We start from the raw sequence: 57,671 nt of genomic DNA, 5'->3' as shown, positions 1-57,671 counted from the left end.
CCTCCAACTCTAAAGCCACCAGAGAATATTTCTAACTGTTGATTGGTTACTACTTTATCATTACTAGACGATCTATTAATTACGTCTCGAACTTTTTGATTAAAATCTACTCCATTATCAGCAAATAAATCATACGCCGAAAAGCTGTTTGAACCTACATTGGCAGAAACTCCAGATAGAACTGGGAAACCAAAATAGTATTTATAAGATACATCGGCTCCAGGATTTACAAGAGACGATTGCGGAATAGAAGTGAAATTATACAACAGTTCTTTATTTTGACAAAAACAAGAAAGCTGAAAAACGATGCAGAAAATCAGATATATTTTTCTCATTCGATCACTAAATAAGCTGTTGCACTTGATCTCAATTTTAAATTTCCTAAACTTTCATTATTTAATGGCGGCCCAGCGGCGATTATAACTACAAAACCAATTTTGGTCGTTTGTTTTAAAAGATTTAATCGCTCGTTTTCAAACACTTCTGTCGGATATTTTATAACATTCGTCGTTCCTTGATAAGCCGGAACGGTATAAGATATGGTTTGCAATATTTGATTATCATCGTTCATCAACAGCAGATTCACAATAAAAGTTCTATCAATATTATTCTCAATTTCGAAATTAAATTCTGCTTTCTTCAAACGGTTGGTAAAAAAACTGTCTTTAAAAACGTCAAAGCTTCTTGTATCAAAAGCAATGTGAGTTCCCCCATCATCTATAAGCTGATTAGCAGGAATATCAAAATAAGCAAGGTTTGCTACAAAGACGGGCTCTAACTTTAAATCTTTTACCTGATCGAAATCTAAATCACTTGAACAGGAAAAAAATAAAAAAGCCAAAAGTATTATGCTTGAAATTTTGCGCGAAGAATTCGATTTCATAACAAAAATTATATGAATAATAAATGTAACGCTTAATGTTTACATTCATTATCTAAGGTAAGAAAAATAACTATTTTTTAATGAAACTTTCCGAACAATTTTGAAGCTTCATTATAAGCGCTTTCAAAACTTAGAGCGTTTAAGCCTGTAGTTTTTTTATTAGCAGTGAAGTAAGAAATTAGTTTTTCTGTCGGCATATTTCCGGTTAATTTATCGGTTGCCATAGGACAGCCTCCAAAACCTTGTATTGCACCATCAAAACGAGTACAGCCTGCTTTTGCGGCAGCATCGATTTTCTCGAACCAGCTGTCAGGTGTGGTGTGCAGGTGAGCGCCAAATTCTACTTGAGGATATTTAGGAATTAAATGCGAAAACAAATACGTAATAACGTCTGGGGTAGAACTTCCAACAGTATCTGAAAGTGATAAAATTTTCACTCCCATTCCAACAAGTTTTTCCGTCCATTCTCCCACAATTTCAACATTCCAAGGGTCTCCGTAAGGATTTCCAAAACCCATTGAAAGATAGGTGACTACTTCTTTATTTTTCTTAGAAGCAACTTCTAAAATTTCTTCAAGCGTAACTAAAGATTCTGTAATCGTTTTATGTGTATTACGCATCTGGAAATTCTCGGAAATAGAAAACGGAAATCCTAAATATTGAATCTGCTCATATTCTGATGCTTTAACTGCTCCTTGAGTATTGGCAATTATAGAAAGTAGTTTACTTGAAGTTTGAGACAAATCAAGCTGTGCTAAAACCTCAGCAGTATCCTGCATTTGCGGAATAGCTTTTGGAGAAACAAAACTTCCAAAATCAATAGTATCAAAGCCTACTCTAAGCAAAGCTTGTATGTAGGAAACTTTATTTTTGGTCGGAATAAAATCCCTAATGCCTTGCATGGCATCTCTAGGGCATTCAATAATTTTTATTTCTTTATTCAAAGCTTACTCATTTGTAAAAGGCTAAGTTAGTTTCTTTTTTAAATAAATAAAAGATAATTTTAGATAATGCAGTTATTACCTAATATCGTAATAGAAAGAATTATTACCTAAAAATGTAATAATTTTAAATATTACCAAAAAGCGTAATAATTAATTTTATTACTTATATTTGTAATACAAAGTTTATTATTTTTTAATTATATTTGATTATGACTAGCGTAATTACAGGCGATATAATTGGCTCAAGACAGCAGAAATCAGATCATTGGGTAGATGATTTAAAAAACATCTTAGCTCCATTTGGATCAACACCCAATAAATGGGAGGTTTACCGCGGAGATGAATTTCAAATTGAGATTCCAAATCCAGAAGATGCTTTATTAGCTGCCATTTTGGTAAAAGCGCATTTACGAGCTATAAAATCAGATGCGAGAATGAGTATTGGCTTTGGAGATAAAACTCATAATGCCAAAAGAATATCCGAAAGTAATGGTTCTGCCTTTATACATTCCGGAGAACTTTTTGAGACTTTAAAAAAACAGAAAGTTACATTAGCGCTTCGAACGGGAGATAATAGTTTTGACGAAAAACTAAATTTAATGCTGCAGTTAGCCTTAACTTTTATGGACAGCTGGCTGGTACAATCGGCAGAATTTGTGGCTGCTGCTATAGAAAATCCTACTTTGTCTCAAGAAGAATTAGGACAAAAACTAGGCATAAACCAAGCTGCGGTAAGCCGAAGACAAAAACGCGCTCAGTTTGATTTGGTTATGAATTTAGATCGTTATTTTAGAAAAGAAATAAAACAACTTACAGCCTCATGATTTTATTTATAAAACTGCTTTTAGCTCATTTACTCGGAGATTTTATCTGGCAGCCTAATTCTTGGGTAGCCGATAAAGAAATTAAAAAACATAAAAGTATTTACTTGTATGTTCATATTTTACTTCATGGAGTTTTAGCTGCGATTGTAGCTGGACAAGTCAGTTTTATACCTTACGCAGTTTTAATTGCCGTTACCCACGGTATAATTGATTTAATTAAACTCAATTTTCAAAAAGCAAAAACAAAGCGAACTTGGTTTGTTGCAGACCAAATTGCACACATTATTATATTAATTGCCGTTGTAATGCTTTACGAAAATAATGACATTATCGACTTTTGGGTTATGAATGAATTCTGGATTTTAATCACCGGAATTTTACTGGTAACCAAGCCCGCTTCTATTTTCATAAAAACCATTATTTCAATTTGGAGTCCAGAAAGTCAAAACAGCCATCAAGACAATTCTCTAGCCAGTGCAGGAAATTACATTGGTATATTAGAACGTTTATTTATACTTTGTTTTATCCTAACTGCTCATTTTGAAGCAATAGGGTTTTTATTGGCTGCAAAATCTATCTTTCGATTTGGAGATTTAAAAGAAGCCAAAGACCGCAAGCTCACCGAATACGTGATGATTGGTACTTTAATTAGTTTCGGAATCGCGATAATAGTCGGATTAATTCTTCAGGGGCTTCTTTTACAACTGCCCTAAAACTTTTTTATTGATTGCTTTAATCAGCGCTGGACCTTCATAAATAAAACCTGTATACAATTGCACTAAACTTGCTCCTGCATTTAGTTTTTCGATCGCATCATCTGCAGAATGAATGCCGCCCACTCCAATAATTGGGAATGCTTTATTGCTTTTTTCAGAAAGAAAACGAATTACTTCTGTAGAGCGTTTTGTCAATGGTTTTCCAGACAAACCTCCCATTTCTGACTGATTTTCAGATTGTAAACCGTCTCTTGAAATTGTAGTATTGGTTGCAATTACTCCTGCAATCTGCGTAGTTTTTACAATATCTATGATATCTAATAACTGCTCATCTGTAAGATCTGGAGCAATTTTTAATAAAATTGGTTTTACTTTCTGCGTACTTGTTTTTTGCTTTTCAATGTTTCTGTTTTGCAAAGTCTGCAGCAAAGCAGTTAAAGGTTCTTTGTCTTGTAAAGCTCTTAAATTTGGTGTATTTGGCGAACTTACATTGACTACAAAATAATCTACATGATCGAACAAAGCATCAAAACAAATGATATAATCGTTTACTGCATTTTCGTTTGGAGTCACTTTATTTTTTCCAATATTTCCTCCAATCAAAACTCCAGAATTTTTCTTCAAACGTTCTACAGCTTCCAAAACGCCGCCATTATTAAAACCCATTCGGTTAATAATTGCTTGATCTTCTTTTAAACGAAACAAACGTTTTTTTGGATTTCCTTCCTGACCAACCGGTGTTACGGTTCCAATTTCAATAAAACCAAAACCAAAATCAGAAAGCTCTTTGTACAACTTTGCATCTTTGTCAAATCCTGCTGCAAGTCCAACGGGATTTTTGAATTTAATTCCGAAAACTTCTCTTTCTAATCGAGAATCTTTTACTTCATAAATTGATCTTATAATTGACGAAACTCCTGGGATTTTTGAAATGAATTTAACAAATGAAAAAGTAAAGTAATGCACTTCTTCAGGATCAAACCAGAAAAGTATCGGACGAATTATCAATTTATACATGAGTGTGTTGTTGTTATTTTGGGTGCAAATTTAAATATTATAGTTTAAAAAGGTGCTTTTTTACAAAAACAAATAATTTCAATTTTGTTTCATTCTTCAAAACATAATTAAAAACATATAGTCAAAAATTCAATTTTTAAGGTTGCAAGTTATAATATGAAACAACTTCCGGCACTTAAACTACCTGCTCCGGATTTTTTATTAATTAATTTTGAAGCAATTAAGAATCTTTTATACAAATCAATCCAACTATATGTATAAAGAAAACCCAACAAATCGAAACCCTATCATTCTGTTATTAATTCTCATACTATTAATTGGTTTTAAAGGCTTTTCACAGCATGAAAAAGACACTACAAAACTGATGAACATTCGTTATGGTGACAAAGGAATTGAATTACAAACACGAGATAATAAATTTCTATTTCAATTACAAAGCAGATTTCAGTTTCGTTTTTCTACTCCTTACGATGCAGATCCAGTTACTTACGATGATTATGCTCAAGATGCACAAACGGTTTTTAAAATAAATCGTGCCAGATTAAAAGTCGGCGGCCACGCTTTTGAACCGTGGTTAAAATATTATTGGGAATACGAACTAAGCCAGTCCAATTTACTTGACTTTAGAATTATGATTGAAAAATGGGAGTGGCTGAGTTTTAAAGTCGGGCAATGGAAAACAGAATTTACCCGCGAACGTTTCATTAGCAGCGGCGAACAGCAAATGGCCGAGCGGTCTTTAATTAATCGTCCGTTTACAGTAGACAGACAATTGGGACTCGAAGTTTACGGACATTTGAAAGGCAGCGGCATAGCTGACTTTAATTACTGGGCGGCTGCGCTGACAGGAACTGGACGAGGAAGTTCGGTAAATGATGACAGCCATTTAATGTATTTTGGAAGAGCGCAATGGAATTTCTTGGGTCGATTTTTGGATTTTGAAGGCTGTGATTTAGAATTTCACGAAAAACTTACACCAATTATTGCTTTTTCAGCCATAACAAATAGAAGTCCATACACTCGTTTTTCTCAAGCTGGCGGAGGTTCCTTAGAAGGATACGAAAATGGTTTGCCAGGTCAGTATAGAGTTAATCAATGGAATGTAGAAACGGCTTTTATGTACCGTGGTTTTTCTTGGCAGAGCGAATGGCATACCAAAGAAATTATTGATAAATTAAACAATAATGAAACAACAACGCTAAAAGGATATTATGTTCAGGCTGGATATTTCTTTCATAATGTTTTCGATTGGTGGCCAAAACATTTGGAAATGGCAGGAAGACATACTGCTTACAGACCAGATAATTCAATAAGACAAAATAGACAAGATGAGTCGACATTGGCTTTTAATTGGTTTTTTAAAGGCCATAAAAATAAACTAACTTCTGAAGTAAGTTATTTTAGTTTTCAGGACAAAACTTTACCACTTGAACAAGGCTGGCGATTTCGCATACAATGGGATATTTCATTGTAAGAATATTCATTTCCAAAAATTAAAAATACTTGCTCAAATCTTACATACAAATTCTTTTTTTTAATAACTTTATCTAACTTAAAATACTGAAAATGAAAAATATAAATAAAAAAATACATAAAGTTGTACTAACATGTCTAGCTGCATCGTTTTTTTTGATTTCTATTGACAGCATAGCACAGCGCCGAGTTGGAGGAAATGGCGGAGGAGTTCACAGACCGAGTGGAGGAACTCAAACAAGGCCTGCGGCAACAAGACCCGCAAACCAATCCCGACCAGCTGTAAACAGACCTTCTACAAACAAACCAGCAGTAACTAGACCTGGATCTAATGGCTCTGGAACTAAAGTAACCAGACCTACAAATAGTTCGAACACTAGTATTAACAACAGAAACAATACAACAAACCGTAATTCTAATAACACCATAAATTCAGGCAATAGAAATACAAACATAAGCGGCAATACAAGAAATGTTGACCGAAGCAGAGATATTACCATAAACAATAATAGAAATACTGTCGTGAGAAGAAATACTGTTGTGTATGCACGTCCTCCGTATGTATATGGCGGTTATAGATATCATGCTTACAATCCATATTATTTTCATCCTTACAGACCTTATTACTATGGACCAACATGGCATCCTTGGGGATTTTTTGTAGCAACTTTAGCGGTTACAGCAATAGTAGTAAGCGTCGAAAGTTCACAATATCATTATGATCAGGGAGTTTGGTATGCACCTTCTAACGGAGGTTATACGGCTGTTCCAGCTCCAGTTGGAGGAACCGTTAATAATATTCCAAGTGGCGCACAAACTGTTAATACAGGAACAGTAAATAATTATTACTATGGAGGAACTTATTATGAAAAAGACGGCAATACTTATAAGGTTGTGCCTCCAACAGCAGGAACAATAGTTGATAATTTACCAGAAGGCGGCGAAGAAGTTACGATTGGAGATGTAAAATATGTAAAATTTGGAGAAACTTATTATCAACCCGTTCAAGTTGACGGCAAAGAAAAATATGAAGTAGTTCTTGTTGAAAAAGACAAATAATTTATTAATCCTATATAATTACTATAGTATTAATAATTATTTTTATAATTTTATCCCATCAATTTGACAACCAATTCAGATCAAAATCAATTACCATGAAAAATAAAACCTTTTGGATTTTTGCTGTCCTGACAATTTCTATTATTTCTCTTGCTTACGGTTATAGCAAATTAATGGTGCCTAAAAAAGAAATAGCTGAAACTGCAGAATGTCATGAAATTCCAAACACTTCAGCACCCTCAGTATTTAAGCCAACTATCGAAAATAAAGATAAACCTGCAGGAAAAGCTTCAGAAGGTATGGTTTGGATTCCAGGCGGAGAATTCTCAATGGGAAGCAATGTCGAAGATGAAAGTTTATGTAGTATCAAAGGTGTAACGAAAGATGCAGCTCCTATTCACCGCGTATATATTGATGGATATTATATGGATAAAACCGAAGTTACCAATGAAGAGTTCGAAAAATTTGTAAAAGCAACTGGTTATGTTACGGTTGCAGAGCAAAAACCAACCAAAGAAGAATTTCCTGGTGCGAATGAAAACGATCTTGTAACGGGTTCGGTTGTCTTTACACCTACTCCATCTGCTGTTAATTTAAACAATTTCCTGCAATGGTGGCGTTATGAGCCAGGTGCCGACTGGAGACATCCTGATGGTCCTCAAAGTACAATTAAAGGCAAAGAAAAATATCCTGTGGTACATGTAGTATACGAAGATGCAGCAGCTTATGCAAAATGGGCTGGAAAAAGACTTCCGACAGAAGCAGAATGGGAATTTGCTGCTAGAGGTGGTAAAACAGGAAATCTATATGCTTGGGGAAATGATTTAAAACCGAAAGGGAAATTTCAAGCCAATATTTATCAGGGACATTTCCCAATTAAAGACGGCGATACTGGCGAAGACGGATTTAAAGGAATTGCTCCTACAGCTCAATATGCACCAAATGCTTATGGCTTATATGATATGGCAGGAAATGTATGGGAATGGGTAAATGACTGGTATAGTGTTGACTATTACAAATCATTGGCCGATAGTGGCAAAACAGTAAAAAATCCGCAAGGGCCTGATGCTTATAATGATCCAAATGATCCGACAGAAGTTAAACGAGTACATAGAGGCGGTTCTTTTTTATGTACCGACCAATATTGCACGCGATACATGGTTGGAACGAGAGGAAAAGGCGAAATAAGATCTGCGGCAAATCATGTGGGTTTTAGATGCGTCAAAAGCAAATAATCGTAAAAAAACAAATGAAAGGGATTCTGCACAGAATCCCTTTTTTTATTAATTCAGATATGGAAAGCTAAATTATGCAGGAGAAAAATTTTCTATATTTGCTAAAAAATCAAAGAAATGCAACATATCATAGATCGTTTTATTAGTTATATAACAATTGATACAGAATCAGATCCAAATTCGCAAACAACGCCAAGTACTGAAAAGCAGTGGAATTTGGCCAATAAATTAGTTGAAGAACTAAAAACAATCGGACTTGAAGATGTAACTATTGATGATAAAGCGTATATCATGGCAACGCTGCCAAGCAACGTAGATCACGAAGTTCCAACAATAGGTTTTGTTTCTCACTTTGATACTTCGCCAGATTTTAGCGGTGCCAATGTGAAACCTCAAATCGTAGAAAATTACGATGGAAAAGATATTGTTTTGAATGCAGAAAAAAATATTGTTTTATCTCCAAATTATTTCAAAGACTTACTGCAATATAAAGGACAAACCATTATTACAACTGACGGAACAACACTTCTTGGTGCCGATGACAAAGCGGGAATTACAGAAATTGTTTCGGCAATGGAATATCTAATTCAGCATCCAGAAATTAAACATGGAAAAATTAGAATTGGTTTTACTCCAGATGAAGAAATTGGACGTGGTGCGCATCATTTTGATGTAGAAAAATTTGGAGCGCAATGGGCTTATACGATGGACGGAAGTCAGATTGGCGAGTTAGAATATGAAAATTTCAACGCAGCTGGAGCTAAAATTACTTTTAAAGGAAAAAGTGTTCATCCTGGTTATGCAAAAGGAAAAATGATCAATTCTATGCTTTTGGCAAATGAATTTATTAATGAACTTCCAAAAGGAGAAACCCCAGAAGAAACAAAAGGTTACGAAGGATTTTTTCACGTTCATCACATAAAAGGAAACATCGAAGAAACAGTTTTAGAATTGATTATACGTGATCATAATAAAAAGAAATTCGAAAAGCGAAAAGAGCTTATCGAAAAAATTGCCAAAAAATTCAATAAAAAATTTGCTAAGAAATTTGGTGAAGATATCGTAATTGCAGTCGTAAAAGATCAATATTACAATATGAAAGAAAAGGTTCTGCCAGTAAAACATATTGTTGATATCGCTGAAAAAGCGATGCGAGAATTAAACATCAAACCGATCATCAAACCAATCCGCGGCGGAACTGACGGTTCTCAATTATCTTTTATGGGATTACCTTGCCCAAATATTTTTGCGGGCGGACATAATTTCCACGGAAAATACGAATATGTTCCTGCCGAAAGCATTCAAAAAGCGACAGACGTAATCGTAAAAATTGCTGAGCTTACTGCAATTCCAGGAATTTTTGATGTAACTGAAAAACCTAAAAGAAAAAGATAAAGTGGAACCGAATTCTGATAAAAAGCACGTTTGGGACAAAGTCAATCAGTGGGAAGAAGAACTTCTTTTTCTTAAATCAATTATTGACAAAACTGAACTGGTTGAGACCATAAAATGGGGAGGACCTATTTATGTTTACAACAAAAAAAATGTTATCGGAATTGGAGGTTTTAAAAACTATTTTGCAATCTGGTTTTTAAACGGTGTTTTTCTGAAAGATGAGAAAAAGAGGTTGATCAATGCTCAGGAAGACAAAACAAAATCAATGCGTCAATGGCGTTTTACTTCGAAGGATGAAATAAACGAAAAAGAAGTCTTAGAATACATTCACGAAGCGATTGAAAACGAAAAGCAAGGAAAAGTTATTAAACCTTCTAAAAAAGAAGCAATTGTTTCTGAACTTTTAGATCAAGAAATGACAAAAAATCCAGCTTTAAAAGAAGCATTTGCCAAGTTTTCGCCCTATAAACAATATGAGTTTTTAGAATATATTGAAACGGCAAAACAGGAAAAAACAAAACTTTCGAGAATTGAAAAAGTGATTCCGATGATTTTGAATAATGTTGGATTGAATGATAAATACAGGTAAGTTAAATTTCAATATTTAAAATCCAAATTCCAAGTAATCAGAGACCTTTGTCAAAGTTTAAAACTTTGATAAAGGTTTTTTTATGCGCAAAAATGTCATTGCGAGGAACGAAGCAATCTTACTAACAAAAGATAATTTTTGAAATAGTAAATGAGATTGCTTCGTTCCTCGCAATGACAATGCAGCTCGTTAATTTGAAAACAAAAAAAATCCCAAACTCCTTTTAGAATTTGGGATTTAAAATATTGTAATTTAAAATTATGCTTTCTTATTCAAAGCAGCACTCAATTCAAGAGAAATAGCTGAACGCTCTAATTTTAATTTTCCAGACATTGTTTCGATTACAACTGTAGTTTCTGCTAATTCTGCAATTTTACCGTGGAAACCGCTTTTTGTAACTATTCTGTCACCTACTTTTAGGCTGCTTTCAAATTCTTTTTCGTTTTTAGCTCTCTTTTGTTGTGGTCTAATCATGAAGAAATAGATTACCACAAACATCAATAGAAATGGCGCAAATTGAGTTAATTGTCCCATAATTTAAATTTGTTTTTGATTTATTATTAATATCTTTTTTTAATATCTGTGACTTCGCTCAGAGAGACAAAGCCATTGGAATTTGGATTTTTCTTTTTGAAATTTCGTTGTTTTTACATCAACCCTCTTCCCACTTTTACCATCTTTTTATTGGCAGTCAGTTCCTTAACAAGGTTATCTAAAATTCCGTTGATAAAAATACTACTTTTTGGTGTAGAATACTCTTTTGCAATTTCTAAATATTCGTTAAGAGTTACTTTTACTGGAATTGAAGGGAATTTTAAAAATTCGCAAATTGCCATTTTTAAAATAATAGTATCAATTTCAGCAATACGATCACTGTCCCAGTTTGGCGTTTTATCTTCATATTCTTTTGCAAAAGCAGTTTCATTCAAAACAGTTCTTCTAAATAAATCTTTTGCAAAATCTTTATCTTCAACATCTTTGTACAATTTCGGAACTCTAAAATCGTCTGGATCTTCTGTTTTAATTGCCTTCAATTGTTTTACAATATGTGTATTTACAACCGGAATATCATCAACCCAAGTCAATTTATCATCTTCTAAATACTCGTATAATTTTTCGTTTGGAACAATAACATTTTCGAACAAATCAATAATAAATTGTTTGTCTTCTTCGAATGTATTTACATTATTGCTCATGTAGTTTTTGTACAAATCGCTGGCTTTTACATCATTTAAAAGTAAAATGATATAATCATCGTTTAATGACCAGTTATTGATTTTACGATTTTCTAGAGCGATACCAAGAGAATTGCTTTCGGCAAGAAGTTGAAAAATTTTGTTCTTTACAAACTTTTCATTCGGATTACGTTCTGCGGCAGTTGCCAGGTGTTTTTTACTTGAAAGATGCAAATAGACAGCTTCTTTTTTGCAGATTTCTATCAATGAAGAAAGCATTATAAGATATAAGTCCTGAATATTATCAATACTATAAAAAAGAAATTTTTCTTCTTTTTCCATATTATCAGAACCGCTTTGGTGCATTGCATAAATGGATTGCATTACTTTAACGCGTATGTGTCTTCTATTTACCACCTTGTAAGAACATTTAAAAATTAGTCTGCAAAATTAGGAATTTCAATCCTTATATTAAAATTAAATCGTAAAAAAGTATTTAGTTTTAGTCGCAGTATTCAGTCGCGGTCGCAGTATTCAGTCTCAGTCTCAGTCTCAGTATTCAGCTAACTAATGAAGTCCTCAAAAAAACTGTAAACTGCGACTGCGACTGAAAACTAAAAAAAAATCCCAGCTTCCAGAAAAACTGAAAACTGAGACTGAGACTGTAAACTATAAAAAATTACTTCGCAGCGTTCTCGATTCTTCTTTGATCGATACGGTTTTGAGCAATTGTAAGAGCCGCTTTATGAGTTGTCATATTATTTTGAGCTGCAAAATCTATAATTTCTAAAGTAGTATTATAGATATTTTCAGTTTTACTCATAATTTCAGCTTTACCGTAGTTTGCTAATTCAGCATAAACATTGATAATTCCACCCGCGTTGATTAAGAAATCTGGAGCGTATAAAATACCTCTTTCCTGCAATCTTGCACCGTGAACATTCTCATCAGCTAATTGATTGTTGGCTGCACCAGCAATAACTTTAGCTTTAATTTTGTTTACTGTATTATCATTAATTGTTGCTCCCATTGCACACGGCGCGTAGATATCAACATCTGCTGTATATAAATCTTCGCCCGTATAAATTGTTGCATTGTATTTTGAAGCAACTTGATATAATTTTTCTTCATTAATATCAGTAATCGTTACCTGAGCTCCTTCTTTAGTTAAATACTCCACCAAAGTTTCACCCACGTGTCCAATTCCTTGAACCAAAACTTTTTTACCATCTAAAACGTCAGTTCCAAACTGACTTTTAGCAGCAGCTTTCATTCCTAAATAAACTCCGTAAGCAGTTACAGGAGAAGGATTTCCAGACCCGCCTCTTTCTTCAGAAATACCAGTCACATAAGGCGTTACATCTCTTACAGTATCCATGTCTTTTGTTTCCATTCCGACATCTTCTGCAGTAATATATCTTCCGCTTAATGAATGTACAAATTCACCAAACTTACGCATTAATTCAGGTGTTTTTTGAGTTTTAGCATCGCCAATAATAACAGCTTTACCTCCCCCAATATTAAGTCCAGTAATGGCAGATTTAAAAGTCATACCTCTTGAAAGACGTAAAACATCATTTAAAGCTTCCCATTCTGTGTTATAATTCCACATTCTAGTTCCTCCCAAAGCTGGACCCATAACCGAATTATGAATACCAATAATTGCTTTTAAACCTGTATCTTTGTCATTGCAAAATACAATTTGTTCGTGATCGTCAAAAGATAATTGACCAAAAACAGGATCCATTTTTTGAAGTTCCTTTCCAGTTGCGAAAGTTGCATCCATAGCGCTAGTATTAATTAGGTTAAAATTATGAATTTGTCAAAAAGACTTCTCAAACATAATTAAAAAATACACATGTGCTAATTTTTTATCTTTAAAATAACAATTTTACAATATAATTGTTTTGATTAAATTGCAATTTATTATAATTTTAATTAGTAATAATTCACAATTTCAAATCAATTCTATATCATATTTCTTAAAAAAATGAAAGAATTAAGCTATTTAAACAAATATTTCATTAAGTATAAATACAGTTTTTCGCTGGGTATTTTAATCACCATAATCGCACAAATATTTTCGTTATTTACTCCAAAATTAATCAGTAAGTCTTTAAACGCTATTGAGAATTTTGACAAATTATCTCCGACTGACCAAAAATCAGAAGTCGTAATTGCAGCTTTCAGACAAGATTTGATTCATAACGTATTGCTAATCATAGCTACTACGATAGTAGCTGGATTTTTAACTTTTTTAATGCGCCAGACTTTAATTGTAATGTCACGCCATATTGAGTTTGATTTAAAAAATGAAGTTTTTAGACAATATGAAAATCTTTCTCAGACTTTTTACAAGCAAAACAGAACAGGAGATTTAATGAACCGAATAAGTGAAGACGTTTCAAAAGTCCGTATGTATGTCGGGCCTGCAGTTATGTATACTATTAATACATTTATTCGTTTCGCGATTGTTATACTATATATGTACAATGTTTCGCCGCTTCTTACCTTATATACTATATTGCCGCTTCCTATACTTTCATATTGTATTTTTAAATTAAGTTCAGAAATCAATAAACGAAGCACCACCTTTCAGCAATACTTATCAAAAGTTTCGAGTTTTACTCAGGAAATCTTTTCTGGAATTCGTGTCATCAAAGCTTATTCGTTGGAAAACCAGCATCAAAACAATATGGTAGACCTTGCGGAAGAAAGCAAACGCAAAAGTTTAAGTTTAGCGAGAGTCCAGTCTTTATTTGGTCCTTTAATGATCGCCCTAATCGGAATCAGTAATTTAGTAGTAATCTATTTTGGAGGTGTAATGTATATTAACGGAACCATTCCGAATATCGGAACAATTGCCGAATTTATTTTATATGTAAATATGCTGACTTGGCCGGTTGCTTCTTTAGGATGGGTTTCGTCAATGGTGCAGGAAGCGGAAGCTTCTCAAAAACGCCTAAATGAATTTTTGAAAATCGAACCAGAAATTAAAAATAATAACGAAAATTCATCAGATATTCAAGGAACTATAACTTTCGATAATGTTTCTTTCACTTATCAAGACACAAATATTGAAGCTCTAAAAAATGTTTCATTTACGGTAAAAAAAGGAGAAACGCTGGCCATTTTAGGAAAAACAGGTTCTGGAAAATCAACTATTCTTTCCTTAATTTCAAGATTGTATGATGTAACAGAAGGTGAACTTAGGATTGATGCAAACGAAATCAGCACTTTAAATTTAAATGATTTAAGAAATAATATCGGAATTGTGCCTCAGGATGCTTTTCTATTTTCGGATACTATTAAAAATAATATCAAATTTGGAAATCAAAATGCTACTGACGAAGAAGTATTCCAAGCTGCTAAAAATGCTGTTGTTCACGATAATATTATTGCGTTTAACAAACAGTATGATACTATTTTAGGAGAAAGAGGAATCACACTTTCGGGCGGACAGAAACAGCGTGTTTCTATTGCGAGAGCTATTATTAAGAACCCTGCTATTTTACTTTTCGACGATTGTTTGTCTGCCGTTGATACCGAAACAGAAGAAATGATTTTGAATAATTTGTTTGAAATTTCTAAAGATAAAACAACTATAATTGTAAGCCATCGTGTATCATCTGCAAAGAATGCAGACAAAATTATTATACTAGAAGATGGCCGCATCATTCAACAAGGTTCTCATAATCAATTAATAAATCAGGAAGGATATTACGCATCGTTATATTTAAAACAACTTTCGGAAAAAGAATTACTTTAATTGTTGCGTAATAGATAATTTTTTATGATTTTTGAGTACTATTAATTCCAAAAATGATAGAACGTATTATGAGAGAAAATGACATGTTAGAAAAAGAAGAGATTTTTTCTAAAGTATTACGAGCAGGAAGAAGAACTTATTTCTTTGATGTGAGAGCTACCAAAGCTGATGATTACTATATCACTATTACCGAAAGCAAAAAATTTACTGAGGAAGATGGTTCATTTCATTTCAAGAAACACAAAATTTACTTATACAAAGAAGATTTTAGTGCTTTTGCCGAAATACTAGAAGAAATGACATCTTATGTTTTGAACCACAAAGGCGAAGAAGTAATTTCTGAAAGACATCAAAAAGATTTTAAGAAAGAATACAGTTCTGAAAAATCTGAAAGCCAAAGATCTAGCTTTACAGATATTGATTTTGACGATATTTAATTCAAAATAAACTTTTTATAAAGTACGAGTCCAATTTGTTCTGCATTTTGGACTTTTTTTATATATTTATTTTATTGTGAAATGTGATTTGTAAAATGTGAAATAAAACAAACGAATTTTAAGATGCTTCTCTTTCACATTTAACATCTTACTTAAAACTTCTAACAAACTAAAATGAAAAAATTAATTATCCTTCTAACTTTCTTTCTATACGGAATTTCATTGTCTGCACAGAATGTAGAATATGAAACCAAAAATAACATTCAATATTACAGTTCAGCACTAAATAAATCTGATAAATACATTAATGAAAGATGTGTTTTGGATATTTATTATCCTAAAAACAAAACTGGATTCGCAACTATCGTATGGTTTCACGGCGGTGGACTGACAGGCGGAAATAAAGAAATTCCAGAAGCCTTAAAAAATAAAGGTTTTGCAATTATTGGCGTAAATTACAGATTATCGCCAAAAGTAAAAGCAGCAAAAGCTATTGAAGATGCGGCAGCGGCGGTTGCTTGGACTTTTAATAATATATCAAATTATGGAGGTGACAAATCTCAGATTTTCGTTTCTGGACATTCTGCTGGAGGTTACTTAGGAATGATGATTGGTCTGGACAAAAAATGGCTTCAAAAAGAAAATATAGATGCTGATAAAATCGCCGGACTTATTCCGTTTAGCGGACAATGTATTACTCATTTTGAAATTAGGAGAGAAAATGGAATTCCAGAAAAACAGCCAACTATTGACACTTTTGCACCTTTATACCACGTTCGTGCCGACGCTCCGCCTATGCTGCTAATTACCGGAGATCGTGAACTAGAAATGCTCGGACGTTATGAAGAAAACGCCTATATGGCAAGAATGATGAAACTGGTTGGACACAAACAAACAAAACTTTACGAACTTGACGGTTATGGCCACGGAATGACTGAACCTGGTTTTCCGCTTTTAGTTAATGAAGTAAACCGCATTATTAAAGAAACTAAAAAATAATAACTAAATAAATCCACGGCAATGGAGACACAACTATTAATTATTCCAGGACTTGGAGATTCTGGAGAAAAACACTGGCAGACTTTTTGGCATAAAAAATTCGAAAACTCAATTCGTGTTGTACAAGACAATTGGGACGAACCGATTCGCGAAGAATGGCTTGACAGATTAAACGAAAATATTTTAAAACTCGATAAACCTACAATATTAGTTGCACATAGTTTAGCAGTTTCACTGGTATTACACTGGGCAGAAAAAAACAATAATCCAAATATAGTTGGAGCTTTTTTAGTCGCTCCTGCAGATGTAGATTCACCCGAACATACACCAGAATGTACAAGAAACTTTTCGCCAATTCCTCTATACAAACTTCCTTTTCCATCTGTAGTTGTGGCCAGCGAAAATGATCCTTACGCTTCTTTTGAAAGAAAAAAATACTTCGCCGAAAAATGGGGAAGCGATTTCGTAAACGTTGGTCAGCAAGGCCACATCAACTCCGATTCTGATTTAAAATATTGGGAAGAAGGACAGTTGATTCTTAAAAAGCTTATTGAAAAAACAGAACTCTAATTTAACCGCAAAGCACGCAGAGATTTACACAAAGATCGCAAGGCTTTTTGAAAAGTTTTTGTCGATAAAGTTCACAAAACTTTGCGAACTTTAACCTTTTCCAAAAACACCACTTACAAAAAAACTTTGCGTGCTTTGCGGTAAAATATATTGAGTAAAAAACTACCCGATGCGCAATCCATTCGGTATTTTAAAATCGGGTGCTAATAAAATTACATCTCCCTCCTCGCCTACTGCACCCAGAACTAGACATTCGCTCATAAATTTTCCAATTTGCTTTTTAGGAAAGTTAACAACCGCAACAATCTGGCGGTCTATTAAATCTTCTTTTTGATATCTTTTAGTAATTTGTGCAGATGATTTTCTAATTCCGATTTCTGAACCAAAATCGATTGTTAATTGAAAAGCAGGTTTTCTTGCTTCGGGAAAATCATTTACTTCTATAATAGTTCCTACGCGCATATCGGTGCGTTCAAATTCATTCCAAGTTAAATCCATTATTAATTATTTAGCCTTACAAACCTATTAATTTTGTAATTAATCCTCCTAATTCTATAACCAATTTCTTTTACTTACAATCTAATTTTACTTGAGGAAAATTATACACTCACGTAAAAAAACATATAACATGGAACATACTGAACCAAATGCATGCATGTCAATAAAAGATTTTGAATCTAATTTAAAACAGGTTCATACAGATAAATATATAGAAACAGCACAAAACGTCAGACTCTATGTGAAAGATTACGGTCAGGGAAAACCAGTAATTCTTATTCATGGCTGGCCTCTTTCTAATGAAATGTGGGAATATCAAATTGATCATTTAGTACAAAATAACTATCGCGTTATTGCTTATGACCGACGCGGATTTGGTAAATCATCTCAGCCTTGGGATGGTTATGACTATGATACTTTAAGCGATGACCTTAAAGAAATCATTGAACAATTGGAATTAGAAAACGTTACGCTGGTTGGATTCTCAATGGGAGGCGGCGAAGTTGTACGTTATTTCAGCCGTCACGGCGGAAAAGGCGTTATTAAAGCAGCTTTAATTTCATCTATTATTCCATTCCTTTTAAAAACTCACGATAACCCGGACGGGCATCCGAAAGAAAAAAGTGAAACTACTGCAGCAGCAATTAAAGAAGATCGTATTGGTTTTGTAGACAACTTCGGGAAAACATTCTTTGGAATCAATATCATCAACAAACCAATCAGTACACCATTGTTAGAATATTATAGAACATTATGTTCGCTTGCATCTCCTCGTGCAACCTTAAAATGTGCAGAATCTTTTTCGTTTACAGATTTTAGAGATGAACTTGATTTTGTAAAGGTTCCAACTTTGATTATTCATGGAAATGATGACAAAATTGTTCCAATAGACCTTACTTCAAGAAAAGCAGCAGAAGGAATTGCTAATAATACTTTTATCGAATACGAAGGCGCTCCTCACGGTCTGTTTTACACAGAAAAAGAAAAATTAAATGAAGATTTACTTCAGTTTTTAAATTCATAAAAAAATATAAAAAAGCATCCAAAGAAGCAAGCTGATAAAGCTAACTGCTTCTTTGGGTATTTTTTTATTCTTGTGCTCTTTTATTTACAGATATTTAAAACTATTTTTGGAATTCAAATATCTTGCAAAAATGGCACAAACTGCATCCGCAATGCTTCCTTTAGGAACTATTGCACCTGATTTTTATTTAAAGGACACTAATTCAAATGACATGCTTTCATTTGAAGATTTGAAAGGTTCTAAAGGTACTTTGGTTATGTTTATCTGCAACCATTGTCCGTTTGTGATTCATTCTATAAAAGAAGTTGTAATGATTGCTAATGATTACCGCGTGCAGGGAATCGGCATTGTTGCTATTTCCAGCAATGATACTGTAAAGTATCCGCAGGATTCTCCAGAATTGATGACAGAATTTGCTATAGAAAACAAAATTGATTTTCCTTATCTTTATGATGAGACTCAAGAAACCGCTAAAGCATACAATGCAGCCTGCACTCCCGACTTCTATTTATTTGACAACCAAGACAAATTATTTTACCGCGGACAGCTTGACGATTCTAGGCCGGGCAACGGAATTTCACTCAGCGGAAGTGACCTTAGAGGCGCTATAGATGCTTTAATTTACAACAGAAGTTTAAAGGAACCGCAAAAACCAAGTATTGGCTGCAGCATTAAATGGAAGTAAAACCTCACTAAATTCAAAAAGATTATCTATCTTTGCTGATCAATTTAATTATCCTTATGGGAAATAGAATACCATTTACAGCGCCTGCAAAGTTGTTTTCCTTTTCTGGAGAACCACTACCTGCTGTAATTATTTCGCATAATAAGGCCTTTATTAATTAGGCCTCCGTCTATTTCAATTTCTTCTTTCTGACGGAGGATTACATCAAACTTAAACATCTATTTATTTGACAAAATCAATTTTGTTCAGATATCTTTTTGTTTTTCAAATTAAACATTTAAAATTTTTCTCTTTCTCATGAACTGAGAAACAAACAGTTTTTTAAAAAATACAAAAGAAGAAAATCATTTCAAATAGTATAACAATAAATTCAATATAGATATGAAACCAACACCCACTTTCTGTAAATCAGATTATCAATTTTTAAGAGAATTGATTTTAAAAAGTAAAAATTCAACAAATACTAAAGAAGCCAATCAACTTTCGCAAGAATTAGATCGTGCTGTTATAAGCAAAGAAAGCGAACTTGACAGTACCGTTATCAGGATCAATTCTTTTGTAACGATTGAAGATGTAAAAGCCAATAAACAAATGAAAATTCAAATCGTTTTACCTTCTGCTGCAGATGTAAAGCAATCTAAGATCTCAATTCTAGCTCCTTTAAGTGTTGCTATTATTGGTTTTAAAGAAAATGACGAAGTAGATTGGGAATTACCGGCAGGTATAAAAACTTTAAAAGTAATTACTGTAGATAATTCGGCTGTACATCATTCTTAACTTTTTAAACACCTCATTATGTGAAGGTGTTTTTTTATATCTAATTGAAAACAAAAAAACGATTCAATAAATCATTGAATCGTTTTTTTTTATTTTTTGAAATACGAATTACAATTGAGAATCAATAAAATTAGTTATTGAAGCCATTTGCATATCATCAAGTTTCGCCTTTTTCTGCATTCTTACTAAAATTGGTTTCCACTCTTCTTTGCTAAATTGTTTTGGTTCGTACCATTTATGACATTTTGCACAATTGTTATCATACAATTGTTTTCCTTGTGCCAAAGCTGGATCTCCAAATACAAGATCTTTAGCAGATACTTCCTTTGAAGGAGGTGGTGGAGGTGGCGGAGGAGCTTCAGCCATTGATTGTTTAGCACCACACGCTACTAAAACTAAAACCGTTCCTGCCAAAATTAAAATTTTTCTCATTATAATGTTTTTTAGTAAATATAAAAAAAATCCCATACGCCACAGCGCATGGGATTATTATTTAAAACAATAGTAAATTGCTTCTAAAGTCTTATTTTACGTCCATTAATTCAACGTCAAAAATCAAGGTTGCGTTTGGCGGAATAACTCCTCCTGCACCTGATGGTCCGTATCCTAAATCAGATGGAATTACAAAACGAGCTTTGTCTCCAACTTGTAATAAAGCAATACCTTCGTCCCATCCTTCAATAACTTGTCCAATTCCTAATTTGAATTCGATTGGTTTTTTACGCGGGTAAGATGAATCAAAAACTTTTCCGTTTTCTAAAGATCCTTCGTAGTGAACAGAAACTGTTTTTCCAGCTTCAGCTCTCTTACCATCACCTTTTTGAATCATTTTGTAACGTAAACCGCTTTCTGTTTTATCAAAACCAGCAGCTAATTGTTCCATTTTCGCTTCAGATTCTGCTTTTAAAGCTGCTTCACGTTTTAGACGAGCACCTTTTAAACCAATAAAAGCTTCGATAGCATTCCATTTTTGAGCTTCTTCACCAACTCTGATGATTTCTACTGAATCCAGATTATCACCTTGAGCTACAGCGTCAACGATGTCTTGTCCTTCAACAACATAACCAAAAACACTGTGTTTTCCATCTAACCAAGGAGTTGGAACGTGAGTGATAAAAAATTGAGAACCATTGCTTCCAGGTCCAGAGTTTGCCATAGATAAAACTCCTGGGCGATCGTGTTTTAAAGTTGGGTGAAATTCATCATCAAATTTATAACCTGGATCTCCAGTTCCAGTTCCTTTAGGACATCCACCTTGAATCATGAAATCAGCAATTACTCTGTGGAATGTTAATCCGTCGTAGAATTTTTGTCCTTGAGGTTTAACTTTATTTTCCATATTACCTTCTGCAAGAGCTACAAAGTTCCCTACAGTTCCAGGTGTTAAATCGTGTGTTAGTTTTACTAAAATCGAACCTTTGCTAGTGTTGAATTTAGCGTATATTCCGTTTTCCATGTTGTTATTTTTAATTTGAACGCAAATTTACAAATTAATTTTTTAATCAATTTGTGCTTTTGCTTTTTTAGTCCCGACGTTTCGGGGTCGATTTATAAGTCAGTCCATAAACTGCCAATGAAATTAACGATAAAACCATACAGCCAATAGCGACAGCATGCCATCCTCCTAATTTCCATAATAATAATCCATATGCAGATCCTGCAGCAGTTCCTAAGAAACTGAAAGACATAAATACTGTATTCAATCTATTTCTAGCTTCTGGCAGAAGTGAATAAACTCTTGTTTGGTTTGAAATATGAACACCTTGGATTCCGATATCAATAAATACAATTCCTATTGCAATACCAATTACGCTTTCTATAGCAAAGTAGAAAATCAGAAAGCTTATCAAGATCAGTAAACATCCATAACCAACTGCAATTCTTGAATTCCCTTTATCCCCAAGTTTACCAACCAAAGGCGCCGCCAATGCTCCAGATGCACCTACAATTCCGAATAATCCAATTGTCGCACTATTAAAGTGAAAAGGTTCTCCAGATAGCAGTAAAACCATTGTGGTCCAGAAAGCCCCAAACTGCGCAAAACTGAAAACATTAATTGCAGTTGCTTCACGCAGCACAGGCTGTGTTTTTATAAGTGTAAATAAGGATTTAATTAATTGTCTGTAAGTTCCTTGAAACTGTGGTTTATTAACTGGAAATTTACTTTGAATTACAAAAAAGATCAAAAGACAAATTCCTGCCGCGATATAAAACATTGATCTCCAGCCTAGAACTTCACCAATAAAACCGCTTAAAGTTCGCGAAAGCAAAATTCCAACCAAAAGACCACTCATAATTGTTCCAACAACTTTTCCGCGTTGTTCGGGAGCGCTCAAAGAAGCTGCTAAAGGCAGAATAAGCTGTGGTACAATAGACGTGATTCCGATTAGTAATGAAGCAATTTGTAAAATCAGAAAATTTTTTGCCGTTGCTGCAATCAATAATGCAATTACAGATGCAAAAGTGGTCATTAAAATCTGCCTTTTTCTCTCTATTTTATCACCAAGAGGAACCATAAAAAACAATCCAATAGCATAACCGGCCTGAGTTAAATACGTGATAGTTCCGGCGCTGGCTTCTGGAATTTTAAATTCGTTGGCAATTAAAACAATCAAAGGCTGGCAGTAGTAAAGATTTGCAACTATAAGACCAGTGCAAACTGCCATGAAAAGTACATTTGTTTTAGATAAATTCATTTTGCAAAAATACCATCAATATTTATAATTAAAGTTATTTTTTGATAAAATCTGTCTAAATCTGCGTCTTCGCGATAGCGAATCCGTTTAATCGGCGTCAATTTTTAGAACACAAATGATTCAGATTCACTATCGCGAAGACGCTCATACTTACTGATTTTCTTTTATTTAATTTACTTCAAAAAATCTTCCCTTGCAGGACCAAAAACGTCTGTCAGCATACCGCTTTCCAAACAAACCACTCCATGCACTGCATGAGGCGGAATATAAAAACTATCGCCTTCTTTTAAAGTTTCTGTTACACCATTTATTGTAACATCAAATTTACCGCTTGCTACATAAGTGACTTGTGTATGGTAATGTTCGTGCAAAACACCAATTCCTCCAGTTTCAAAATGCACATTTACGAGCATTACTCTGTCATCATAAGCTAGGATCTTGCGTTTGATTCCTTCACCAACCACTTCCCATTCAATATCATCTCCTTTTATAAATTCTTTGCTTGTTCCTATGTTCTGCATAACTTTAAAATTGATTTTTTACAAAAATAAGCATTTTAACTAGTCATTTTAAAGCAATTTTTTAGAAATGAAATCACAGCTTTTCTTAATAGAATCAAAAGAATTTACGGCAAAATTATTCTCTTGTTCCACAAAAAAATGAATCATTCCAGATTGTTTTGCTGCCGCAAACAGAGGCTTAAAATCTATAGTTCCGCTACCAACTTCGGTGTTTAGATTATTATTATTTTTATCCTTGTCTTTTACGTGCCACATTTTAAAACGTCCTGGATTTTCTTTGAATAATTTTAGAGGATCATTTCCAGAATGAATCACCCAGTATAAATCTAATTCAAAATAAACCAAATCTTTATCGGTTTCATTTAATAAGATTTCAAAACCCGTAACTCCATCGTGTTTTTGAAATTCAAAATCATGGTTATGATAAGCCAGTTTCAAACCTTCTTTTTTGCACATTACAGCTGCTTCATTTACTCGGGCAGCGATCTTTTTATAATCTGCTATATTTCTTCTAAAAGCTTCGTCGACCCACGGAATGGTTAAAAATTCACTTTTTAGAATTTTTGCTGCTTCTATTGAAGCTATTAGTTCTTCGGTATTTCCATCGTATAAAAAGCTCCCTAAATTATAATGGCCGCTTACTGCTTTCAGGCCGTTATCATCTAAAATCTTTTTCAATTCTTTTGGCGTTAATCCCCAAAACTGATCTTTAATAGAAAAACCATATGTTTCGACAGTTGTAAATCCTGCTTTCGCTACTTTTTCTAAAGTTGCTTTTACATCTTTCGGAAGCTCTTCACGAAGTGTATACAATTGTAAACCTATTTCTTTTTTATTCATAGAAAATGCGAATGACGGCGAAGCCAGAACTGCTGTTGCAGCCAGACCCGTATTAATTATAAAATTTCTTCTAGTAATCATTTTTTAGTAAATCCAAATAATTATAAATTGTTTTTTGTTGAAACAGCCTCAGCATCCTTTTTCATTGTTTCTTCCGAGTATCTTTTAGCTTTTCCTTATTACATCAACATAATAATACAAAAAAATTATAGCTGTTTTTTGATATACTTTTTTGCTAAATATATTCAAAAAACAGCTATAATTTAATTCAAATAAAAAATATTTTAACAATTTAATTAAACCGTTAAAATACTTAAATTAGAATAGAATTACTTCGAAGTTAACAATTTCATCCCTTCCAATTTTTGTGAGTCAATAGCCTGAGGTGGGTAATTCTGTTTCTCTTGTCTTGTTGATGTAACTTTACCTTCTTTATTTATATATATATAATTGTAAGTCCAATAATTTTGCCCTGCTATTTTTGAACCATCAGAATTATCTTCATTCGTAAAAACCTGGTCCGCATATACAAAAATTTGTCCATCTTGATTATCAGCCAAAGTCCGCACAGGAGTTCCCCAAGTTTTTATCAATTTCGCTTTGGTTTCTCCAACAGAATTATTCATTGCGTTTTTCGAACTTGAGCATGAAAGCTGCAAAAGTATTGCGGTAAACAGTATTAATTTTTTCATATAGATACGTTTTTGGAATTTGTAAAACTTTAATTATATAATTAGGTATTGTAATGGTACTTAAAATTACAAAATAAAAAATTACACAATTACATTTTAGTGTTATATAATTATTACATAACGAATTAAAAAGCAATAAGTTGTAGTATAAATTTTTCTACTCAACACTAATAATGAGTTCATATTTAAAAACATTTCTAAGGATTTGAATTTTGTTTTTTTATTGCCAAATATTAACTTGTATCTTTGCACTTTAGAATAACTTACAGAAAATGCGAATTGATATCATTACACTTTTACCAGAATTATTAAGAAGTCCATTTGAGGCTTCGATTATGAAACGTGCCATTGACAAAGGTTTAGTCGAAGTACATTTTCATAATCTGCGTGACTATAGCACGAATAAACAGAAAAGTGTTGATGATTATCCGTTTGGGGGTGGTGCTGGAATGGTAATGACAATTCAGCCAATTGATGACTGTATTACCCATTTGAAAAGTCAGCGAGAATATGATGAAATCATTTATATGTCGCCTGACGGTGAAACTTTAAATCAAAAAATGGCCAATAAAATGTCTATGTACGAAAACATTATCATTTTATGCGGGCATTATAAAGGTGTTGACCAAAGAGTTAGAGATCATTTTATTACTAAAGAAATTTCGATTGGTGATTATGTTTTATCAGGAGGAGAATTAGGAGCTTTGGTTTTATCTGATGCTTTAATTCGATTAATTCCTGGTGTATTGAGCGACGAAACCTCAGCATTAACAGACAGCTTTCAAGATAATTTACTTTCTGGACCTATATATACAAGGCCTGCAGATTATAAAGGATGGAAAGTCCCAGAAGTTTTAACCAGCGGCCATTTTGCCAAAATCGATAAATGGCGAGAAGATATGGCATATGAACATACTAAAAACAGACGGCCAGATTTATTAGAATAAATTTGAAACTCAAAAAATCCCAAATCCCAAATAATCAATTCATTAAAAAATTTGAATTTGGAATTTTATTTCTTGGATTTTTATTTTTTTAATTTATCTTTGCACCCGAATTAGACTAACCTCTGGCGAAATCCGTGAATGTTACTCTATCTAAACTATAATAATAAAATTATCATGGCAGATTTATTAAAATTCGTTCAAAACGAATTCGTTGCTAAAAAAGATTTCCCTGAATTTGGAGCTGGAGACACAATCACAGTTTTCTACGAAATTAAAGAGGGTGAAAAAACTAGAACTCAGTTTTTTAAAGGAGTTGTAATTCAAAGAAGAGGTTCTGGTAACACAGAAACTTTTACTATTCGTAAAATGTCTGGAGCTATTGGAGTTGAGCGTATCTTCCCAGTAAACTTACCAGCTTTACAAAAAATCGAAATCAACAAGAAAGGTGCTGTACGTAGAGCTAGAATTTTCTACTTCAGACAACTTACTGGTAAAAAAGCTAAGATTAAAGATAAAAGAAGATAATCATTTATCGAATTGTTATAAAAAACTCGTTTCATATTGTTTGAAACGAGTTTTTTTTGTGTTCTATTTTCATCACTATCAAAACTGTAATTTTTTAATATCAAAATCATCAATTTAGCAATTTAAGGAGCTCGAATTAACAATCTGTTAATTTCTCCTTTTCTCAGGAAAACTCAACCGTTTTCGTTGTGATTTTATTATATTTGCTCCGCTCATTTTGAGCCGAATATATCTTTTACATCGTTAACTCCTGACGATACGATTATAAAAAAAAAAGAAAATGAATAAATCAAAAATTTTTTACACCTTAACTGATGAGGCGCCGTTATTGGCAACTTACTCTTTGTTACCAATTGTTCAAGCTTTTACAGCAACAGCTGGAATTGAAATCGAAACCAGAGATATTTCGCTGGCAGGAAGAATTTTATCAAACTTCCCAGATTCTTTGACAGATGCTCAAAAAACTGGAGATGCATTGGCTGAATTAGGCCAATTAGCAACTCAGCCAGAAGCAAACATTATTAAATTACCAAACATCTCAGCATCTGTTCCTCAATTAAAAGCGGCTATTGCTGAATTACAATCTCACGGATATAACGTGCCAAATTTCCCAGAAGATCCTCAAAACGATGCTGAAAAGGAAATTAAAGCAAAATATGCAAAAGTTTTAGGTTCTGCTGTAAACCCAGTTTTACGTGAAGGAAACTCTGACCGTAGAGCTCCAAGAGCAGTTAAAAACTTCGCAAAAGCAAACCCGCACTCAATGGGTGCTTGGTCTGCTGACTCAAAAACTAAAGTTGCTTCTATGCCAAACGGTGATTTTTACGGAAGTGAAAAATCATTGACTGTTGCAGATGCAAATGATGTTAAAATCGAATTTGTTGCAAAAGACGGAACAACAACTGTTTTAAAAGCAAGCACTCCGCTAAAAGCAGGTGAAATTATCGACAGCTCTGTTTTAAGTGTAAAAAAATTAAAAGAATTTGCTGCTAATGCAATTGCTGAAGCAAAAAAAGAAGGTGTTTTACTTTCTGTGCATTTAAAAGCTACAATGATGAAAGTTTCTGATCCAATTATCTTTGGCGCTATCGTTGAAGTATATTTTGCAGATCTTTTCAAAAAATACGAAACTTTATTTGCTGAGTTAAATGTGGATACTAAAAATGGTTTAGGTGATATCTATGCTAAAATTGCTGGAAGACCTGAGCAGGCTGAAGTTGAAGCTGACATTACTAAAGCGATCGAAAACGGACCAGCTTTGGCAATGGTTAATTCTGATAAAGGAATTACAAACTTACACGTTCCTTCGGATGTTATTGTTGATGCTTCTATGCCGGCAATGATCCGTACTTCTGGACAAATGTGGAACAAAGATGGTAAAGCGCAAGATACAATTGCTGTTATTCCAGACCGTTCTTACGCGGGAGTTTATACTGCAACAATCGATTTCTGTAAAAAACACGGTGCTTTTGATCCTAAAACAATGGGAAGTGTTCCTAACGTCGGATTAATGGCTCAAAAAGCTGAAGAATACGGATCTCACGATAAAACTTTCCAAATGAAAGCTGACGGAGTTGTTCGTGTGGTAGATGCAAACGGAAATGTTTTAATGGAACAAAACGTTGAAACAAATGATATTTTCAGAATGTGTCAGGCAAAAGATGCTCCTATTCAGGACTGGGTTAAACTGGCTGTAAACAGAGCTCGTCTATCTCATACTCCTGCTGTTTTCTGGTTAGACGAAAACAGAGCACATGATAGAGAATTGATCGTAAAAGTTCAAAAGTACCTTAAAGATTACGATACTACAAACTTAGATATCCGTATTTTAAACCCAGTTGCTGCCACTGAATTTACTTTAGACAGAATCATCAAAGGTTTAGATACTATTTCTGTAACAGGAAACGTGTTACGTGATTACTTAACAGATTTATTCCCAATTTTAGAATTAGGAACTTCAGCAAAAATGTTATCTATCGTTCCATTAATGAATGGTGGTGGATTGTTCGAAACTGGTGCTGGAGGTTCTGCTCCTAAACACGTTGAACAATTTACAGAAGAAGGATATTTACGTTGGGATTCATTAGGAGAATTTTTAGCTCTTGGTGCTTCATTAGAGCATTTAGGACAAACTTTAGATAATTCTAAAGCAATTGTTTTAGCTGAAACTCTTGACGAAGCAAACGATAAATTCTTAGCTAACGATAAATCTCCTGCTCGTAAAGTTGGACAAATTGACAACCGTGGTTCTCATTTCTATTTAGCATTCTATTGGGCTCAAGCTTTGGCTGCTCAAAACAAAGATGCTGAATTGAAAGCAATCTTTACTCCAATTGCTGCTGATTTTGAAGCTAACGAAGCAAAAATCGATGCAGAATTAATTGGTGCTCAAGGAAAACCTCAAACTCTTGGCGGTTATTACCAGCCAACTCCTGAGTTAGTAAGTAAAGCAATGCGTCCGAGCGAAACATTCAACGCTATTATTGCAAAAATTAAATAATTGTCAAAATGTACTAATAGTGCATTTTTCAATGATATTAAAAAGGACAACTCAAAAAGTTGTCCTTTTTTTATCTTAACTTATGTTTAACAAAAGTTCCGCTAAAATGTTAAGTAAGAATTGTTAACTATGTATATCAAAATCAATGTAATGATTACAAAAAATACCTGCGCATTTTTTCTTTTTATTTTAACGATTTTTACATCCTTTTCACAGGAACGATTCACTTTAAGCGGTACTGTCAGCGACAGCAAAAACAACGAAACTTTAATTGGAGTAAATATTTATATTCCAACTCTTAAAATAGGAACTACAACAAACGAATACGGATTTTATTCTATTTCTATCCCAAAAGGAGAATACGAAATTGAAATTAGCTACGTTGGTTACCAAACCATTCAAACAAATATCCTTTTAAATCAGAATACCAAAAATAACTTTTCTATCAGCGAAAACGGTGAAGAACTTCAAGAAGTTGTCATTACAGATAACAGAAGCAAAATCAACATCAAATCGCCAGAAATGAGCGCCAATAAACTTTCTATTGCCACTATAAAAAAAATGCCGGTTGTTTTAGGAGAAGTCGATGTACTTAAATCTATTTTATTACTTCCCGGTGTTACCAATGCTGGAGAAGGCGCTTCTGGATTTAATGTCCGCGGAGGCGGCGCAGATCAAAACTTGATTCTTTTAGACGAAGCCACAATATTTAATTCATCGCATGTTTTCGGCTTCTTTTCTGTTTTTAATCCCGATGCAATCAAAGATTTAAAATTGTATAAAGGGGGAATTCCTGCGCGTTACGGCGGAAGAGCTTCTTCTGTTTTAGATATTTACCAAAAAGACGGAAGCAGTAAAGATTTCCACATGAACGGCGGTATTGGATTAATTTCAAGCCGTATTCTTGCCGAAGGTCCAATTGTAAAAGACAAAGGCTCTTTTTTAATTGGAGGAAGAGCTTCTTATGCTCACTTATTTTTAAAACTTTCCGAAGATGACAAAAATAATGCTGCTTATTTTTACGATTTAAACACCAAATTAAGTTATAAACTCAACGATAATAACAGTTTATATTTATCAGGTTATTTTGGCCGTGATGTTTTCAGTTTGAATAAAAGTTTCACCAATATATACGGAAATTCGATCTTGAATTTAAGATGGAATCATTTATATTCTGATAAATTATTTTCAAATCTCTCTTTGATTTACAGCGATTACTACTACGGATTAGATCTTGATTTTGTAGGTTTTAAATGGGATTCTGGAATTAAAAATTATAACATCAAATACGATTTCAAACATTATCTTTCAGATAAACTAAAACTTAATTATGGTTTAAACGCAACTTATTATGAGTTTAATCCTGGAACCATAAAACCAAGCAGCCCAGATTCTGGAATTAACCCCGATCAATTAGATAAAAAATACGCTTTTGAACCATCTGTTTATCTAGATGCGGAAAGTCAGCTTTCGAATAAAATTACTGTTGCTTACGGATTACGCTACAGCCTTTTTTATAGATTAGGTTCCTCAACTATTAATTATTATGACAATAATCAAGCAGTCGTTTTTAATAGCGATATTCAGATTTACGAAAAAGGAACACCAACTTCTACACGATATTTTGGAAAAAATAAAGTGATAAAAGATTATAATAATTTTGAACCTAGGTTTTCAGTTTCTTATCAATTAAATGACGACCAAGCCATAAAAGCAAGTTACAATCGTATGGCACAGTATCTTCAATTAATTTCAAATACCTCATCTCCTACTCCATTAGATGTATGGATGCCGAGCGACAAATACATTAAACCGCAGCTTGCAGATCAAGTTGCATTAGGATATTTTAGAAATATCAGCAGCGGAGCATATTCATTTGAAGTTGAAACCTATTACAAGGAAGTTAAAAATAGACTCGATTATATTGATGGAGCCGACTTAATTGCTAATTATGCTATTGAACAAGTAATTTTAAATGGCCGTATGAGGGCGTATGGTTTAGAAATTATGGTTAAGAAAAATACAGGCAAGTTTAATGGCTGGGTTTCTTATACATTGTCAAAATCAGAACAGCAGACTCCTGGCAGAACACCAGAAGAAATTGGAATTAATAACGGACAATGGTATGCTTCGGCTTATGACAAAACACACAACTTAGCTATCACATCCGCTTATAATTTAAATGAAAAATGGTCATTTGGGGCCAATTTTGCATTGCAGTCTGGACAGCCGGTTACATATCCGAATGGGCAATATGAATATTTGGGAATTACCGTTCCAAGCTACGGATTACGTAATGAAAACCGACTTCCTGCTTATCATCATTTGGATATTTCTGCGACTTTAACTCCAAGAAAAAATAAGGATAGGAATTGGAAAGGCGAATGGGTTTTCAGTATTTACAATCTCTATAATCGTATGAATGCTGCGTCTATAAATTTTAGACAAAATGTAGACACTGGTGATAACGAAGCTGTTAAAACTTCCATTTTTGGAATCGTACCAGCCGTTAGTTATAATTTTAAGTTCTAAAAATACTTTCTTTCAAAGAAATAAAAAATATATTATGAAAAAAGTAATATTATTAATCGTGTTTTTTATATCCTTTTTCTTCACAAGTTGTGAAGAAGTGGTTGATGTTGATTTAGATACAGCGCCTCCAAAATTAGTAATAGAAGCTGCCATTAATTGGGAAAAAGGAACAACAGGAAATGAACAGACAATTAGATTAACTACAACAACTGGTTATTTTGAAAACACAATCCCAACGGTTTCTGGTGCAATTGTCTATATAACAAATAGTCATAACGAACAATTTAATTTTATAGAAGTTAAAAAAACAGGCCAATATGTATGCATTAATTTTAAGCCAGTTATCGACGAACAATACACCTTAACTGTAATTAGCAGAGGCAGTAGATATATCGCAAATGAAACCTTAAAATCAGTAGCACCCATTACCCGAATAGATCAAAATAATGAAGGCGGTTTTACAGGAAAAGATATTGAAATAAAAGCGTTTTATAATGATCCTGCCGATGCAGATAATTATTATTTATACAAATATGTTTACCCTAATAAAGTCAAATCAACTTACTATGTAGATGAGGATAAATTTTTCAACGGTAATGAATTTTTCAGTCTTTCTGATGATGATGATTTAGAAATTGGAAATGAAATTGAAATCACACATTCTGGAATCTCAAAACAATACTTTAATTATATGAGTATTTTAGTAAGTATTGCTGGTAGTAATTTTGGAGGTCCATTTCAGTCTCCTCCGGCAACTGTAAAAGGAAATATTGTCAATGTAACTACTAAAGAAAATTATCCTTTAGGCTATTTTTCACTTTGCGAAACGTACACAGTCAAGTATAAAATAACTTCAAAATAAAAATGGAAGTACAAATTAAAACCTTAGCCGAAAAAAAACTTATCGGTCATTCTATTGAAATGTCTTTCATAGAAAATAAAACATTTCAACTGTGGAGTGGTTTTATGCCCAAAAGAAAAGAAATAAAAAATGTAGTAAATTCTAATTTATATTCTTTAGAGGTTTATCCTGAAAATCATTTTGATAATTTTGATCCTAATGACAATTTTCAAAAATGGGCGGCTGTAGAAGTATCAGATTTTGATGATCATCCTACACCAATGAAAACACTAATTGTGCCAAGTGGCTTATATGCCGTTTTTCTTCATTTAGGACCAGCAGCAGAAGCACATAAAACCTATCATTATATTTTCACAGAATGGCTTCCAAACTCCGAATATGTTGTAGATGAAAGACCTCATTTTGCAATTATGGACGAAAAATATAAAAAAGATGATCCTGATTCTGAAGAAGAAATCTGGATTCCCATAAAAAACAGAAATTGATATGCTAATCGAAACACTAAAAATACTTTTCAATAGAGATTTAAATAAACTGAAATTTGAAATTGAATCGTATGAATACGAAAATCAAATGTGGACTGTTAATAACGACATTTCTAATTCTGGCGGTAATCTCTGTCTTCATTTAATAGGTAATTTGAATACTTACATTGGAGCAGAAATTGGAAAAACAGGATACATTAGAAATCGTCCGTTAGAATTTTCATTAAAAGACATTCCGAGATCAGAATTGATTCAGAAAATTGAAGATACTATCATAGTGGTAAATAATGCCTTTGAGGTTTTAACTGAAGAAGATTTGAATGCAATTTATCCACAAATTGTTTTTGAAAAAGAAATGACAACTGGATTTTTCTTAGTACATCTTGCGACACATCTTGCCTATCATTTAGGTCAAATTAATTACCATCGAAGATTGATTTGATTTTTAATTTTTTGGCCACAGATTAAAAGAATTAAAGAGATTAATCCTTTTAATCTGTGAAATCTGTGGCAAAAAACTAGAAATCTAAAATTCTAAATGTAACTTAGCACCACATTCAAAAAAAATCACATGTCATCACACCATATAGTTCGAGACGATCAGGAACCTGCTTTAATAATTGCAAATGGAGCCGCCTGCGATCCTGAATTATTAGGACAATTGTTAGAATGGTCTCCACTTGTAATTGTTTTAGATTCTGCTATAGAAAGAGTGATTGAATTAGGTATAAAAGTCGATGTTCTACTAGGCGATTTTGATCGTGGTTTTGATCCTGAAATTTACAAAACTTCTCAATTTCCTATCGAAATCGTTCATACGCCAGATCAAGACAAAACAGATTTGGAGAAAGCATTTGATTATCTTGTCGATAGAAAAATTCCTGCTGTAAATGTTGTTTGGGCAACTGGCAGACGTGCCGATCATACGATTACCAATCTTACCAATATAGTTCGTTACCGTAATTTACTTAAAATTGTAATTCTCGACGATCATTCAAAAATATTCCTTTTGCCATCAAAATTCGAAAAATGGTATACGGCAAAAACTCCAATTTCCCTTATCCCTATTGGAGTTGTAAACGGAATTAATTCCAGCAATTTAAAATACGAATTGAACAACGACACCCTCACAATGGGTTACCGAACCGGCAGCAGTAATTCTGTCGAAAAAGATGGCATCGTAACCATAACACATCGCGAAGGTGATCTGCTTTTGATGGAGTGTTTTGATTAGAAGCTGATCCTGCTGTCCGCTGTATCTTTTGTGCCTCGTTAAAAAACGAGACACAAAAGGATGCCGCTTCCATCAGGGCTAGGGCTGTCATTTTCATAATATCTTTTTGTAAAAATGGAATCCCTATCTTTGCATAGAAATAAAGAAAAATGAAAGCAGAAAACAATTCACAAAAAGACAATTTACATCCAAAAAACCTTCATCGTTCACGATATGATTTTGAACTTCTTATTTCAAATTGTCCCGAATTAAAAGCTTTCGTTTCCATCAACAAACACGGAATTGAAACTGTCGATTTCAGTAATCCGCTTGCTGTAAAAACTTTAAATAAAGCATTACTGCAGACATATTACGATATTCAAAACTGGGATATTCCGAAAAATTACCTTTGTCCGCCAATTCCCGGACGCGCAGATTACATTCATTACATTGCTGATTTATTGGCAGAAACCCATAACAATCAAATTCCAGAAACATCCAACATATTAGGTTTAGATATCGGAACAGGTGCAAATCTAATCTATCCGATATTAGGAAATTCGATTTACAATTGGAGTTTTGTAGCAACAGATATTGATCAAAAAGCTATCGAAAACTGCAGTAAAATCATTGAAGCAAACCCAAAACTAATTGAAGCTATAAGTCTGCAGCAGCAAACAGAATCTCGTTTTATATTTAAAAATATTATAACGCCGGAAGATCGATTTACATTTACAATGTGCAATCCGCCTTTTCATGCCTCTGCAGAAGAAGCGAATAAAAGTACCTCTAGAAAAGTTTCCAATCTAAATCCCAAAGAAAAAAGAAACACAAATCCTGTTTTAAATTTTGGAGGTCAAAATGCCGAATTATGGTGCAACGGCGGCGAAATCGGTTTTATAACCCAAATGATTTATGAAAGTGCTAAATATGCATCACAGGTTTTATGGTTTACCACTTTGGTTTCTAAAAAAGAAAATCTTTCTTCTATTTATAAAATTCTGAAAAAAGTAAATGCCGTTTCTGTAAAAACAATTGAAATGTCACAAGGGCAAAAAAACAGCCGTATTGTGGCGTGGAGTTTTATAACGGATGTTCAGCAGCAAAAACGTTTCTTTTAACACCTGATTTCCAAAACAAAATCTTGATTATATAATTTGCTTTCGCTACATTTATTGTAAGCAATTTAAAATCAAGATCATGGCAGAATATATTGGTTATCTCGCATCAGTATTTATTGTTGGCGGTTTCATGCTAAAAAACCTTAGAACCATCCGTTTCATTAATATGTTTGGATGCATTTGTTTTGTAATCTATGGCATTTTTTTAATCGACTACCGTGATTTTAACAAATGGCTTTTACCCGTTATTATTCCTAATGCCATTTTAGCATTTGTCCAAATTTATTATCTCACTTTGAAAGATGATAAATCGTAAAATTATGATACTTTAAAATAAAATTCTGATACACTATTCGCTTACCATACCCGTAACTTTAAGCTAAATTGAATTTTATAACTATGTTGAAACTATATTCTCGTTTGGTAATCGTACTATTTTTAATTACAAGTTGTGCTTCTAAAAAAGCAAAATTTGAAGATTATGTTTTTAAAACCAAAAGCGAAGAGCTGAAATATGAAACCGCTTACGATAAAGCTTTAAAACTCTGGAACATCCCTTATACAGAGGAAAACGTTAAAACAACTTTTGGAACAGCACACGTAGTTATTGCAGGGCCAAAAAACGGGAAAGATTTAGTTTTACTTCATGGAATGGATGCAAGCTCTACCATGTGGTATCCAAACATTCAGGCTTTAGCCAAAAACCACCGTATATATGCTATTGACTTTTTGATGGAACCCGGGAAATCTAACTTAACTGCAAAACCTCTTTCGTCTGAAGAAATTGCCATTTGGTATAACGAAATTTTCGATCATTATAAATTAAAGAAATTTGATATTATAGGCGCTTCTCGCGGCGGTTGGATTGCAACATTATTAGCAACACAAAAACCAAATTCGATTGATAAAATCGTTTTGTTAAGTCCAGCGCAAACTTTTAAATTTATTGATAAAGTTGGAAAAACAACGTCAGCTTTGATGCTGAAATTATTTCCAAGTGAAAAGAAATTTGGCAAAACACTGACCACATTTTCTACGCACCCAGAAAAAATAAGCCAGATATACAAAAGGCAGTTTTATCTCGCCAACAAATATGCAAAATCCAATTCGAGCATGCTTAAAATGCATCCATTTTCAGATAAAGAATTACAATCAATTCAAAATCCTGTTTTGGTATTAATTGGTGATAGAGACGTAATTAACTCTGACGAAAGTCTAAAAAGAGCACAAAAATATTTAAAAAACAGCCAAACAAAAACTATAAAAGATGCTGGTCATTTTTTATCGATAGACCAATCTAAAATCACCAATGATGCAATCATTAATTTTTTAGAATAGCATTCAAACTTTGTATCTTTACAAAACCAAATTTTCAGCGTAAACACATGAAATTTCAAGTTTCCTCAGAATATAGTCCAAAAGGAGATCAGCCTCAAGCCATACAGAAACTGGCACAAGGTGTAATCGACGGAGAAAAATATCAAACTTTATTGGGAGTTACAGGATCTGGTAAAACATTTACTGTGGCTAATGTAATTGAAGAAGTACAAAGACCTACTTTGGTTTTGGCACATAACAAAACCTTGGCCGCACAATTGTACTCTGAATTCAAGCAGTTTTTCCCAAACAATGCCGTTGAATATTTCGTTTCGTACTACGACTATTATCAGCCGGAAGCTTTTATGCCGGTAACTGGGGTTTTTATTGAAAAAGATTTATCTATCAATGAAGAATTGGAAAAAATGCGTTTGAGCACTACTTCTTCCCTCCTTTCTGGTCGTCGAGATGTTTTAGTAGTTGCCTCAGTTTCTTGTTTGTATGGTATTGGAAACCCTGTCGAATTTAAAAAGAACGTAATTGAGGTAACCAGAGATCAGGCTATTTCGAGAACGAAACTGCTTCACAGCCTTGTACAAAGTTTGTACGCCAGAACAGAAGCAGATTTTAACCCTGGAAATTTTAGAATAAAAGGTGACACGGTTGAAGTATATCCAAGTTATGCCGACGACGCTTACAGAATTCACTTTTTTGGAGATGAAATTGAGGAAATTGAATCTTTTGATGTTAAGACTTCACAAGTCATTGAAAAGTTCAAAAGACTGACTATCTATCCAGCAAACATGTTTGTGACTTCTCCAGAAGTATTACAAGGTGCAATTTGGGAAATTCAGCAGGATTTGGTTAAACAAGTTGATTACTTTAAAGAAATAGGCAAACATTTAGAAGCCAAACGTCTGGAAGAAAGAACCAATTTCGACTTAGAAATGATTCGGGAACTAGGTTACTGTTCTGGAATTGAAAATTATTCTCGTTACCTAGACGGCAGACAGCCTGGAACAAGACCTTTCTGCTTATTGGATTATTTCCCAAGTGATTATTTAATGGTTGTTGACGAAAGTCACGTTACCGTTTCGCAGGTTCATGCGATGTACGGAGGTGACCGCTCGCGTAAGGAAAACTTAGTAGAATATGGTTTCCGTTTACCTGCTGCAATGGACAACCGTCCTTTGAAATTTGAAGAATTTGAAGCTCTTCAAAATCAGGTAATTTACGTTTCTGCAACTCCTGCTGATTATGAATTACAAAAATCAGATGGTATTTATGTTGAACAGATTATTCGCCCGACTGGATTAATAGATCCTGTTATCGAAGTTAGACCAAGTTTAAATCAGATTGATGATTTAATTGAAGAAATTCAGGTTCGATGCGAATTAGACGAAAGGGTTTTAGTAACTACTCTAACCAAAAGAATGGCTGAAGAATTAGCCAAATATTTGACAAAAGTAAGCATTCGCTGTCGTTACATCCACTCTGAAGTCGACACTTTAGAGCGTATCGAAATCATGCAGGATTTGCGTAAAGGTATTTTTGATGTTTTAATTGGAGTAAACTTACTTCGTGAAGGTTTAGATTTACCCGAAGTTTCGCTTGTTGCTATTTTAGATGCCGATAAAGAAGGTTTCTTAAGAAATCACAGATCTTTAACTCAGACTATTGGTCGTGCGGCAAGAAACTTAAACGGAAAAGCAATTTTGTATGCCGATAAAATTACTGCCAGCATGCAGAGAACAATTGACGAAACTGAATCTCGAAGAACGAAACAGATTAATTTCAACGTTGAAAATAACATAACGCCTCAGGCTTTAAATAAAAAAATAGAAAGCGCTTTCACCAAAAATCCGTTGGTAGAATACGAATTAGGACATCCTATCCCTGTTGCTGCTGAACCTGAAACAGCTTATTTATCTAAAGGTGAATTGGAAAAAATGATTCGGGAAAAACGTAAAACAATGGAAAAAGCAGCTAAAGAATTAGACTTTTTACAAGCAGCTAAACTGAGAGACGAAATTAAAAAATTACAAGAACAGCTGGCTTAATTATGCTGTTCTTGAAAAACTTGTAAAACTACAGTCGGATTAATGACGGTTTTGGGGGCTTTTTTCATCATTTCCAAAACACGTTTTACAGCAGATGGATTTAGTCCCATTTCTAGTGCAATCTGCTGAATTGCTTTGAATTCCCTTTCGTGTAAAACACCATCGCAATGCATTAATAAAGCCAATCTATAAAATTGGTTGATACGCTGCATTTCAGATTTGATAGGAATCCCTTTGGTTTCCTGATGAAATAAATCTTGAAATTCTTCTTCGCTAATATTCAATTCCAAGGCCACAAGTCTTAAAAATTCAAGCTCACGTTTATGCAAATGTCCATCGACAGTAGCGAACATAATCATTTCTAAAAGTAAACTTCTTTTTTCTGCTTCTGTATTCATCAATTTATTATTTTTAGCTAAAATATTGCTTTTAAACAAAAATACAAAACACAGATAATGAAGAGGATTTTCCTAGCAGTTTTACTTCTATTTGCTCTTATCGGAAAAGCACAAAGTACAGCTTCAAAAAATGTATCGACTTTTACAATTGAGGCTCCTCAACTCCATACTTCAAAAAAAATCTGGATCTATCTTCCTGAAAACTATTCAAAAGACATTCAAAAAAAATACAGCGTTATTTACATGCATGATGCGCAAAATTTATTTGATGCTAAAACTTCTTTTTCTGGCGAATGGAATATCGATGAAAAATTAGACAGCTTAAAAGCTCCAGTAATTGTTGTGGCAATTGAACATGGAAATGAAAAACGCATCGATGAACTTACTCCTTTTAAAAACGAAAAATACGGCGGCGGAAACGCTGATAATTATTTAGAATTTATTGTAAAAATATTAAAACCGTATATCGACAAAAATTACAGAACCAAAACAAAACCTAAAAACACCATTCTTTTCGGAAGTTCGTTAGGCGGTTTGGTTTCTTATTACGGTGCTTTGAAATATCCAGACGTTTTTGGTAAAGCAGGTGTTTTTTCTCCCTCTTTTTGGTTTTCTAATGATATTTATACTTTCACAGAAAAACAATCCAAAATCAAAACTAAAATTTATTTTCTGTGCGGTGATAAAGAAAGTGACGATATGGTAAAAGATTTAACTAAAATGAAACGTTTACTAGATACCAAACGTTGTTACTGCCTTCATCTGGACAAAACCAAAATTGTAAAAAATGGTGAACACAATGAAAAACTTTGGCGCGATCATTTTGCTGAAGCTTTAATTTGGCTGGGTTATTAATAAAAAAATACTTTTATAAAAATGAAATTAATTTTAAGAGAATACAATCTCAAACTAAAACATACTTTCACGATTTCAAGAGAATCAATTGATTTTCAGCCTTCATTAATTGTAGAATTACAAAGCGATGGTTTTTCTGGTTTTGGAGAAGCAACTTCTAATCCGTATTACAATACAACGGTTCCGATGATGATGCAGGATTTAGAAAAAATTAGAAGCATTATTGAAAGTACAGAAAATGAAACTCCGGAGGTATTTTGGGCAAAAATCCATCCATATTTAAAAGATGACATGTTTGCTTTGTGCGCTTTAGATTTGGCTTATAATGATTTGTATGCCAGAAAAAAAGGTAAAAAGTTATACGAATTATGGAACTACACAACCGAAAGAAACCCGATGACAGATTATACTATCGGAATTGCTTCTATCGACAAAATGGTTTCAAAAATGCAGGAACTTCCTTGGCCGATTTATAAAATTAAACTCGGAACAAAAGAAGATATTGAAATTGTAAAAGAACTACGAAAACATACCAATGCCGTTTTTAGAATTGATGCCAACTGCGGCTGGGGAGTTGAGGAAACAATCAACAATGCGGTTGAATTAAAAAAACTAGGGGTCGAATTTCTAGAACAGCCCATGAAAGCTGATAATTGGGAAGGACATAAAGAAGTTTTTAAACATTCTGTTCTTCCTGTAATTGCAGACGAAAGTTGTATTATTGAAGAAGATGTTGCAAAGTGCTTCAATCATTTTCATGGCGTGAACGTTAAATTGGTAAAATGCGGCGGCCTAACTCCTGGAAAACGCATGATCGAAGAAGCTAAAAAATTGGGATTAAAAACCATGGTAGGCTGCATGACCGAATCTACTGTTGGAATTTCTGCAATCGCACATTTACTGCCTCAATTGGATTATGTGGATATGGATGGCGCACTTCTTTTGGCTGAAGATATTGCAACCGGCGTCACTATAAAAGACGGTGTTGTAAGTTATTCTGATCTTAACGGAACTGGAGTTACACTTTTATAAAAATGATAGTCGAACAATTCCCAGATCGAATTATTGAAATTGACCAAGAGCAATATTTGTATTTTGGCGGAACTGCCTATTTAGGTTTACCAACAAATAAAGAATTTCAAGATTTAGTAATCCACAACATTCGCACTTGGGGAACTACATACGGAAGCTCCAGAACTGCCAATGTCAAATTAAGTGCTTATGATAGCGGTGAAAAGTTTCTAGCATCGCATATTGGATCAGAAAATGCTGTCACGGTTTCCTCAGGAATGCTGGCTGGAAAATTGGTCATAGATTTAATGAAAAAACAAACGGATTGTTTCTTTCATTTTAATGATACACATGCTGCAATTAGAATTGAAAACAGTCTTTCCTTATTTGAAAATGGTAAATTAAATGATCGATTACTGAATCCGAAATCTGAAAAAATAACGATTCTAACGGATGGAGTTCCTTCTTTTGAAACAAAACCTGTTGATTTCTCTTTCTTGAAAGAAATCCCCGATCACAAAGAAATCACACTAATTGTTGATGAATCCCATTCTTTCGGAATTATTGGAAAAAATGGCTCAGGAATTTTCAATTCAATTCAATATCCAATTAAAAGAAAAATCATGGTTTCTTCTTTGGGGAAAGCTTTTGGTTTAACCGGAGGTCTTATTGCAGCCGATGCTGCCACTATCAACCAAATAAAAGAAATGGAAGTTTTTACAAGCGCAGCGGGAATGAATCCTGCTTTTGTTCAGACTATTTCTGATGCTTCCGAAATTTATGCTAAGCAGCATCAAAAACTTAGAGATAACTTAAGTTACTTAGATTCGATTTTAAACGAAAGCATCAATATTAAATTTGATAAAAACTATCCTTTAATTTATCTTCTATCAAATGATTTAGTAGAAAAACTAAAACAGGAAAAGATAATTATTGCCAGTTTTAAATACACAAAAGATGCCGAACCGCTCAATCGTATTGTAGTTACCGCTAATCATCTTAAAGAAGATTTGGACAAATTGGCTGGCATTTTAAATGAATTTAATTCTCAATTTTAATCATTTTAAAAAACTACCTTTGCAAAAAATAAATAATGAGTTTAACTTGGAGTAAAGATTGGAAAAACTTAAATCCTAAAACTTGAAACAAAAAAACCTGAAACAAAAATTATGACAAATAACGATATACTTAAAAAACTTCGCGTGGCTTTGATGCTCCGTGATGATCAAATAGTTGAAATTTTAGAATTGGTAGATTTTAGAATTACAAAATCAGAATTAGGTGCTTTTTTTAGAGCAGAAGATCACCCAAATTACATGGAATGCGGCGATCAGGTTTTGCGTAATTTCTTAAACGGATTGGTAATTCATTTAAGAGGAACGAAAGAAAACCCTAAAAACTCAAATGACGTTTTGGCGAAACATAAGGCTGAAATTCCGAAGAAGGAAACGTCTAAAGAAAGACCAGAATTTAAAGCAGCTCCAAAAGATTCAGAAAAATACAGAGGAGATCAAAGTTCTTCAAAGTCAGGTTCATCAGCTGGAAAACCTAAAAAGAAAGCATTCCCAAAAGGAAATGGAAAACCAGTTGTTGTAGAAAAAGTAGTTTTCAAAAACGGTAAGAATAAAAAATAATTAATAACTGTTAAAGTTTAACAGCAAAGGGCACAAGGATTTACGCTAAGTTCGCAAAGTTTTTATTGATAAAGCTTTGCGAACTTTGCGGTTATATTAAATCCTATAAATAAAAAAAACTTTGCGCTCATTGCGGTTAAATTACCCACAAAAAAATCCCTCCGAATATCGAAGGGATTTTCTATATAAATTGATTTCTTATTTGATTAAGAAAGTGCAGCTTTAACTTGATCAGCAGCTTCTTGGAATTGAACTGCAGATAAGATTGGCATACCAGAGTTGTCGATTAATTCTTTTGCAATTTCAGCATTTGTTCCTTGCAAACGAACAATAATTGGCACATTGATAGCGTCTCCCATGTTTTTGTAAGCATCAACAACACCTTGAGCAACACGGTCACAACGAACGATTCCTCCGAAGATGTTAATCAAAATAGCTTTTACGTTTGGATCTTTCAAGATAATTCTGAAAGCTGTTTCAACACGTTTAGCATCAGCAGTTCCACCAACGTCAAGGAAGTTAGCAGGCTCAAAGCCAGCGTATTTAATTAAGTCCATAGTTGCCATTGCAAGACCGGCTCCGTTTACCATACATCCTACAGTACCGTCAAGGTCAACATAGTTTAGACCAACTTCTTTAGCTTCAACTTCAATTGGATTCTCCTCACGGATATCTCTCATTTCAGCATATTTAGGTTGTCTGTATAAAGCGTTATCGTCGATATTTACTTTAGCATCAACAGCTAAGATTTTGTTATCAGAAGTTTTTAAAACTGGGTTGATTTCAAACATAGAAGCATCAGAACCAATGTAAGCATTGTATAATGCATCGATGAATTTCACCATTTCTTTGAAAGCATTTCCAGAAAGACCTAAGTTGAAAGCAACTCTTCTAGCTTGGAAACCTTGCAATCCAACAGCTGGATCGATTTCTTCAGTAAAGATTAAGTGCGGTGTGTGCTCAGCAACTTCTTCGATATCCATTCCACCTTCAGTAGAATACATAATCATGTTGCGTCCTGTACCTCTATTCAATAAAACAGAAACATAAAATTCAGAAGTTTCGCTTTCACCTGGATAGTAAACATCTTCTGCAACTAATATTTTGTTTACTTTTTTACCTTCAGGCGGAGTCTGAGGCGTGATCAATTGCATTCCGATGATTTGTTCTGCTAACTCTTCAACTTGTTGTAAGTTTTTTGCCAGCTTAACTCCACCACCTTTTCCACGACCACCTGCGTGAATTTGCGCTTTTATTACATGCCATCCTGTACCAGTTTCGGCAGTTAATTGTTTTGCAGCAGCTACAGCTTCAACCGCATTGTTAGCCACAATTCCGCGTTGTACGCGTACTCCGTAACTCGCTAAAATTTCTTTTCCTTGATATTCGTGTATGTTCATAATATAGAATTTGTCTGGTTCTGAATTTATTTCAGAATAAAAGTGCGACAAAAGTAACAAAATACAACTTAATAGTAAAATCTTTTTCAATTAAATAAATGTTACCCATAGGTATTAAACGTTGAAACTTTTTGAAAGCAAACAAATAGTTAACGAAACACTTTGTTAATGTTAACACAAAACCGCTAAAACGTTTGATATTTAACAAAAACTTCACTGAATTCAATACCTTAGAGACGATTTTTCTTAATATATTTTATTGTCAATTATGATTTTGATAATTCGCAATCGTTTATATAATAATATTATCATTTAAGAACCCTTTTTCTAATATTACTATAAAAATGAAAGCGAATACATAATTTCAATACATTATGTTTAACGAAATCTTTATTTTTGTAGAAAAAATATCAAGAATGAGAGTTAAAGAACAAGGGCTTTATCTGCCTGAATTTGAACACGACAATTGTGGTGCAGGATTTATTTGTAATTTGAATGGTATTAAGTCAAATGATATCATTCACAAAGCATTAGACATCTTAATTAAATTGGAACATCGTGGTGCAGTTAGTTCTGATGGACGAACTGGTGACGGGGCCGGAATTTTATTCGACATCCCTCATGATTTTTTTAAGAAAGTTTGTGACTTTGAAATCCCAGAAGCGCGTGAGTATGCAGTAGGAATGGTTTTTTTACCAAAAAGCAAAAACCAGGTTTCTTTTTGTATTAATGCATTTGAAGCAACTATTAAAGATCAAAACTTAAAGATCTTAGGTTGGAGAGATGTACCTGTTGACGTTGAAAATTTAGGGCAAATCGCCGCAGAAAAAGAACCAACAGTTAAACAAGTTTTCGTTTCTAAAAACGGACAAAACTTAACTGAACAAGAATTTAATGCAAAACTTTTTGCAGCTAGAAAAATTGCTGAACATGCCGTAAGAGGATCTAAAACCTCAGAAAGCCACATGTTTTATTTTACTAGTTTATCGACAACTACTATAATATATAAAGGTCTATTGATGCCGGAAGACATCAGCCGTTATTATATAGATTTGAAAGATCCAGACTTGGTGACTCGTTTAGCACTTGTACACCAGCGTTTCTCTACAAATACATTCCCTTCTTGGGACTTAGCTCAACCGTTTAGATACATGTGTCATAATGGTGAGATCAACACACTTCGTGGAAACGTTAGCCGTATGCGTGCTCGTGAAGAGCTTATGCAGAGTGCTGTTTTTGGCGATGATATCAAAAAATTATTCCCAATTATCTTAGAAGGAAAATCAGATTCTGCTTCTATGGATATGGTGGTTGAACTTTTATTAATGACAGGTCGTTCTCTTCCTGAGGCAATGATGATGGTTGTTCCAGAAGCTTGGGAAAAACATCAGACAATGTCTCCAGAAAAAAGAGCATTTTACGAGTTCAACGCTTGTATTATGGAACCTTGGGATGGTCCCGCTTCTATTCCGTTTACAGATGGTAACGTTATTGGTGCCTTGTTAGACAGAAATGGTCTGCGTCCTTCTCGTTATACTTTAACAAAAAGCGGATTCGTAATTATGTCATCTGAAATTGGTGTACTAGATATCGATCCAGAAGATGTAATTCAGCACGGTCGTTTAGAGCCAGGAAAAATGTTCTTGGTTGATATGAACGAAGGTCGTATTATTGAAGACGAAGAAGTTAAAAAAGCAATTGTAACAAAACGTCCTTACCAAGAATGGTTAGATGCTAACTTATTGCCTTTAGCTAAAATCCCATACACAAATAACCCAACTCCTGTTGAAAAATTAGATTTCGTAACTAGACAAAAGTTATTTGGTTATACTATTGAAGATTTAAAAACAATCATCAACCCAATGGGAGGACAAGGAGCTGAAGCAATCAGTTCTATGGGTAACGATACGCCTTTGGCAGTATTGTCGGACCAGCCTCAATTGTTGTATAACTATTTCAAACAATTATTTGCTCAGGTTACTAACCCGCCTTTGGATGGTATTCGTGAAGAAATTATTACGGATATCAGTTTAGCAGTGGGCGGCGATTTCAATATTTTTGAAATTGAATCTAAGCAGTGTAAAAAACTAAAAATCCAAAATCCAGTTATTTCTAACGAGGATTTGGATAAAATTAGAAACATTGATCACCCAGATTTCAAATCCGCTACTATTTCTACTTTATACAAAATAGAAAAAGGAGTTAACGGTTTAGAGCGCGCGCTAGAAAAATGTGTTCAGGCAACTTACAAAGCTGTTTCTGAAGGATGTAATATCATTATTTTATCAGATAGAGGTGTAAGCGAAGAATTAGCTCCAATTCCTATGTTATTGGCTTGTTCATACATTCATCACTCTTTGAACATTTTACAGGTTCGTTCTAAATTCGGAATCATCATCGAATCTGCAGAGCCTCGTGAACCGCATCATTTTGCTTTATTGTTTGGATACGGTGCAAGTGCAATCAATCCATACATGGTAAACGAAATCATTTACGATCAAGTTGCCCAAGGATTTATTACAGGTGTAAAAGCTGATTATGCAATTGTAAATTACAATAAAGCAATTGCAAAAGGTATCGTAAAAATCATGAACAAAATTGGTATCTCTACATTACATTCGTACAGAGCTGCCCAAATTTTCGAGATTTTAGGTTTAAACAAAACATTTACATCAAAATATTTCCCTTATACTCCATCTAGAATTGAAGGAATTGGTTTAATGGAAGTTGAAAAAGAGGTTAAAAAACGTTTCCAAAAAGCTTTCCCAAATTCAAAAATTGCAAACTTGCTTTCTCTTGAAATTGGAGGTATTTACAGATGGAGACGCGGTGGTGAAAAACACATGTTTAACCCAACTACTATTTCTAAATTACAACAAGCGGTTCGTTTAAACAGCCCAGAAAGTTATAAAGAATACTCTAATGCGGTTAACGAGCAAAGCTCAAACTTAATGACTATTAGAGGTTTATTTGAATTCAACAATTTAGATCCAATTTCTATTGACGAGGTAGAACCTTGGACAGAAATTGTTAAGAAATTCAAAACAGGCGCAATGTCTTACGGCTCTATCAGCCAGGAAGCGCATGAGAATTTAGCAATTGCCATGAACAGAATCGGTGGTAAAAGTAATTCTGGAGAAGGTGGAGAAGATCCAAGACGTTTCCAAAAAGAAATTAACGGAGATTCTAGAAACTCTGCAATTAAACAGGTTGCTTCAGGACGTTTTGGTGTTTCGATCAACTATTTGACAAACGCTAAAGAAATCCAAATCAAAATGGCTCAGGGAGCGAAACCTGGTGAAGGTGGACAGTTACCTGGAGAAAAAGTTGTGCCTTGGATTGCTGAGACAAGAAACTCTACACCTTATGTAGGTTTGATTTCGCCTCCTCCTCACCACGATATTTATTCTATTGAGGATTTATCTCAATTGATTTACGACTTGAAAAATGCCAATCGTGAAGCGCGTGTAAACGTAAAATTAGTTTCTGAAGTTGGAGTTGGAACTATCGCTGCCGGTGTTGCCAAAGCAAAAGCTGACGTAATCTTAATTTCTGGTTATGATGGAGGAACGGGAGCTGCACCATTAACATCTTTACAGCACACAGGTATTCCTTGGGAACTTGGTTTAGCTGAGGCACAGCAGACTTTGATCTTAAACGATTTAAGAAGCCGTGTAGTTTTAGAATGTGACGGACAGTTGAAAACTGGTCGTGACGTTGCTATCGCTGCATTATTAGGAGCAGAAGAATTTGGTTTTGCAACTGCGCCTCTTGTTGCTTCTGGATGTATCATGATGAGAGCTTGTCACTTAAATACATGTCCGGTTGGTATCGCGACTCAGGATCCAGAATTGAGAAAAAATTTCAAAGGAACTCCAGAGCACGTAATCAACTTCATGTATTTTATTGCTGAAGAACTAAGAGAAATCATGGCGCAGTTAGGTTTCAGAACTTTAAAAGAAATGGTCGGACAGTCACAAAAATTAAATGTGAACAAAGCCATTAAACATTATAAAGCAAATGGTTTAGACTTGTCTACAATTCTATACAAACCGGAAAAAGCCAAAACAGAGCCAAATCATAATACAACTACTCAAGATCACCAACTTGAAAACGTATTGGATTTTGACATCATCAAAGAAGCAATTCCGTCAATCTATAGAAAAGAGAAAACAAGAGTAACCTTTAAAATTAAAAATACAGACCGTTCTGTAGGTGCGATTTTGAGTAACGAAATCTCAAAAATATATGGCGCACAAGGTTTACCTGAAGACACTATTTTAGTTGATTTTGAAGGTTCTGCCGGACAAAGTTTTGGTGCTTTTGCAACAAACGGATTGTCGTTTAAAATTCACGGAAACTGTAATGATTACTTAGGAAAAGGTCTTTCTGGAGGAAAACTAATTGTAAAAGTACCTCCTACTGCAACCTTCAAACCTGAAGATAACATCATTATTGGAAACGTTGCCCTTTACGGAGCTATTACCGGAGAGGCTTATATTAACGGAATGGCCGGTGAGCGTTTTTGTGTGAGAAATTCTGGAGCAACAGCAGTTGTTGAAGGAATTGGAGATCACGGATGCGAGTACATGACCGGTGGTACAGTGGTGGTTTTAGGAAAAACAGGAAGAAACTTCGCAGCTGGTATGAGCGGTGGTGTAGCTTATGTTTACGATCCAAATAAGAAATTCGATTCGACAGTATGTAACATGGAAATGGTTGCATTCGATCCGATGGAAGACGAGGACGTTACCAAACTAAGACGATTGATCAAAAATCATTCATTGTACACAAGCAGTCCATTAGCAAAAAGAATTTTAGCAGACTGGGAAAATGAACAAAAGCACTTCGTAAAAGTAATGCCAACTGATTACAAAAAAGCATTACAAAGAATTGCAGAAGAGAAAAAAATAGAAGAATTAATAGCTGGATAAAAATCAATTTCAAAAAATAAAATTCCAAATTCCAATGGCAATGTTAATGCCAATGAAAATGTCTTCCTGAGCGAAGTCGAAGGATTGGAATTTGGAATTTAAAGAAATTGGAATTTAATTTAAAATGTCATGGGTAAAATAGGCGGATTTAAAGAATATAATAGAGCCGACGAAAGTAATTTAGCAGTAGCAGAACGTGTTTCGAACTACAACGAATTTACTATTCCGTTAGCAAAAGATAAAATAAAAGAACAAGGTTCAAGATGTATGGATTGTGGTATTCCTTTTTGCCACAGCGGTTGTCCGTTAGGAAATTTAATTCCAGACTTCAACGACATGGTACATCAGGAAGAGTGGCAGAGTGCATTAGAGATTTTACAGTCTACTAATAACTTTCCAGAATTTACAGGACGCTTATGCCCTGCTCCATGCGAAAAAGCATGCGTATTAGGAATCATTAAAGATCCTGTATCTATCGAAAACATCGAGAAAAACATTGTTGAAAGAGGTTTTGCTGAAGGATGGATCAAACCACAAGCTCCAAAAACAAGAACTGGAAAAACAGTTGCCGTTATTGGTTCTGGACCTGCTGGTTTAGCAGCAGCACAGCAATTAAACAGAGCTGGACACACCGTTACAGTTTTTGAAAGAGACAATGCTATTGGAGGTTTACTACGTTACGGCATTCCGAATTTCAAATTAGAAAAAGAAATTATCGACAGACGTGTAGTAATTCTTGAAGCAGAAGGAATCACTTTCAAAACAAACGTAAACGTTGGTGTTAACTTCAGCGTAGAAGAATTAAATGCATTTGATTCTATCGTTTTATGCGGAGGAGCAACAGAAAGAAGAAGCTTGCCAACTAAAGGAATCGAAAGCAAAGGTGTTGTTCAGGCAATGGATTTCTTAACGCAGCAGACTAAAGTATTATTTGGAGAATCAATTCCAGATCAAATTAAAGCAACCGGTAAAGATGTAATCGTTATTGGTGGTGGAGATACTGGTTCTGACTGTATCGGAACTTCAAACAGACACGGAGCTAAATCGGTTACTAACTTTGAGATTTTACCAAAACCTCCAGTTGGAAGAAGCGAGTCAACTCCTTGGCCTTTCTGGCCGTTGCAGTTAAAAACATCTTCTTCTCACGAAGAAGGCTGCGACAGAAACTGGCTAATCAATACTAAAGAATTCATTTCTAATGATAAAGGAGAATTAACTGGACTAAAAACCGTTGAAGTACAATGGAAAATGACTCCAGGACAAAGACCTGAATTAATCGAAAAAGAAGGTTCTGAGAAAATCTGGCCTTGCGATTTAGCGTTATTGGCTCTTGGATTTACAGGACCAGAGAAAACGTTAAGCGAGCAGTTAGGAATTGAAACTGATGCTAGAAGCAATTACAAAGCGCATAACTATCAGACAAACGTACCTCACATTTTCACTGCTGGTGATATGAGAAGAGGACAATCATTAATCGTGTGGGCTATTTCAGAAGGTCGCGAAGCAGCAAGAGAGGTAGATCTATTCCTTATGGGATCTACTAACCTGCCTACTAAAGGAAAAGGAGATTTACCGAGTCTTTAATTTTAAGGTTCTGAGGTTCTAAGATGCTAAGTTTTTCCTTGCATTTTATTTAATCTTTATTCCTAGAAACAACATAACTACTTACAAACCCTTGAACTCACTTCAAGGGTTTTGTTTTTTTTAGCCACAGGATTGTACAGATTAAAAGGATTTTTTGTTTGCTGCGAATTACACTAATTTCCACTAATTTATTTTTTTTCACTTTAACTTAATTCTTAAAAAATAATCTGTGCTAATCACTAAAATCTGTGGCAAAAAATTCTTAGCAACATTTTAAGAATTAGTCAAATTCGTGAATTCATTGAAAAAAAACTTACTATCTTAGTATCTCATAACCTTAGCACCTTAAAAAAGGTTATAAAAATCCAAAACAACCAACTTTTTGTTTAAAAACAAACAATTTGTTATAATTTGTTATTTTTCTACAAATTATTTGTCAGTAGATAAAAGTGTAATAACTTTGCCCAAAATGATTTAAAAATGCAAGCAAAAGATTTACTGCAGTTAGCAGACCAATTTGGAAGTCCATTATATGTTTATGATGCCGAAAAAATCCAATCTCAGTACAATAGGTTAACTAAAGCTTTCTCTAAGGTAGAAAACTTGAGAGTTAATTACGCCATGAAGGCATTGTCAAACGTTGCGATTCTTCAGTTATTAAAGAACATGGGGTCTGGTTTAGATACTGTATCAATTCAAGAAGTTTTATTGGGACTTCATGCTGGCTATGATCCTGACAAAATTTTCTTTACACCAAACGGAGTTTCTCTAGAAGAAATCGAAGAAGTTGCCGCAATGGGTGTACAAATCAATATTGATAACTTATCTATTCTGGAGCAATTCGGAACAAAATATCCGCAGATTCCGGTATGTATTCGTATCAATCCCCATGTAATGGCAGGTGGAAATGCAAATATTTCTGTTGGACATATCGATAGTAAATTCGGAATCTCTGTTCACCAAATTCCGCATATCTTACGAATTGTGGAGAACACAAAAATGAGCATTGTTGGAATTCACATGCACACAGGATCTGATATTTTAGATATCGAAGTATTCTTGTATGCTGCTGAAATTTTGTTCGATACAGCGAAAAACTTCAAAGATCTAGAATTCTTAGATTTCGGAAGTGGATTTAAAGTTCCTTACAAAAAAGACGATATCGAAACAGACATCGAAGAATTAGGTAAAAAATTATCTAAAAGATTCAATGCTTTCTGTGCAGAATATGGCAGAGATTTAACTTTGATTTTCGAACCAGGAAAATTCTTGGTGAGCGAAGCAGGTCATTTCCTAGTAAAAGTAAACGTAGTAAAACAAACAACATCAACAGTTTTCGCTGGAGTTGATAGTGGTTTCAACCACCTAATTCGTCCAATGTTATACGGATCTTCACACCATATCGAAAACATCTCAAACCCAAAAGGAAAAGAGCGTTTTTACTCTGTTGTAGGATACATTTGCGAAACGGATACTTTTGCCAACAACCGCAGAATTTCAGAAATTACAGAAGGCGATATTTTAGCGTTCAGAAACGCTGGAGCTTATTGTTTCTCAATGTCTTCGAACTACAATTCAAGATACAAACCAGCCGAAGTTCTTTGGATGAACGGACAAGGAATCTTGATTCGCCAAGCCGAAACTTTCGAAGATTTACTTAAAAATCAAATTCCGTTGCCAGAAGAAATTGCTGCAACAGTTTAAAATAAAAAAAAAGAGAATATCTACGAAGTCCCGTTTCTTAATTGAGGCGGGATTTTTTATTGTAGATTTTGACTAAGAAAAAAATTTCAAATTCAAGATAAATAATTTAACACGATAATATTTATATTCAAAAAAAAACTAAATTAGCGAAATTCACTACAAAATTCTACCCAAAAAATTACAAAATGTTGAAAAAAAATCGCGTAGTTAACTAAAATAAAATTAATCTCTTAAAATAAATAATTATGGCAAAACAAATTACTAAATATTCTATTTTTTTAGCTTCTCCCTCTGATTTAGAAGAAGAAAGATTTGCAGTGGAAGAAGTCGTTTCTGAATTAAATTTAACTTATTCACCTGCAAATAATATAGTTATTGAATTATTGAAATGGGAAACTCATTCAGCTCCAGGGATATCTAATTTTCATCCACAAAAAATAATTACTGAAGATATTGGAAATGATTATGATCTTTTTTTAGGAATGATATGGAAAAAATTTGGAACGCGAACAGATGAATCTGGATCAGGAACGCAAGAAGAATTTAATAATGCCATTAAAAAATATAATACAGATAATAATTCAGTTCAAATACTATTTTATTTCAAAAATGCAGTTCCGAAAACTATAAATGAAATTGACCCAGAAGAATTAATAAAGATTAGAGAATTTAAAAAATCATTACAAGAGCAAAAATTGCTTTATTCGGAATTTAATTCTGTTGATGATTTCAAAAATTATTTACGAATCCATATTCCTAAGAGGTTAAATTCAATCATTGAGAAACAAAGAAATGGAACTACGGAAATAGTCCATGTAATTACAAATAATTCAATTGATGACGATTTAGGCATTTTAGATTATGAAGAAATGTTTTCCAGTTCAATAAATGATTCAAATCTTGCACTTGCAAGAATTACTGAATATACACAATCAGTTGGAAGTGAAATAGAAGAAAAGGCAAATCAGCTTATCAAAATTACTCAATCTCCACACCCTAATAAAGTCACAATCAATGAGATTATGAAAAGAACAGCCAAAATATTAAATGATTATTCAAATAGATTAGAAACTGAAACTCCTATATATTATAATAGCTTTGAAGATGCAATAAAAGCAGGAACAAACATTATTAATTTATCCGATGAATTTTACACGAAAAACACACTCACCGATTTAGAAGAAGCTAAAAAGAATATTCTCATTTTAAGAAAAAATACTCCTTTGGCAATTGTGGGAATGACAAATTTTTATGAAAGCATAAAATCATTACCAAGAATTCAAGTTGATATAAATCAAGCAAAAAAAATACTAATGTTTCAAATGGAGGATCTAATTCTTAAACTTGAAAAATCATTAGAATTAACAAATGACTTTTCAGATGCAATCTCATCTAAAATTGATAAATTCAAATTAATTGACGAAACTAGTGATCAACAAAATCACTAGTAGTAGTAAAACGCTAGATAAAGGGAAACATTTTAAACATTTTTTTAATAAAAAATACCATGAATGAACTTGACTTATTAAGAAATCTTATTGATTTAGAAAAATCTTCAATTTTTTTAGAAATACAAATTGAATTATGGCATGAAGGCCCAGAAAAACAAAAGTATATTACTGATAAAATATTTGTTGATGACAAAATTGAAAAATTTAAAAATGAAATTATTGAAATTAGAGACAAACAATTCAGCATAAGAGCTAACCGAGGAATAATAGATCAAATAAATGCATATATAAATGAAATAAGAGATAAAGATCCAAGATTATTTCTAGACAGGAATCAAGGAACTGTTTTAAAAAATGAACTGCTTGCATCAATAGCGCGCGATATAAGAATGCAAATCAATGGCTCTATTTTTGGACATAATATTCCTATTGATTTGTATTATACAATTGAGAAAGAGAATGGAGTTAATATCGAAGAACTTATTAGTTTTTTTAAAAATGAAATTGAAATAATTAGTAATATTCCAATTGTAAATTTTATAACATTACGAGATTATTACAATGCTTTTGAAAGTAGAATTATTGATCGTTTTATAAATTGAAAAATCTTTTCCAATTCTTATTTAGATAGTCATAACCAATTAGAGATTTTAAAATATTCTCGTCCAAAAAAACATATATTTGTAATTCATAAAAATTAAATACCTTTGAATTTATGAGTACGACATCAAAACCAAAACATATTGGCAGAAACATAAGCCGAATCAGAGAGCTTAAAGGTATGAAGCAGGAAGCGCTTGCGCAGGCAATTGGTACAAATCAGCAGGCAATTTCTGGTATTGAAGGAAGCGAAACTATCGACGAAACAAAACTTACGAAAATTGCAGAAGCGCTAGGCGTTACAGTAGAAGCAATTGAAAGTTTTTCTGAAGAAAATGTATTTAATTATTTTAATACATTTAATGATTCCGTTTCAAACAGCAATTTTGGTCATAATAATATTTGTAATTTCAATCCGCTTGATAAAGTTATAGAACTTTACGAACGTTTGGTTCAGGCTGAAAAAGACAAAGTTGAGTATTTAGAAAAATTATTAAAAGGGAAATAATTCCTTCAAAAATAAAATTTTGCAAAAGCACAAATATCTTATGATTTTGTGCTTTTTTTGTAAACTAAAAAACCAAAAATGACCTCAGAACAAATTGCCACAAAACCCAATCTTAAAAAAAGAATCCTTGCCGGATTAATTGACTATTCGTTAATGTTTGGAGTAGTCCTCGTTATGTTTCTATACTTTGGAGAAAAAACCAGAAATGGATATGAATTACAAGGATTTCCCGCATTCTTCAATTTTTTAATATGGTTTGGCTACATGGTTGGATTTGAAGTAAAATTTGGAGCAACGCTGGGAAATCAGATGTTTGATTTACAAGTTATTTCTATAAAAGATAGCAAAACTACAAGTTTAACTTTAGGCCAATCTTTTATGCGACATTTATTTGATATTCTTGATTTTTGGTTTTTCGGACTATTGGGAATATTGCTAATAAAAAACTCTACTTATAATCAAAGGTTAGGAGATTTATGCGCCAAAACAATTGTAATAGATACAAAAGACAGCGAACAGTTTTACAAACGATTTACTTAATTAAACTCAAATAAAAAATATTATTTTAGCCTTACCAAATCAATCCCCAAAACCAATGAAATTCACAATTACCCTATCAACCCTACTCCTACTAATTACCACAAATTTATTCAGCCAAACGATCGCAGATTTAAAACTAAAACCAAAAGAAATTCCAAAAGGCGGTTATATGGTTAGTGACGGGAATATTTGTATTACGCCGCAAGCCTGTACTTTTTATAATGATATTGAAACGTATGCTAATATTGTTGGAACTGTAAAAAATAAAGCCATTCAGAGTTTTAAAAGCAAAGCAGACCGAGGTTCTATCATGTATTTTGAATTTGATCACGTTTTTAAAGGCGATCGATTCCTGCAAGGTTTGCTTTGGGGAAAAGCGGGCGAACCAACAGCTGAACATCCAGAAGAATATCTGGCAAAAGGAAAATTTCTAATTATTTGGAGTTTGCAGGCAGATAGTCCGCTAAAAGAAAAATCTGAAACTAAGATCGAAGCTCTTTTACAATAAATCCTAATCACAGCTTCATTTTAAATGCTTAATTTTGCTTGATAAAAAAACACAAAATGAAACCACAAATACGAATTCTTCTTTACTCCATCTTATTCTTTTTATATCTTACTTCGACACCTTTCTTACTGTCGTTAAACGAAAAAATAAAAGGCGATCCGTTTGTAGTTTTAGGAGTTGGTTTTGGAGTTTTAAATCTCATCTACGCTTTTTTTGCCCTAAAATGGAAACCTTTGCTTAACGTACTTTGCGCTGTCGGGATTGCGGCTTTAGCTATGTTCCTAGCTCTACAGTTTACCAATCTGCATCTGCTTGTAAATTACGATCCATATCAGGTTAAAACGGCCATTTTTGCTAATGCGGTTCTTTCTATTATTTTTTGGGAGATTGTGTATCAGGTAAAAATTAGAAAGCAATAATCTTTCAATTGCCTCCAGCTTTAGCTTGAGGTTCATATAATAAGACTAGAATAGGCTTTAACCAAATGAATAAATTTTATTTTGGCTAAAGCCATTTTTTTTTTGCTATAGGTGACCTCCCGCTAAAGCTGGAGGCAATTCATTTTACTTTATCATTTAATAATTTTAAAGTCAAAATATTGATTATAAAACTTAAAAAATAATTCATAGTTTTACCCTTAAGTATTTAAAAATCAAAAACATGAAACGACAGCCATCGATAGACATTGTACGCGGAATTGTAATGATTATTATGGCTCTTGACCATGTTCGGGATTTAATGCATGTCGATTCGATTACACAAAGCCCAACCGATTTGGCAACGACTTCTCCTTTGTTGTTTTTTACACGCTTGATTACGCATTTGTGCGCGCCTATTTTTGTTTTCTTGGCGGGAACTTCGGCCTATCTTTCGCTTCAAAACAAAAACAATGCTGCCGAAACCAGACAGCTTTTATTAAAAAGAGGTCTTTGGTTAATCCTGCTTGAATTTACAGTTGTCAATTTTGGATTGTTTTTCGATATTGGTTTTCATACCCTTTTATTCGAAGTCATAGCCACAATAGGTTTTGGGTTTGTTGTTTTGAGTTTACTATTAAAAGTCCGCTCTCAAACTTTGGGCATTGTGGGACTTGTAATTATCTTTTTCCATAATCTCCTGCCAATTATTCCGTTTGCAGAAAATTCAGTTTTAAAAACCATCTTAACTCCCCTCTTTGGACCAGCTGTTTTTCCATTTGCAGGAAAAGCATTTATTATGGGCTATCCGCCAATTCCGTGGCTTGGAATTATGCTCGTTGGTTTTGCAGCAGGAAAATGCTTTGAACTAGCACAAGGACAAAGAAAAAAACTATTCTTAAAAATCGGTTTGAGTGCTTTAGCTTTATTTACGGTAATTCGATTGGTAAATATTTATGGTGATCCCGCTTTATGGACTACACAAAAAGATTCAACTTTCACCTTTTTATCATTTATGAATGTAACCAAATATCCGCCTTCTCTCCTATTCTGTTTGGTTACTTTAGGCATTATGTTTTTACTGCTCACTTTTGCAGAACAATTTCATAATACGGTTAAAAAAGCAACTATGGTTTACGGAAAAGTGCCCTTATTTTATTTTGTTGTTCACTTTTATGTTATTCATATTCTAACGCTTTTTATACTTTTGGCACAAGGCTTTAATTGGTCTCAATTGGAATTTGCTTCGGGAACTTTTGGCAGACCTAAAAGCATTGAAAGCGGTTTACATCTTTGGGCAATTTATTTAATTTGGATTTTTGTTGTTGCGCTGCTTTACAAACCTTGCCAATGGTTCGGAAAATATAAGACTGAAAATAATCATTGGTGGCTGAAATACATTTAAGTGATATGTGTTTACGACAAGATAAATTGTAGAATTTCGTAGGTATTTTTTTATATTAGCATTTTAAATTCCAAGCCAAAAATTCTAATATGAAAACCAGAATTTTAATTCTCCTTTCTTTAATTGCTGTGTCTTGTAAAAAGGAAATCAAAACCGAAACTTTTCCAGTTGTACAAAAAGATAGTGTACAGAGTATTCCTGAATCTGAAACCGAAAAAACAGACACTATCGTAATTTCAAAAAAACATAAAACGAACCAAATTTTATGCGATCTCGATGGAGATGGAAAAAATGAAACCGTAGAAATTGTAAGAAGTACAAACAACAACAAAAGTGGGCTAAA

At 33.6% G+C, this 57,671-nt stretch carries 57 protein-coding genes (2 of these 57 cut by a window edge); 41 read left to right on the top strand and 16 right to left on the bottom strand.

Annotation, left to right across the window (positions count from 1 at the left end; genetic code table 11):
* The 3 genes from QMG60_RS10630 to QMG60_RS10620 all read right to left on the bottom strand — a co-directional run.
* A protein-coding gene (locus QMG60_RS10630) for a DUF5723 family protein (protein WP_281867804.1) crosses the window boundary here: on the bottom strand, positions 1 to 335 show its 5' portion. Its footprint begins 1,066 nt before the window's first position; only the first 335 of its 1,401 coding nucleotides appear in the window; its start codon is at positions 333 to 335; its stop codon lies off the left edge, out of view.
* Positions 332 to 883, bottom strand: coding sequence for a hypothetical protein (locus tag QMG60_RS10625; protein WP_281867803.1), 552 nt, complete (start codon positions 881 to 883; stop codon positions 332 to 334). Before QMG60_RS10625 ends, QMG60_RS10630 begins: the two co-directional genes overlap by 4 nt.
* A gap of 77 nt (positions 884 to 960) precedes the next feature.
* Positions 961 to 1,827, bottom strand: coding sequence for a hydroxymethylglutaryl-CoA lyase (locus QMG60_RS10620; RefSeq protein ID WP_134140681.1), 867 nt, complete (start codon positions 1,825 to 1,827; stop codon positions 961 to 963).
* Positions 1,828 to 2,036: 209 nt separating this feature from the next.
* On the opposite strand from QMG60_RS10620, the gene QMG60_RS10615 reads away from it, so the two are divergent.
* Positions 2,037 to 2,651, top strand: a complete 615-nt coding sequence (locus tag QMG60_RS10615; protein WP_281867802.1) for a hypothetical protein — start codon at positions 2,037 to 2,039, stop codon at positions 2,649 to 2,651.
* Positions 2,648 to 3,364 (top strand): DUF3307 domain-containing protein, encoded by a 717-nt coding sequence (locus tag QMG60_RS10610; protein WP_281867801.1) that lies wholly within the window; start codon positions 2,648 to 2,650, stop codon positions 3,362 to 3,364. Before QMG60_RS10615 ends, QMG60_RS10610 begins: the two co-directional genes overlap by 4 nt.
* Here QMG60_RS10610 and QMG60_RS10605 read toward each other — a convergent pair.
* Positions 3,350 to 4,384 carry a quinone-dependent dihydroorotate dehydrogenase gene (locus QMG60_RS10605; RefSeq protein ID WP_281867800.1) on the bottom strand — a complete coding sequence of 345 codons (1,035 nt, stop codon included), beginning with the start codon at positions 4,382 to 4,384 and terminating at the stop codon, positions 3,350 to 3,352. The genes QMG60_RS10610 and QMG60_RS10605 overlap by 15 nt on opposite strands.
* Positions 4,385 to 4,637: 253 nt before the next feature.
* On the opposite strand from QMG60_RS10605, the gene QMG60_RS10600 reads away from it, so the two are divergent.
* The 5 genes from QMG60_RS10600 (at position 4,638) to QMG60_RS10580 (ending at position 10,135) form a co-directional block, all read left to right on the top strand.
* Positions 4,638 to 5,858, top strand: coding sequence for a porin (locus tag QMG60_RS10600; RefSeq protein WP_281867799.1), 1,221 nt, complete (start codon positions 4,638 to 4,640; stop codon positions 5,856 to 5,858).
* 92 nt (positions 5,859 to 5,950) lie between these two features.
* Complete coding sequence (locus QMG60_RS10595; RefSeq protein WP_281867798.1) at positions 5,951 to 6,916, top strand: DUF6515 family protein; 966 nt, start codon at positions 5,951 to 5,953, stop codon at positions 6,914 to 6,916.
* Positions 6,917 to 7,011: 95 nt separating this feature from the next.
* Complete coding sequence (locus QMG60_RS10590) at positions 7,012 to 8,151, top strand: formylglycine-generating enzyme family protein (RefSeq protein WP_281867797.1); 1,140 nt, start codon at positions 7,012 to 7,014, stop codon at positions 8,149 to 8,151.
* A gap of 117 nt (positions 8,152 to 8,268) precedes the next feature.
* The gene (pepT, locus tag QMG60_RS10585; RefSeq protein ID WP_281867796.1) at positions 8,269 to 9,546 is read left to right on the top strand and encodes a peptidase T; all 1,278 of its coding nucleotides are present in this window, start codon (positions 8,269 to 8,271) and stop codon (positions 9,544 to 9,546) included.
* Position 9,547: 1 nt separating this feature from the next.
* Positions 9,548 to 10,135 carry a DUF1801 domain-containing protein gene (locus QMG60_RS10580; protein ID WP_134140670.1) on the top strand — a complete coding sequence of 196 codons (588 nt, stop codon included), beginning with the start codon at positions 9,548 to 9,550 and terminating at the stop codon, positions 10,133 to 10,135.
* A gap of 258 nt (positions 10,136 to 10,393) precedes the next feature.
* Here QMG60_RS10580 and yajC read toward each other — a convergent pair whose 3' ends face one another.
* The 3 genes from yajC to QMG60_RS10565 form a co-directional block, all read right to left on the bottom strand.
* Complete coding sequence (yajC, locus tag QMG60_RS10575) at positions 10,394 to 10,669, bottom strand: preprotein translocase subunit YajC (protein WP_057119167.1); 276 nt, start codon at positions 10,667 to 10,669, stop codon at positions 10,394 to 10,396.
* A 113-nt stretch (positions 10,670 to 10,782) separates the two neighbouring features.
* The gene (gene nusB, locus QMG60_RS10570) at positions 10,783 to 11,694 is read right to left on the bottom strand and encodes a transcription antitermination factor NusB (RefSeq protein ID WP_281867795.1); all 912 of its coding nucleotides are present in this window, start codon (positions 11,692 to 11,694) and stop codon (positions 10,783 to 10,785) included.
* 295 nt (positions 11,695 to 11,989) lie between these two features.
* Entirely contained in the window at positions 11,990 to 13,096 is a 1,107-nt protein-coding gene (locus QMG60_RS10565; RefSeq protein ID WP_057119169.1) for a Glu/Leu/Phe/Val dehydrogenase, read from the bottom strand.
* Positions 13,097 to 13,300: 204 nt separating this feature from the next.
* Here QMG60_RS10565 and QMG60_RS10560 point away from each other — a divergent pair, with 204 nt between their 5' ends.
* The 4 genes from QMG60_RS10560 (at position 13,301) to QMG60_RS10545 (ending at position 17,085) form a co-directional block, all read left to right on the top strand.
* Complete coding sequence (locus QMG60_RS10560; protein WP_113677947.1) at positions 13,301 to 15,079, top strand: ABC transporter ATP-binding protein; 1,779 nt, start codon at positions 13,301 to 13,303, stop codon at positions 15,077 to 15,079.
* A gap of 68 nt (positions 15,080 to 15,147) precedes the next feature.
* Positions 15,148 to 15,516 carry a PUR family DNA/RNA-binding protein gene (locus QMG60_RS10555; RefSeq protein ID WP_057119174.1) on the top strand — a complete coding sequence of 123 codons (369 nt, stop codon included), beginning with the start codon at positions 15,148 to 15,150 and terminating at the stop codon, positions 15,514 to 15,516.
* 174 nt (positions 15,517 to 15,690) lie between these two features.
* Positions 15,691 to 16,515 (top strand): alpha/beta hydrolase, encoded by an 825-nt coding sequence (locus QMG60_RS10550; protein ID WP_281867794.1) that lies wholly within the window; start codon positions 15,691 to 15,693, stop codon positions 16,513 to 16,515.
* Positions 16,516 to 16,536: 21 nt separating this feature from the next.
* Positions 16,537 to 17,085: an alpha/beta hydrolase gene (locus tag QMG60_RS10545; RefSeq protein ID WP_281867793.1), complete on the top strand. Its 549-nt coding sequence runs from the start codon at positions 16,537 to 16,539 to the stop codon at positions 17,083 to 17,085.
* Between the two features lie 162 nt (positions 17,086 to 17,247).
* Here QMG60_RS10545 and QMG60_RS10540 read toward each other — a convergent pair whose 3' ends face one another.
* Entirely contained in the window at positions 17,248 to 17,583 is a 336-nt protein-coding gene (locus tag QMG60_RS10540; protein WP_281867792.1) for a tRNA-binding protein, read from the bottom strand.
* Between the two features lie 130 nt (positions 17,584 to 17,713).
* Between QMG60_RS10540 and QMG60_RS10535 the strand changes: the two genes are divergently transcribed.
* From QMG60_RS10535 to QMG60_RS10525, 3 genes are all read left to right on the top strand, one after another.
* Positions 17,714 to 18,607, top strand: coding sequence for an alpha/beta hydrolase (locus tag QMG60_RS10535; RefSeq protein ID WP_134140658.1), 894 nt, complete (start codon positions 17,714 to 17,716; stop codon positions 18,605 to 18,607).
* Positions 18,608 to 18,737: 130 nt separating this feature from the next.
* Complete coding sequence (locus tag QMG60_RS10530; RefSeq protein ID WP_281867791.1) at positions 18,738 to 19,292, top strand: thioredoxin family protein; 555 nt, start codon at positions 18,738 to 18,740, stop codon at positions 19,290 to 19,292.
* A gap of 381 nt (positions 19,293 to 19,673) precedes the next feature.
* Entirely contained in the window at positions 19,674 to 20,069 is a 396-nt protein-coding gene (locus QMG60_RS10525) for a GreA/GreB family elongation factor (protein WP_281867790.1), read from the top strand.
* Between the two features lie 108 nt (positions 20,070 to 20,177).
* On the opposite strand, the gene QMG60_RS10520 is transcribed toward QMG60_RS10525, so the two are convergent.
* The 6 genes from QMG60_RS10520 to QMG60_RS10495 form a co-directional block, all read right to left on the bottom strand.
* Positions 20,178 to 20,501 carry a c-type cytochrome gene (locus QMG60_RS10520; protein ID WP_057119869.1) on the bottom strand — a complete coding sequence of 108 codons (324 nt, stop codon included), beginning with the start codon at positions 20,499 to 20,501 and terminating at the stop codon, positions 20,178 to 20,180.
* 91 nt (positions 20,502 to 20,592) lie between these two features.
* The gene (locus tag QMG60_RS10515; RefSeq protein WP_057119186.1) at positions 20,593 to 21,525 is read right to left on the bottom strand and encodes a peptidylprolyl isomerase; all 933 of its coding nucleotides are present in this window, start codon (positions 21,523 to 21,525) and stop codon (positions 20,593 to 20,595) included.
* A 67-nt stretch (positions 21,526 to 21,592) separates the two neighbouring features.
* Positions 21,593 to 22,765, bottom strand: a complete 1,173-nt coding sequence (locus tag QMG60_RS10510; RefSeq protein WP_281867789.1) for an MFS transporter — start codon at positions 22,763 to 22,765, stop codon at positions 21,593 to 21,595.
* 173 nt (positions 22,766 to 22,938) lie between these two features.
* Entirely contained in the window at positions 22,939 to 23,286 is a 348-nt protein-coding gene (locus QMG60_RS10505) for a cupin domain-containing protein (protein ID WP_134140654.1), read from the bottom strand.
* Between the two features lie 48 nt (positions 23,287 to 23,334).
* Entirely contained in the window at positions 23,335 to 24,207 is an 873-nt protein-coding gene (locus QMG60_RS10500; RefSeq protein ID WP_281867788.1) for a sugar phosphate isomerase/epimerase, read from the bottom strand.
* A 248-nt stretch (positions 24,208 to 24,455) separates the two neighbouring features.
* Positions 24,456 to 24,818, bottom strand: a complete 363-nt coding sequence (locus QMG60_RS10495; protein ID WP_281867787.1) for a hypothetical protein — start codon at positions 24,816 to 24,818, stop codon at positions 24,456 to 24,458.
* Positions 24,819 to 25,090: 272 nt separating this feature from the next.
* Here QMG60_RS10495 and trmD point away from each other — a divergent pair, with 272 nt between their 5' ends.
* The 12 genes from trmD (at position 25,091) to uvrB (ending at position 38,380) form a co-directional block, all read left to right on the top strand.
* Positions 25,091 to 25,765, top strand: a complete 675-nt coding sequence (gene trmD, locus QMG60_RS10490) for a tRNA (guanosine(37)-N1)-methyltransferase TrmD (protein ID WP_281867786.1) — start codon at positions 25,091 to 25,093, stop codon at positions 25,763 to 25,765.
* Between the two features lie 174 nt (positions 25,766 to 25,939).
* Positions 25,940 to 26,290 carry a 50S ribosomal protein L19 gene (rplS, locus tag QMG60_RS10485; RefSeq protein ID WP_057119870.1) on the top strand — a complete coding sequence of 117 codons (351 nt, stop codon included), beginning with the start codon at positions 25,940 to 25,942 and terminating at the stop codon, positions 26,288 to 26,290.
* A 280-nt stretch (positions 26,291 to 26,570) separates the two neighbouring features.
* Complete coding sequence (locus QMG60_RS10480; protein ID WP_281867785.1) at positions 26,571 to 28,790, top strand: NADP-dependent isocitrate dehydrogenase; 2,220 nt, start codon at positions 26,571 to 26,573, stop codon at positions 28,788 to 28,790.
* Between the two features lie 150 nt (positions 28,791 to 28,940).
* Complete coding sequence (locus tag QMG60_RS10475) at positions 28,941 to 31,322, top strand: TonB-dependent receptor (RefSeq protein WP_281867784.1); 2,382 nt, start codon at positions 28,941 to 28,943, stop codon at positions 31,320 to 31,322.
* A 34-nt stretch (positions 31,323 to 31,356) separates the two neighbouring features.
* Positions 31,357 to 32,184 carry a DUF4249 domain-containing protein gene (locus QMG60_RS10470; RefSeq protein ID WP_281867783.1) on the top strand — a complete coding sequence of 276 codons (828 nt, stop codon included), beginning with the start codon at positions 31,357 to 31,359 and terminating at the stop codon, positions 32,182 to 32,184.
* 2 nt (positions 32,185 to 32,186) lie between these two features.
* Positions 32,187 to 32,669, top strand: a complete 483-nt coding sequence (locus tag QMG60_RS10465; RefSeq protein ID WP_281867782.1) for a GyrI-like domain-containing protein — start codon at positions 32,187 to 32,189, stop codon at positions 32,667 to 32,669.
* A 1-nt stretch (position 32,670) separates the two neighbouring features.
* Positions 32,671 to 33,111: a DinB family protein gene (locus QMG60_RS10460; RefSeq protein WP_281867781.1), complete on the top strand. Its 441-nt coding sequence runs from the start codon at positions 32,671 to 32,673 to the stop codon at positions 33,109 to 33,111.
* Between the two features lie 129 nt (positions 33,112 to 33,240).
* The gene (locus QMG60_RS10455; RefSeq protein ID WP_057119210.1) at positions 33,241 to 33,903 is read left to right on the top strand and encodes a thiamine diphosphokinase; all 663 of its coding nucleotides are present in this window, start codon (positions 33,241 to 33,243) and stop codon (positions 33,901 to 33,903) included.
* Between the two features lie 149 nt (positions 33,904 to 34,052).
* Positions 34,053 to 35,003 (top strand): 23S rRNA (adenine(1618)-N(6))-methyltransferase RlmF, encoded by a 951-nt coding sequence (gene rlmF, locus QMG60_RS10450; protein WP_281867780.1) that lies wholly within the window; start codon positions 34,053 to 34,055, stop codon positions 35,001 to 35,003.
* A gap of 79 nt (positions 35,004 to 35,082) precedes the next feature.
* Positions 35,083 to 35,319, top strand: coding sequence for a uroporphyrinogen decarboxylase (locus tag QMG60_RS10445; RefSeq protein ID WP_281867779.1), 237 nt, complete (start codon positions 35,083 to 35,085; stop codon positions 35,317 to 35,319).
* An 83-nt stretch (positions 35,320 to 35,402) separates the two neighbouring features.
* Positions 35,403 to 36,341, top strand: coding sequence for an alpha/beta hydrolase (locus QMG60_RS10440; protein ID WP_057119220.1), 939 nt, complete (start codon positions 35,403 to 35,405; stop codon positions 36,339 to 36,341).
* Between the two features lie 47 nt (positions 36,342 to 36,388).
* A complete protein-coding gene (gene uvrB / locus QMG60_RS10435; protein ID WP_281867778.1) occupies positions 36,389 to 38,380 on the top strand; it encodes an excinuclease ABC subunit UvrB in 1,992 nt (663 codons plus the stop codon).
* Here uvrB and QMG60_RS10430 read toward each other — a convergent pair.
* On the bottom strand, positions 38,377 to 38,778 hold the full coding sequence (locus QMG60_RS10430) for a TerB family tellurite resistance protein (protein WP_281867777.1): 402 nt from the start codon (positions 38,776 to 38,778) through the stop codon (positions 38,377 to 38,379). The genes uvrB and QMG60_RS10430 overlap by 4 nt on opposite strands.
* Before the next feature lie 57 nt (positions 38,779 to 38,835).
* Here QMG60_RS10430 and QMG60_RS10425 point away from each other — a divergent pair, with 57 nt between their 5' ends.
* The 4 genes from QMG60_RS10425 (at position 38,836) to QMG60_RS10410 (ending at position 42,278) form a co-directional block, all read left to right on the top strand.
* Positions 38,836 to 39,633, top strand: coding sequence for an alpha/beta hydrolase-fold protein (locus QMG60_RS10425; protein ID WP_281867776.1), 798 nt, complete (start codon positions 38,836 to 38,838; stop codon positions 39,631 to 39,633).
* 21 nt (positions 39,634 to 39,654) lie between these two features.
* Positions 39,655 to 40,665, top strand: a complete 1,011-nt coding sequence (locus QMG60_RS10420; protein ID WP_281867775.1) for a dipeptide epimerase — start codon at positions 39,655 to 39,657, stop codon at positions 40,663 to 40,665.
* Between the two features lie 2 nt (positions 40,666 to 40,667).
* Positions 40,668 to 41,702: an aminotransferase class I/II-fold pyridoxal phosphate-dependent enzyme gene (locus QMG60_RS10415; protein ID WP_281867774.1), complete on the top strand. Its 1,035-nt coding sequence runs from the start codon at positions 40,668 to 40,670 to the stop codon at positions 41,700 to 41,702.
* A gap of 111 nt (positions 41,703 to 41,813) precedes the next feature.
* Positions 41,814 to 42,278, top strand: a complete 465-nt coding sequence (locus QMG60_RS10410) for a DUF1456 family protein (protein ID WP_281867773.1) — start codon at positions 41,814 to 41,816, stop codon at positions 42,276 to 42,278.
* Between the two features lie 206 nt (positions 42,279 to 42,484).
* On the opposite strand, the gene sucC is transcribed toward QMG60_RS10410, so the two are convergent.
* A complete protein-coding gene (gene sucC, locus QMG60_RS10405) occupies positions 42,485 to 43,678 on the bottom strand; it encodes an ADP-forming succinate--CoA ligase subunit beta (protein ID WP_057119874.1) in 1,194 nt (397 codons plus the stop codon).
* A 416-nt stretch (positions 43,679 to 44,094) separates the two neighbouring features.
* On the opposite strand from sucC, the gene gltB reads away from it, so the two are divergent.
* The 11 genes from gltB to QMG60_RS10350 form a co-directional block, all read left to right on the top strand.
* A complete protein-coding gene (gene gltB, locus QMG60_RS10400; protein WP_281867772.1) occupies positions 44,095 to 48,612 on the top strand; it encodes a glutamate synthase large subunit in 4,518 nt (1,505 codons plus the stop codon).
* Between the two features lie 129 nt (positions 48,613 to 48,741).
* Complete coding sequence (locus QMG60_RS10395; protein ID WP_057119234.1) at positions 48,742 to 50,196, top strand: glutamate synthase subunit beta; 1,455 nt, start codon at positions 48,742 to 48,744, stop codon at positions 50,194 to 50,196.
* Between the two features lie 480 nt (positions 50,197 to 50,676).
* The gene (gene lysA, locus QMG60_RS10390; RefSeq protein WP_134140629.1) at positions 50,677 to 51,900 is read left to right on the top strand and encodes a diaminopimelate decarboxylase; all 1,224 of its coding nucleotides are present in this window, start codon (positions 50,677 to 50,679) and stop codon (positions 51,898 to 51,900) included.
* A 245-nt stretch (positions 51,901 to 52,145) separates the two neighbouring features.
* Positions 52,146 to 53,348: a DUF4062 domain-containing protein gene (locus tag QMG60_RS10385; protein ID WP_281867771.1), complete on the top strand. Its 1,203-nt coding sequence runs from the start codon at positions 52,146 to 52,148 to the stop codon at positions 53,346 to 53,348.
* Between the two features lie 59 nt (positions 53,349 to 53,407).
* Positions 53,408 to 53,953, top strand: coding sequence for a hypothetical protein (locus tag QMG60_RS10380; protein WP_281867770.1), 546 nt, complete (start codon positions 53,408 to 53,410; stop codon positions 53,951 to 53,953).
* 113 nt (positions 53,954 to 54,066) lie between these two features.
* On the top strand, positions 54,067 to 54,459 hold the full coding sequence (locus QMG60_RS10375) for a helix-turn-helix transcriptional regulator (RefSeq protein WP_281867769.1): 393 nt from the start codon (positions 54,067 to 54,069) through the stop codon (positions 54,457 to 54,459).
* 78 nt (positions 54,460 to 54,537) lie between these two features.
* On the top strand, positions 54,538 to 54,999 hold the full coding sequence (locus tag QMG60_RS10370; RefSeq protein ID WP_057119242.1) for an RDD family protein: 462 nt from the start codon (positions 54,538 to 54,540) through the stop codon (positions 54,997 to 54,999).
* Positions 55,000 to 55,054: 55 nt separating this feature from the next.
* Complete coding sequence (locus QMG60_RS10365; RefSeq protein WP_281867768.1) at positions 55,055 to 55,507, top strand: hypothetical protein; 453 nt, start codon at positions 55,055 to 55,057, stop codon at positions 55,505 to 55,507.
* Between the two features lie 56 nt (positions 55,508 to 55,563).
* Positions 55,564 to 55,926, top strand: coding sequence for a hypothetical protein (locus QMG60_RS10360; RefSeq protein ID WP_057119247.1), 363 nt, complete (start codon positions 55,564 to 55,566; stop codon positions 55,924 to 55,926).
* Positions 55,927 to 56,167: 241 nt separating this feature from the next.
* Positions 56,168 to 57,328 carry a heparan-alpha-glucosaminide N-acetyltransferase domain-containing protein gene (locus tag QMG60_RS10355; RefSeq protein WP_281867767.1) on the top strand — a complete coding sequence of 387 codons (1,161 nt, stop codon included), beginning with the start codon at positions 56,168 to 56,170 and terminating at the stop codon, positions 57,326 to 57,328.
* A gap of 89 nt (positions 57,329 to 57,417) precedes the next feature.
* Positions 57,418 to 57,671: the 5' end (the start) of a hypothetical protein gene (locus tag QMG60_RS10350; RefSeq protein ID WP_281867766.1), read on the top strand. The gene runs 292 nt beyond the window's last position; the window shows 254 of its 546 coding nt (coding positions 1-254); the start codon lies at positions 57,418 to 57,420; its stop codon lies beyond the right edge, outside the window.

The sequence above is a fragment of the Flavobacterium sp. GSB-24 genome, from assembly GCF_027924665.1.
Lineage (GTDB): Bacteria > Bacteroidota > Bacteroidia > Flavobacteriales > Flavobacteriaceae > Flavobacterium.
This window is presented reverse-complemented; position numbering and strand designations above follow the sequence as displayed.

What these genes read in the sequence shown, in the direction of transcription:
- QMG60_RS10625 (WP_281867803.1), bottom strand. Translation starts at nt 883, where the DNA reads ATGAAATCGAATTCTTCGCGCAAAATTTCAAGCATAATACTTTTGGCT.
- QMG60_RS10615 (WP_281867802.1), top strand. Translation starts at nt 2,037, where the DNA reads ATGACTAGCGTAATTACAGGCGATATAATTGGCTCAAGACAGCAGAAA.
- QMG60_RS10610 (WP_281867801.1), top strand. Translation starts at nt 2,648, where the DNA reads ATGATTTTATTTATAAAACTGCTTTTAGCTCATTTACTCGGAGATTTT.
- QMG60_RS10605 (WP_281867800.1), bottom strand. Translation starts at nt 4,384, where the DNA reads ATGTATAAATTGATAATTCGTCCGATACTTTTCTGGTTTGATCCTGAA.
- QMG60_RS10600 (WP_281867799.1), top strand. Translation starts at nt 4,638, where the DNA reads ATGTATAAAGAAAACCCAACAAATCGAAACCCTATCATTCTGTTATTA.
- QMG60_RS10595 (WP_281867798.1), top strand. Translation starts at nt 5,951, where the DNA reads ATGAAAAATATAAATAAAAAAATACATAAAGTTGTACTAACATGTCTA.
- QMG60_RS10590 (WP_281867797.1), top strand. Translation starts at nt 7,012, where the DNA reads ATGAAAAATAAAACCTTTTGGATTTTTGCTGTCCTGACAATTTCTATT.
- pepT (WP_281867796.1), top strand. Translation starts at nt 8,269, where the DNA reads ATGCAACATATCATAGATCGTTTTATTAGTTATATAACAATTGATACA.
- yajC (WP_057119167.1), bottom strand. Translation starts at nt 10,669, where the DNA reads ATGGGACAATTAACTCAATTTGCGCCATTTCTATTGATGTTTGTGGTA.
- nusB (WP_281867795.1), bottom strand. Translation starts at nt 11,694, where the DNA reads ATGCAATCCATTTATGCAATGCACCAAAGCGGTTCTGATAATATGGAA.
- QMG60_RS10565 (WP_057119169.1), bottom strand. Translation starts at nt 13,096, where the DNA reads ATGGATGCAACTTTCGCAACTGGAAAGGAACTTCAAAAAATGGATCCT.
- QMG60_RS10560 (WP_113677947.1), top strand. Translation starts at nt 13,301, where the DNA reads ATGAAAGAATTAAGCTATTTAAACAAATATTTCATTAAGTATAAATAC.
- QMG60_RS10555 (WP_057119174.1), top strand. Translation starts at nt 15,148, where the DNA reads ATGAGAGAAAATGACATGTTAGAAAAAGAAGAGATTTTTTCTAAAGTA.
- QMG60_RS10550 (WP_281867794.1), top strand. Translation starts at nt 15,691, where the DNA reads ATGAAAAAATTAATTATCCTTCTAACTTTCTTTCTATACGGAATTTCA.
- QMG60_RS10545 (WP_281867793.1), top strand. Translation starts at nt 16,537, where the DNA reads ATGGAGACACAACTATTAATTATTCCAGGACTTGGAGATTCTGGAGAA.
- QMG60_RS10540 (WP_281867792.1), bottom strand. Translation starts at nt 17,583, where the DNA reads ATGGATTTAACTTGGAATGAATTTGAACGCACCGATATGCGCGTAGGA.
- QMG60_RS10535 (WP_134140658.1), top strand. Translation starts at nt 17,714, where the DNA reads ATGGAACATACTGAACCAAATGCATGCATGTCAATAAAAGATTTTGAA.
- QMG60_RS10530 (WP_281867791.1), top strand. Translation starts at nt 18,738, where the DNA reads ATGGCACAAACTGCATCCGCAATGCTTCCTTTAGGAACTATTGCACCT.
- QMG60_RS10525 (WP_281867790.1), top strand. Translation starts at nt 19,674, where the DNA reads ATGAAACCAACACCCACTTTCTGTAAATCAGATTATCAATTTTTAAGA.
- QMG60_RS10520 (WP_057119869.1), bottom strand. Translation starts at nt 20,501, where the DNA reads ATGAGAAAAATTTTAATTTTGGCAGGAACGGTTTTAGTTTTAGTAGCG.
- QMG60_RS10515 (WP_057119186.1), bottom strand. Translation starts at nt 21,525, where the DNA reads ATGGAAAACGGAATATACGCTAAATTCAACACTAGCAAAGGTTCGATT.
- QMG60_RS10510 (WP_281867789.1), bottom strand. Translation starts at nt 22,765, where the DNA reads ATGAATTTATCTAAAACAAATGTACTTTTCATGGCAGTTTGCACTGGT.
- QMG60_RS10505 (WP_134140654.1), bottom strand. Translation starts at nt 23,286, where the DNA reads ATGCAGAACATAGGAACAAGCAAAGAATTTATAAAAGGAGATGATATT.
- QMG60_RS10500 (WP_281867788.1), bottom strand. Translation starts at nt 24,207, where the DNA reads ATGATTACTAGAAGAAATTTTATAATTAATACGGGTCTGGCTGCAACA.
- QMG60_RS10495 (WP_281867787.1), bottom strand. Translation starts at nt 24,818, where the DNA reads ATGAAAAAATTAATACTGTTTACCGCAATACTTTTGCAGCTTTCATGC.
- trmD (WP_281867786.1), top strand. Translation starts at nt 25,091, where the DNA reads ATGCGAATTGATATCATTACACTTTTACCAGAATTATTAAGAAGTCCA.
- rplS (WP_057119870.1), top strand. Translation starts at nt 25,940, where the DNA reads ATGGCAGATTTATTAAAATTCGTTCAAAACGAATTCGTTGCTAAAAAA.
- QMG60_RS10480 (WP_281867785.1), top strand. Translation starts at nt 26,571, where the DNA reads ATGAATAAATCAAAAATTTTTTACACCTTAACTGATGAGGCGCCGTTA.
- QMG60_RS10475 (WP_281867784.1), top strand. Translation starts at nt 28,941, where the DNA reads ATGATTACAAAAAATACCTGCGCATTTTTTCTTTTTATTTTAACGATT.
- QMG60_RS10470 (WP_281867783.1), top strand. Translation starts at nt 31,357, where the DNA reads ATGAAAAAAGTAATATTATTAATCGTGTTTTTTATATCCTTTTTCTTC.
- QMG60_RS10465 (WP_281867782.1), top strand. Translation starts at nt 32,187, where the DNA reads ATGGAAGTACAAATTAAAACCTTAGCCGAAAAAAAACTTATCGGTCAT.
- QMG60_RS10460 (WP_281867781.1), top strand. Translation starts at nt 32,671, where the DNA reads ATGCTAATCGAAACACTAAAAATACTTTTCAATAGAGATTTAAATAAA.
- QMG60_RS10455 (WP_057119210.1), top strand. Translation starts at nt 33,241, where the DNA reads ATGTCATCACACCATATAGTTCGAGACGATCAGGAACCTGCTTTAATA.
- rlmF (WP_281867780.1), top strand. Translation starts at nt 34,053, where the DNA reads ATGAAAGCAGAAAACAATTCACAAAAAGACAATTTACATCCAAAAAAC.
- QMG60_RS10445 (WP_281867779.1), top strand. Translation starts at nt 35,083, where the DNA reads ATGGCAGAATATATTGGTTATCTCGCATCAGTATTTATTGTTGGCGGT.
- QMG60_RS10440 (WP_057119220.1), top strand. Translation starts at nt 35,403, where the DNA reads ATGTTGAAACTATATTCTCGTTTGGTAATCGTACTATTTTTAATTACA.
- uvrB (WP_281867778.1), top strand. Translation starts at nt 36,389, where the DNA reads ATGAAATTTCAAGTTTCCTCAGAATATAGTCCAAAAGGAGATCAGCCT.
- QMG60_RS10430 (WP_281867777.1), bottom strand. Translation starts at nt 38,778, where the DNA reads ATGAATACAGAAGCAGAAAAAAGAAGTTTACTTTTAGAAATGATTATG.
- QMG60_RS10425 (WP_281867776.1), top strand. Translation starts at nt 38,836, where the DNA reads ATGAAGAGGATTTTCCTAGCAGTTTTACTTCTATTTGCTCTTATCGGA.
- QMG60_RS10420 (WP_281867775.1), top strand. Translation starts at nt 39,655, where the DNA reads ATGAAATTAATTTTAAGAGAATACAATCTCAAACTAAAACATACTTTC.
- QMG60_RS10415 (WP_281867774.1), top strand. Translation starts at nt 40,668, where the DNA reads ATGATAGTCGAACAATTCCCAGATCGAATTATTGAAATTGACCAAGAG.
- QMG60_RS10410 (WP_281867773.1), top strand. Translation starts at nt 41,814, where the DNA reads ATGACAAATAACGATATACTTAAAAAACTTCGCGTGGCTTTGATGCTC.
- sucC (WP_057119874.1), bottom strand. Translation starts at nt 43,678, where the DNA reads ATGAACATACACGAATATCAAGGAAAAGAAATTTTAGCGAGTTACGGA.
- gltB (WP_281867772.1), top strand. Translation starts at nt 44,095, where the DNA reads ATGAGAGTTAAAGAACAAGGGCTTTATCTGCCTGAATTTGAACACGAC.
- QMG60_RS10395 (WP_057119234.1), top strand. Translation starts at nt 48,742, where the DNA reads ATGGGTAAAATAGGCGGATTTAAAGAATATAATAGAGCCGACGAAAGT.
- lysA (WP_134140629.1), top strand. Translation starts at nt 50,677, where the DNA reads ATGCAAGCAAAAGATTTACTGCAGTTAGCAGACCAATTTGGAAGTCCA.
- QMG60_RS10385 (WP_281867771.1), top strand. Translation starts at nt 52,146, where the DNA reads ATGGCAAAACAAATTACTAAATATTCTATTTTTTTAGCTTCTCCCTCT.
- QMG60_RS10380 (WP_281867770.1), top strand. Translation starts at nt 53,408, where the DNA reads ATGAATGAACTTGACTTATTAAGAAATCTTATTGATTTAGAAAAATCT.
- QMG60_RS10375 (WP_281867769.1), top strand. Translation starts at nt 54,067, where the DNA reads ATGAGTACGACATCAAAACCAAAACATATTGGCAGAAACATAAGCCGA.
- QMG60_RS10370 (WP_057119242.1), top strand. Translation starts at nt 54,538, where the DNA reads ATGACCTCAGAACAAATTGCCACAAAACCCAATCTTAAAAAAAGAATC.
- QMG60_RS10365 (WP_281867768.1), top strand. Translation starts at nt 55,055, where the DNA reads ATGAAATTCACAATTACCCTATCAACCCTACTCCTACTAATTACCACA.
- QMG60_RS10360 (WP_057119247.1), top strand. Translation starts at nt 55,564, where the DNA reads ATGAAACCACAAATACGAATTCTTCTTTACTCCATCTTATTCTTTTTA.
- QMG60_RS10355 (WP_281867767.1), top strand. Translation starts at nt 56,168, where the DNA reads ATGAAACGACAGCCATCGATAGACATTGTACGCGGAATTGTAATGATT.